This window comes from Mycobacterium sp. 1465703.0, assembly GCF_001672975.1.
Lineage (GTDB): Bacteria > Actinomycetota > Actinomycetes > Mycobacteriales > Mycobacteriaceae > Mycobacterium.
Genome location: NZ_LZKU01000149.1, coordinates 1 through 45,888, shown reverse-complemented (window position 1 = coordinate 45,888; position 45,888 = coordinate 1). Strand labels below are relative to the sequence as shown.

Here is a 45,888-nt window from a genome sequence, read left to right as displayed (position 1 = left end):
CAAGTCATGCCGAAACCTCAGCCGGTCACCGTCTTCGACGAGCAGATCCGCGCGCACCGCTTCCTCGAGCGCCGACAGCAACGACGCCGGCGACCGTTCCAGCATCGCAGCCAATAGCTCCGCCGAAAACCGATCCGGCAGCACCGCCGCCACCCGCACCACCTCCGAAGCACTATCGGAAAGCAGGTCCAGCCGCTGCTGCATACCGGCGCCCAGACGCCGCGGCAGCCCGTGTCCGGTGGCCACCGCCCGCCCCCCGCTAAGGTTCAGTCGGTCCTCCTCGCCCAGCCCGCGGACCAGCTCGCTGACCAGAAACGGATTGCCGTGCGCCTTGGAGGCCAAATTCAGCAGCGACACATCGGCTTTCGCTCGCACCGCGTCGCTGACCATGTCGGTGACGGCGTCCGGCGTGATGGCCGCCAATCGCACGAATGTGGCGTTCGCGCGCTGCAGCACCGACAAGGTTTCCTTTACCGCCGGTCCGCCGGCTCCGGTGCGGGCGGTCAAGACCCACAACACAGGTACGTCCGGCCGCGTTGCGGCCAGCGACCGCAACGCCAGCAGGGTGGCGTTATCGGCCCAGTGGATGTCCTCGAGGACGATCGCCAAGGGTGTTTGGGACGCCGCGGCATATATGGCGGCCTGCAGATCACGCACCACCCAATAGCTGAGATCGGCGGTCGTGCCCAAGCGGCGCAACGCTTCCGCATCACCGACCGGGGGATCCGCGCGCAGGGTCGCCATGAACAGCGAGAAGAACGGCACCGTCCGCTGATACTCGAACGCCTCGCCGAACAACGGCCGAACACCGGCCTTCTCGGCGAGCGCCAAGACCTCGGTCAACAACCGGCTTTTGCCGATGCCCGGCGGTCCCTCGATGACCAGCACACCTCCACGCCCTTGGGCGAGTGCCGCGATCCGCTCGCCGATTACCTTGAGCTCGGCTGCCCGCCCCCGAATCGGCGGAGTGACCAGCCGCTGACCGCCGACATCAAAAAGGCCGGTTGAAGGCCGCACCGGTTTCCTGTCCACGAGTTACTGGACTGCGCTTGCAGTGGCGCAATTCTAGTCATCGACATGATTTGCTGTCGATCAATCAGCGCCGCGTGTGAGCTGCGTCAACTGGGTGCGGGAGGTGATGCCCAGCTTGGCGAAAGCATTGTGGACGTGGGTCTTCACCGTGTGGGGGGAGAGGTGCAGCTGCGTGGCGACGTCGCGGTTAGTCGCGCCCTGTGCGATGAGGTTGATGACCTTGTGTTCGGAGTCGGTGAGGCTGTCCCAGCCCGTTTTTGCCCGCGATTGGGTGACGATGCGCCGTTCTACGCCTAATCGGCGCAGTGCGCGGCCGACCCGGCGGGCATCGGCAATCGCTTCACACTCGATGTAGGTGTCGAACGCCGCGTTCAGCTGGTCGAGCGCCTCAGCGTTGCGCTGTGCGCGACTCAGCTCGGCGCCGGCGTCCTCGGCAGCGCTCGCGTAGAGAAGCGGCCGCGACGACGAATGAAGCAACTCCGCGGCAGCCACCAATGCTTGGGTGTCGCGCTCGAGGATCCCGCGGGTGTGCTGGGCGACTGTGGTGAACAGCGGAACGGCGGGCCGTTCGCGTTCGAGCACGTCAACGGCGTCTAGCAGACGCGCTCGCAGGCCGGCATCACCGGCGGCCGAGGCCACCCGCGCGGTCAGGGTCAGCTGATCCAAAACCGTAGGCAAGACCGGCGTCATGAGTAGCGAGATTTCGCCGCCGAGCCAGCGCAACGCTTCATGAACATCGTCGCGCTGCCACGCGGCCAGCCCCAGCGCGGCCGCCGCCCCGCGACGTACGGAAGGTGAACCGTTGGAGTAGGCATCGCGTGCCTCACTCATTGTGTCTGCCAACAAGGTTCGGTCGTCGGTGCGCGCCGCCACCTCCGCCAGGGTGAACATGCGCATCGCGGTTACAAATGTCGAACCTGTCCGCTCGGGCGTCGGCAGCCACTCGATGGCGGCGCGGGCAGCCGACAATCGGCCCGCAGCCACCTGCACCACCCCCGCCGTCAGGGCCCAGATGTGAAGCGCCATGCCGTCGCGTTCCTGCTCGGATTTCTCTGTGCAGCTCGCGACCAGCGTGGCCGCATCGTCCAACCGTCCGACCACGGCGAGCAGGTTTGCCAGGTGGCACGCGGCGAGGTTATGAGCGGTCATATCGCCCGCGGGGCTCAGGACTTGCAGTTCCTCAACGCGGTGCAGAGCGCGGCCCGCGTACCCGTCCGCGCAGTCGAGGCAGGCAAGTACTACTCCGGACAGGATGCTCGACTCGAGATCGCCGGTGGATGTGGCGGCGGCGGCCGCCTCGTCGGCTGCCGCGGTGTCCTGTCCGTGCTGGCCGTACATCGCCAGGTTGTAGGCCAGCCACGCCCGATGTCGTGCCTGGGTGACCTCGCTGATGTCGGGCAACTGAAGTGCACGTCGGTTGTCTTCGATGTGTCGCGTTGTCGTATCGGTGATTGGGGTCCGGAGCCGGAGAAGAATCTTGGCTTCTTCTTCCGGCGCCAGAGCGTCAGACAACGTGGTGCTGGCCAAGCTTTCCGCCTCCTCGTAGCGGGTGGCCCGATTGAGCAGCACGATCGTTTCTGCGACGAGTGGGGCGCGTCCTGGATCTTGGGCGGGGTGAAGCTCCAACGCGCGCTTGCTCAAATCCGACGCGGCGCTCGGATCGCTATAGGCCAGAGACTGTGCGGCTTCGCGGAGTGCGGCGATCGCGGCTTGATCGCCCACCTCAGCGCTGCGGGCGAGCTGGGTTGCGACCTCCTCGGGCGCCGCCCCCATGTCCATCATGACGGTCGCCGACTGGCGCTCCATGGCTCGGCCTAGCGACTGGGGCAAGGACTGCCGGGTCGCTTCGCGCAGCAAGTCGTGGCGGAACCTCATCTGGTCGCCGTCTTCGATGAGTAAGTCGGCGCGGACCGCCTCATCTACCGCCGATACCAGGGCAGTGGGTCGGCGTTCCAGCATCGCGGCGAGCAGGCGGGCCGAGAAGCGGTCAGGTAGCACTGCGGCTACCTGCACGACTTGGCTCGCGGTATGGGAGAGCTGGTCGAGTCGTTGCTGCATGGTGTCGCTGAGTCGTCGCGGCAGCGTGTCTCCGGTGGCTACCGCCCGCCCGCCGCTGACACCCAGCCGGCCCTCCTCGTCGAGTCCGCGCAGCAGTTCTGTCAGCAGGAACGGGTTGCCGTGTGCCTTGTCGGCCAGACTCAGAAGCGCCGGGTCCGCGTTGGCTCGCACAGCGTCTTGCACAATGTCGGCGACCGCGCCCTGTGTCATGGCCGTCAACCGCAGAAATGCGGCATTCTCGCGTTCCAGCGCGGTCAGCGTCTCGCGAACAGCCGGTCCGCCGGCGCCGGTTCGCGCGGTAAGCACCCACAAAACCGGGGCGTCGGGCCGCGTTGCGGCCAGCGACCGCAGCGCCAGCAGGGTGGCGTTATCGGCCCAGTGGATGTCCTCAAGGACGATCGCCAAGGGTGTCTGGGACGCGGCCGCATGTATGGCGGCCTGTAGCTCGCGCACCACCCAGTAGCTGAGATCGGCGGTGGTGCCCAAGCGGCGCATAGCTTCCGCATCACCGACAGGGGGATCCGCGCGCAGGGTCGCCATGAACAGCGAGAAAAACGGCACCGTCTGCTGATACTCGAAGGCCTCGCCGAATAGCGGCCGAATACCGGCCTTGCCGGCGAGCGTTAAGACCTCGGTCAACAACCGGCTCTTGCCGATGCCCGGCGGCCCCTCGATGACCAGTACGCCCCCGCGTCCCTGAGCGAGTGATGCGATAAGCGCGGCGATCACCTTCAGCTCGTCGGCCCGCCCGCGGATCGGCGGTATGCCAACCTTTCCCGTCGCCCTCGCGGTGCTCACACCAACCACCGCCCACCGGCCCCGAGCGGGCGGGCGGAAGGCCCCGCCGTTGTGTCGTCCACAGTTCTCGCTATCACTAGCGCTGGCCGCTAGTGTAGGCGTGTTCGTCCGCCCCACCTGGTGTTCATCGCACTCGATTGAACTAGATGTGTACTCCGCAATTACCTCCGGCGCACGCTGGCGGTACCCGTTTGGGATGGCGGGTCGGCGTCCCGCCAACGGCATGAGGATGTTCTCGCCAGCCGCGCTCACGCTGTGTCCGCTCACCGGATTTCTCCTCGTTGTGGAGTTGATGTATGGGTTTCTGCGACTCATGACACCGCTGCGCACGGATGGTGAGGGTCTCAACATGAGGTGAGTGAGCGTCTCAAAGTGAGACGCCGGTGGGCGCGCTAAACCGGCCGTCATCGTCTTCTGCGATAGGCGCCATGGCGCCCGCCGGTTCGTCTGAGCAACGGCGGCGCGGCCCGTAAAGTAATCGTTTAAGGTTTACAGCGAAGGGACGCCCAATCTTCCGAAGCGGAAGTGGGGTGACAGGCCGCCGTTTGGCGGCGAGCCAGAGTCGAGGTAGTTCGAAGATGGCGCATGGTGGCTCCGCGACCGAATTTGAGCGGGCCAGGGAAAAGTTCCTGTCCGTCGAGTCGCTCGACGCGGTGCGGTCGCTCGATGAGGACACTCTGCCGCCCACCGTCCTGGACTCCTGGCGTCGGTCGCACGCCTTGCGCCTAGATCCCGACCGGGTCGAGCTCCCATTTGTGCGTGAACCCAATATGGGTTCGCCGTTGGCGCGTGCGGCCGCGCCGGTGCTGCAGCGCATCAGCGATGACCTGGCTGCGCACGCTGTCAGCGCTATCTTGACGTCAACCGACGGGGTGGTGGTTGAACGAACGGCCGCCGAAGTGTCCATCCTCAGTGCCTTGGACACGGTGAGCCTCATACCCGGCTACAGCTTGGCTGAAGAGGTGGCGGGCACCAACGGGATTGGCACGGCGCTGGAAACCGGGCAGCCGGCGTTCATTCGTGGCGGTGAGCACTACGTGGCTGTGTTCACCCGGTTCGCGTGCGCGGGTGCGCCGATCCGAGATCCGATAACGCGCAGGCTCGTCGGCGCCGTCAATCTGAGTTGTCTTGCCGACGAATCCGATCCACTGTTGCTCGCGCTGGCTACCAGCGCCAGTCGTCAGATCGAGGACCGCCTGCGGGCGGTGGCGCATGAGGGTGAGACCGCGCTATTGGAGGCGTATCTGCAGCAGGCGCGGCGATCGACGAGTGGTGTGCTCGCGATTGGCGGCGATGTGGTGTTGATGAACCCCTATCTGCGCCGGACACTCGACGGCAACGAGCAGAACGCGCTGCTCGAACACGCCTCGGATCTGTGCACCTCCACGCTGTCGGGCACGACGCTGGCTGTTCTGCCAAGCGGGCACATCGCCAAGATCACTGCCGCCGACCGCTCAACGATGCCCGGCGGCCGCGCGAATGTCGTTTTCCGCGTTGATCTTTCCGTCCAGACAGGCTTGCACGCGGCTCAAGCAGGCCGGTCGTTGCGCAGAATCCCTGGACTGGCAGGTCGGAACAGCGCCTGGCTGCGCTGCTGCCAGCAGGTGCGGCAGTGCTGCCGCGACCGAGAGTGGGTAATGCTCGAGGGAGAGAACGGATCTGGCCGGGCCCGGCTGGCCCAGGCGGTGGGGCAGGATGTGAAACCAGGCCGAACCGTTCGGGTGATGCGCGCCGAGACGTTTTCCAGCGCAGCGCGTTTCGTCGCCGAGCTGGCGGCTGAGTCTAGCGATGAGGACTTCGCGGTGGTGATCGCCGATGTAGACGAAATCGACAAGGACACACTCGAATCGATCACTTCGATGCTGGCCGCGCGCGCGGGCTCGGGATGGATCGCGGTGACGAAGAGTCCCGCGCCTCCGTCCGCGCCGATCAAGCAGCTGCTGCCGCTGTTTACGCATACCGTGACCGTGCCGGCGCTGCGACACAGGATTGACGACCTCGAGGAACTGGTGCCGCTGCTGCTGCGCGAGATCACCCGGGGCGCTGAGGTGGAATTGGCGCCCGATGCTATGCGCCAACTCAGTAGGCTGCCGTGGCCGGGCAACGTCTCGCAGCTGCGGCGGGTTCTGACCGAAACCGTTGCCAGCCAGCGATCGGGCGTTATCGGAGCCGACAAGTTGCCACCGGAGTGCCGCTCGGTCACGCGGCGCAAGCTGACCCAACTGGAAGCCCTGGAGCGCGACGCGATCGTCCGTAGCCTTCAAGACCACGGCGGGAACAAACAAGAGGCGGCTCGTGCCCTGGGAATGTCGCGGGCGACCATTTACCGCAAGATCAACGACTACGGTATCGCGTAGCACCCCTACGCGTGTCGGCCCAAAAGTATTGGGCCACAATCATTATTGTGAAGCCGCGCCGCTATTCCACCTCTGGTAGGGGCTTGTCGGGCAACGTGTGATGCCCGACGATCAGCAAATCACCCGGGTGAATCAGTTCCCCGGGCGATGACCGCTCATCCCACATCGGTTAATGCTGGCTTAACAACCGGCGAGCGGACGGTACGTGGAGCCAACCAAGCTTTTCGGATCTGCGTTCGGGGCCGCATAAGCGAGCAATGCCTCGCGATGACGGTGGACGACCTGCTGCGTTGATCACCGCGGATCGCCATCGCCACAAATTGGAGAAAACCAGATGAAGCCTCGCCAATTTCGACAGTCGCCTGCTGAAGACGGTTCCGACGCCGCGCGAACACCACGGCTGTTGCATCGCATGCGGGACGCTGCCTTTGTCCGGCGCTGGGCGTACCGCAACGGAGATGCCGCGATGGACACCGTCCAGGCGATCGAGGACCAACTTCGCGCGCTGCGGCCCATTTGCAGTGCCCAACAGGTGTCGAGCGGCATTACCTGCGGCGCGCCCGCGGTGGCGGTCGCCGAGATACACGCCATCGACGGATGCGACCAGATGGGGCTGACCCCAGACGGCGACCTCGTCGAGACGCTCTGTCACGAGTGCTTGGCCACTGTGCGATGGGCGATGCAGACCTACGTGGGCGACAAACGCAAGATGGCGTCTCGATGCGGCACCCACCCGCTGTGCATCACTTGTGGTCGTCCCACCGGGTACCTGCGCAGTGTCTTCTCTGTGCGCAAGATCCGGCCGAAAGGCTGACGTCATGACCCGACTACGGATTGCCTTTCTGTTCATGGCTGTCGTAGCCGGAGCGTACGCGGCGCTGGAGTTGTTCTATGGTCAGCTCACCGATTTGGGTGTCTCCGCCGCCATTTGTGCGGGCTCGTTGGTCGCAGCGCGGCTGATCGCCTATGTCGACCACCGGCGCCGCCAAGCGATGGCGCGAGGACGCGCTGCTGTCTGGCGCCGCCGTGACCGACAGTGCCCGTTATGCGGAGGCCTGCCCCAAAAGCCTAGAGATTCAGACGGATTCGTTGACCGACCGCTCGCGCCCTTATGCGCGACATGCTTGTCGGATTTCAACCCAGACTCGACATGATGAGTCCCGCGCCGGTCTTGACGCCGGCGTCGCCGGGATGACCAAGGCACCCTGAGGTTTTCAAAGATGGATTTCGGGGCCTTGCCACCAGAAATCAACTCCGGCCGCATGTATTGCGGGCCCGGCTGCGGCTCGATGCTGGCCGCTTCGGCAGCATGGGACGGGCTGGCCGCCGATCTGTATTCCACAGCGGGGGCGTATCAGTCGGTGATCTTGGACCTGACCAGTGCAGCATGGCTGGGTCCCGCGTCGATAGCGATGGCGGCCGCCATCGCGCCCTACGTCTCGTGGCTGACGACGACCGCAGCGCTATGCGAGCAGGCGGCCACCGAGGCCAGGGACGCCGCAGCCGCCTACGAGGCCGCATTCGCCATGACGGTGCCTCCACCGGTAGTCGCGGCCAACCGCGCACAACTGATGATGCTGATCGCGACCAACATCCTTGGCCAAAACACCCCGGCCATCGCGGCCACCGAAGCCGAGTACGGCGAACTGTGGGCCCAAGACGCCGGGGCAATGTACGAGTATGCCGGCGCTTCCGCTGCCGCTTCGGCGTTACCGCCGTTCACCTCGCCGCCGTCCACCACAAATGCCGCCGGGGCCGCGGGCCAGGTTGCTGCAGTCGCCCACGCCAGCGCCACGTCAGCCGGCACGGCCACCCAGACCATCATGTCGACGGGCTCGCAGCTGCTCTCCGCAGTACCCAATGCACTTCAGGGTCTTGCACTCCCGTTACCGGCCGCTGCGGCATCACTGCCATCATTCTCGCAGTTGCTGGGCTTACTGAGTCCGGTCAACCTGACCGTTGCGTCGGCGTCAACGGCCATCACGTCGACGGGCATGGCGGGATCGTATGCGGGCCTGGGATATGCGGCCCACTATGACCCAGACGGTGCCAGCAAATTGGATGCCATATTGGAACGATTGGGGTCCGCTCCCGCAGGCTCAGCATCGGGCGCCGCAGCCTCATTGGGTCCGATAGAAGCGACGGCAGGCGGCGGCGTGGCACCTGTAATGTCGGTGGGTTTAGGCCGGGCCTCCTCAATCGGCTCGCTGTCGGTCCCGCCCAGCTGGTCCGCGGCCGCTCCCACGATCAGAAGTGTCGCCGCGGCATGGCCGAACGCCCTCCCCGGCGCCGTCCCGACTATCCTGTCAACGAGCCCGGACAACATGCTCAACGAAATGCTTTTGGCGAGTATGGCAGTACGCGGCATCCGCGGTGCTCCCGCTCAGGGCCGGTCAACGATCACCATAACGGTGACGCCGCGCCGGCCGTATAACGACAACGGGTTCTGACACCGTGCGGCGCAACACTGCTTTCCATCGGGTCACCCGGGTGATTTAGCTTGCCGGGTGATGACGACTCACCCCGCGTCGATGAATGCTTGCGCAACAGCCGGCGAGCGGAGGGCAAGTGCAGTCGACGACGTACCGGATCTGCATTCGAGGCCGCGTGACCGAGCGGCTCGGGTCCGCATTGGAAGGGATGCGCCTCGAGGCCGGTACGACCGAAACCGTGTTCACCGGTGAAATCCGCGACCAATCACAGCTTTACGGGCTCCTCGACCGGGTCCGTGATCTAGGCCTAGAACTCGTCAGCGTACAACCGCAGTCCGCGCCTGACCCGACCACAACAGCCCACAGCGGGAAGGACCTTTAATGCGAGCCATCACTGTTTCTGATCGTGACGCCGGCGTCGCCGGCCTGTCTCTGACGGACCTGCCCTACCCCCAGGCGGCCGACAACGATGTCGTCGTGCGGGTGCACGCCGCCGGTTTCACACCCGGGGAGCTTGACTGGCCGCACACGTGGATCGACCGCGCGGGCCACGACCGGACACCGAGCGTGCCCGGCCACGAGCTGTCGGGCGTCGTGGTTGAGTTGGGCTACGGCACCACCCTTTTGACTGTCGGACAGCGGGTGTTCGGGCTCGCCGACTGGGCCCGCGACGGCTCGCTGGCGGAGTACGTCGCTATCGAAGCCCGTAACCTCGCACCGCTGCCGATGGACATCGACCATACTGTGGCCGCGGCGCTGCCCATCTCTGGATTGGCCGCCTGGCAGGGCCTGTTCGATCACGGTCGTCTTGCCGCCGGACAAACGGTGCTGATCCACGGTGCCGCGGGCGGGGTTGGTTCGATCGCGGTGCAGCTCGCCCGCGAGGTCGGTGCGCGCGTCATCGGTACCGGCCGGACCGCAGACCGAGACCGGGCGGGGGAGCTCGGCGTCCACACCTTCCTGGACCTGGAGACCGAAAAGCTGGAAGCCGCAGGAGAAGTGGACGTGGTGTTCGACGTGATCGGTGGCGAGATCCTGGCTCGATCCGCCGCTCTGGTGCGGGCTGGCGGAACGCTGGTCACCATCGCCGAGCCGCCCAAGACCCAGCCGCAAGACGGACGGGCAGTTTTCTTCCTTGTCGAAGCCGATCGCGCCCAGCTCGCCGGGCTCGCCGCGCGAGTACGGGATGGACGCCTTAAGCCGGTGGTCGGCGCCGTGCTGCCGCTCGCCGAAGCGGCCGCCGCGTTCGCTCCCGGCAAGCGCATCCCAGGCAAGACGATCCTGCGGGTCGTCGAAGACTGAAAAGCAGGAGACTGGGAAGGAACCTCCAGTGATTGTGAAGCTTGTCCAAGGGAAGGCGGCGCCAAAGATGGCCTCAAAAGTACTATCCACCGCACTGATCGCTGTTGTGGTACTTGCGCTTGCGGCGTGCGCCGAGCCGGCGCCGAAGAACTCGGATCAAAAGCCGGTGGTGCGCCCAGTGTTCAATCAACCTACTAATGTTCCGGGCAAATCACTTGAGGCAGTTTCCGTGAGCTATCCACCCGGAGCTAAGAGCGAAGCTCACCACCACGCGAAGTCGGCGTTCATCATGGCGTACGTGATCTCCGGAGCGATCCGGAGCCAAGTCGAAGGTGAGCCTGAACGCGTCTATCATGCCGGCGAGACGTGGAGCGAAGCCCCCGGTGCGCACCACTCGACCAGTGAAAATGCCAGCGCCACCGAATCTGCCGAATTGCTCGCGGTCTTCCTGCTCGATACCGGAGACGGGCCGCTTACCATAGACGACAACGCGAAAAAATGAGCCGCATGGCAACGATGAAAAGTGTTGGCACCGTTTGATCTCCGCGATTTCGCGACATGATCTATGTTCGGGAGGAGTCCATGCGCACGCCTGATCCGGTTTGGGTTGTCCGGATAGCGTTGCGGTTGTCGCTCGCGGCCGCCTTTCTTTCCGCTGTCGCCGACCGATTCGGTTGGTGGAAGCCGCTTGGGCAGGGTAGTTGGGGGAGTATGACTGCTTTCGCCGACTACACCCACCAGCTAGTTCCGTTTGCCTCTGGATGGTTGTTGACCGTCATTGTGTGGGGCGCCACCGCAACCGAGGCGACCCTGGGAGTCTTGCTCCTGGCCGGCTGGTGGCCGAGACTCGTCGGCGCGGCGACTTGCCTGGTGCTCATAGTATTTGGAACCGCGATGGCTGTGTCCCTCGGTGTGGAATCACCGCTGAGCTACAGCGTCTTCTCCGCGGCGAGCGCGGCCGCCGCCTACGCGGTACTCGGCACAACGTCGCCGCCACGCACCATCAACCCAAACAGCCCGAACGCCTTGTCCAGTCCCGAGCACGGCTGGACGTACCGATCATCCGAAGTGAGGATAGATGAAGGGTAGTGAAAACTTCGATGTGGTCGTCATAGGCGGCGGGGTGGGCGGTGTGGCCGCCGTGCGCAAGCTTGCGTCTGCGGGCCTTGCGGTCGCACTCGTTGAGAACCGTCTGGTCGGTGGAGAGTGTCATTACTGGGGTTGCAACCCGAGTAAAACACTGCTTCGCCCAATCGAGGTGTTCAATCTCGCGAAGGCGGTTCCAGGTGTGCGAGAGGCTATTTCGGACGAGGGTCTCGACGTTGCGGCCGTTTTCGCGAAACGCGATGCGATCATCGAGCACCTCTCGGACCAAGACCGCACAGCGTCACTGCGGCAAGCCGGTGTAGCAGTATTTCACGGGTTCGGCCGGTTGAGCGGCGAACGAACGGTTCGGGTGGCCCACGCCCAGGGAGATACCACCAAAGCCGTCTTGACCGCACGCCATGCAGTCGTGTTGGCCACCGGTACTCGTCCTAACGCGCCGGAGATACCTGGGCTGGCGGAGGCGCGTCCGTGGACCAATCGGGAGTTAACCACCATGACGCAGGTGCCGCCTCGTGCGCTGGTGGTGGGTGGCGGCCCCGTCGGTGTCGAGTTCGCAAGCATCCTAACCGGTTTGGGCTCCGCGGTGACACTTCTGGTGCGGGAGAACACCCTGCTTCGCAGCTGCGAACCAGAAGCGCGCGAGCTGGTCGCGCAGTCACTGCGAAGCAAAGGCGTCACAATTCACTTTGAGACAGAGTTGTCGGCGGTAGTCCGCCCCGTGGCGGGAGGGCCCGTCACCGCTCGCTTCCAGGGCCAGGCCATCGAGGTGGACGAGGTCGTCCTGGCCGCCGGACGGCGCACCAATACCGACGACCTCGGGCTGGAAACCGTTGGCCTGCAGGACGGCGGGATCGTTTCTGTGAACGATCATCTACAGGCGGTCGGCGTCACAGGCGGTTGGCTCTACGCGCTGGGAGATACCACCGGGCGTGCTCGGTTGTCTCATATCTCCACCTACCACGGCCGTGTCGTGGCCGACATCATCGTTGCCGTGGCCGCGGGGCGAGAACTGTCCGAGAACGAGTTGGTTGCCCGTGATGCCGGCAATGTTGCGCAGGTTATCCACACTGACCCTCAAGTGGCCTGGGCGGGGCGCACCGAAAGCCAGGCCCAAGCAGAAGGATTCGCGGTGCGGACCCGAACCGCCCAATACCCCGGTGCGGTATCATTCCTCGCCCTCTACCGGGATGGTTTCCACGGATGGGCGAAACTGGTCATCAACGACGAGACCAACACACTGCTCGGCGCGACGTTTGTCGGTCCGCAGTTCTCCGAACTGGTTCAAGCAGCCACCCTTGCTATTCTCGCGAAGGTCCCAGTCAGTCTGCTGCGCCATGCTGTCGCGCCACATCCGACGGTCAATCAGGTTTGGGATCCGCTACTCGCCCAGGAATCCGAACTTGCCTCGATACTGAAAAATGAGGCGCTGCACGCACAGAAGAGTGCTTAAGCGAATCAATCCTGTTAGACGTCGATCTTTGAGAGGAACCACGATGACCTACGATTGGCCGGTCGTCTCCCTGTGACCATGCTTGTAGCGGGGGTCCGCACGCTGGGCGGCAAAGTGGAGACGTTCGAAGTGTATGACCCGCGACCGTTGGCGGCCGACGAGGTGCTGATCGAGATGTGTTCCGCCGGAGTTGGCAACTGGGACAACATTATTCGTTACGGCGGTTGGGACGTTGGTATGAGGCCGCCGCTGGCACTTGGCGTCGAGGCCGCTGGAGTCATCAAGGCCGTTGGTGATCGCCCGGGCGGATTCAGTGTGGGCGGTGAGGTGCTGTGCCACCCGGTGCCGCTGCGCGAACAAGGCACCTGGGCGCCGCTTCTGATCGCACCCGTCGGATCGCTCGCCCGCAAACCGCCCGAGATCGCGTGGGCGACAGCGGCGATATTCCCGGTACCGGCGTTGACCGCGGAGCAGGTGGTCGGCGAGGCGTTGGCGCTGCACGGTGGAGAAACGTTGCTCGTTCACGGCGCGGGCGGAATCACCGGCGGGCTCATTGTCCAACTCGCCGCCCTGCGCGGGGTCGACGTGCTCGCCACCGCCAGCCCGCGCAGCGCCGACCGAGTCCGCGGGCAGGGCGCCCGCGAAGTGATCGACTACAGCGATCCGCTGTGGCCGCAGCACGCGAGAGCGTTGGCGAAGGACTCCATCGACGCTGTCGCCAACGCGGCCCCCGGGGGTGCTGCTGCGGCAATGACCGCGCTTGCCGACGGCGGCCGGCTGGCCACCATCACCCCCGACGCACCCGCATCCACCGACCGGATCAGCGTGACCGCGGTATACGTCCGTTCCGACGGCGCTCAACTCGAGCGCCTCACCGCGCTTCTCGCCTCGCGCCGGTTGAGTATGCCGACCCCGCGTTCGTGCGGCCTGGATGAAGCCGCCGCCGCTCTCGCGCACGTTGTCGCAGGCCATGAGGCCAATGGAGTGGTCATCACGAAAGACACGTCACGAAGTTAGCCGACAACCCCACACGACCAAGGAGCCTTGAGATGACCAGCATTACCCCGATCCTCACCGGAGTGGCCGCTCACATCGGACACTACGCCGATGCCGTCGCCGTATCCGGAAGCGGCACACACATTTTCGTCTCCGGCACACCCGGGGTGCGCGAAGACGGCACCGTGCCTGAGGACTTCACCGACGAAGCACGGCAGTGCTGGGCCAATGTCGAAGCCGCGCTCGGCAAGGCCGGCGCCAAGCTCACCGACATTGTCTACATGCGCCAATGGATCACCAACCGTGACAATGCGTCCGCCTACCTGGCGGTGAGCAAAGAAATCATCCAGCACCAACCCGCCGCCATGTTCACCATCATCGACGGGCTGGTGTGGCCCAACATCCGGGTGGAAGTCGAAGCCACCGCCTTCCTGCCGGCATGAGCGACTACCCGATCGTCGACTTGTCCACCGACGCCCTGCTGACCACGACCCGTTCGGTGCGCAAACGTCTCGATTTGACCAAACCGGTTCCTATCGGCCTGATCCGGGAATGCCTGGAGATCGCGGTGCAGGCACCGACGTCGTCCAATGTGCAGAACTGGAGCTTCATTGTCGTCACCGATGTCGAACAGCGTCACGCGATTGCCGATGTGTACCGGCGCACCTGGGACTCGATCGTCGCGTCCCCTTTCGCGGTCGCCGATCGCTTCAAGGACGAGCCCGCGCGCAATCTCGAGCAACGCAAAGTCTCCGACAGTGCGGCGTATCTCGCCGAACACATTGGCGAGGTCCCCGTCTTGATGATCCCGTGCGTTGAGCTCATCGACGGGGACGGCACGCTGACGAGCGAAAACGCCAACAAGTATTGGAGTTCGATCATGCCCGCCACCTGGAGCTACATGCTCGCCGCGCGTTCTCGGGGCTTGGGAACCACGTGGACCGGGGTGACCATAATGGCCGACGACGAGATGCGGGCCATCCTCGGGCTGCCCGACAACGTCTATCACGCCACGACCATCCCCACCGCCTACTACACCGGCACGACCTTCCACCGTGCCAAACGGATTCCGCTCGACGACGTGTTGCATTTCGACCGGTGGTGAGCCGCAGCAAGTTTGGCGCCTCAGCCCCGTCGATCAACCCGACCAACGATGAGTACCAACACATGTCGCGAAGAACTACGCGCCCATTGGTACGCAATATCGCCCTGAGGGGGGACGCCTCGCACCCCAAAAATATTGCGCTGCAGTGCAAATAGGTGTCTTCTCACATGGCGTTGCCGATGCCGATCCGATTAGGCTTGAGTTTATGAGCAAAGCTATGACCGTTTCTGCTAGCAAGCCTAACCTCGGCCGGTTCGGATCGTTCGGGATCGGCGTCACGCCCCAGCAGGCCAAAGAAAGAGGCCCTGGGTTACGGGGCAATCTGGGTAGGCAATTCGCCGCCGGCCGAATTGTCCTGGGTGGAGCCTATTCTGGAAGCCACGACGACGCTGCAGGCGGCCACCGGAATCGCCAACATCTGGACGGCGCCCGCCAAACCGGTGGCCGTGTCGTTCCACCGCATCGAAAGGATTACCCCGGCCGGTTCCTGTTGGGTATCGGCGTCGGCCATCGCGAGATAATCAATGATTACCGCAAACCGTATGAGGCACTGGTCGAATACCTGGACAAGCTCGACGAGTACGGAGTACCGGCCAACCGGCGGGTACTGGGCGCACAGGGCCCCCGCGTGCTGAAGCTTTCGGCTGAGCGCAGCGGGGGCGCATTCCCATACCAGACCACACCGGAGCACACCGCCCACGCGCGGGAATTGTTGGGTCCGTCGGCGTTCCTGGCGGCCGAGCTCAAGGTGGTGTTGACCACCGACGCCGACGAGGCGCGTGCGGTGGGCGGTAAGGGGCTCGACATGTACTTCAATCTGGTCAACTTTCGCAACAGCTGGAAGCGGCAGGGCTTTTCCGAGGAGGAAGTCGTCCGCCCGGGGAGTGACCGCCTGGTTGACGCTTTGGTTGCTTATGGCACCGTCGACCAAATCGCGGCGCGGTTGAAGGAGCACCTCGACGCCGGCGCCGACCACGTGGCCGTGGAGGTTCTGACGGAGGATGAAAACTTGGTCTCGGCACTGGCCGAATTGGCGGGGCCACTGGCATTGACTCAGCGGTAAGGGCGACGCAGATGAACGAGGACGTGTCGTTGAAACGCCCTCGGCCGATTCGGTTCGTGTATGGCTGCTTGCGCACCATCGCACCGGCCTCGCCGCCAAGATCGAAGCACTCGGCTACGGCGCCGTGTGGATCGGCGCGTGGGACCACGCGTGTTCCTGATCGCCGGCCCGCTTTGGCGGCGATCGGGCTGCTGCTGAACCGCCCGAAAGCCAATGGATTCCACGCCGCACCGTTGATGACCAATCCGCCGCCGGGCGCCGACCTGTGCCCCGACATCGCGGCTTGTGCCGCGACCGGCCCGGTGTGCAACCCGCGCTGGCCAGCAGCCCCTCGGCCGCGACCGAACCACGCCTCCGCGGTAATCGTTCATTTGTTGAAAACAACACCTTATGACCATGCTTGCGCCGGCACCATCGATGTGCTGTTCGCCGAACCTCGCTTTGCGTTGACGGCTAACAGTTGGACCACGCGGCGGCACGAGAAGTCCGGCGCAATTCGAATACGAGGGCACAACAAGTTGGAGGAAAGATGACAGCACTACCCGTACCATCCGAAGCCCACGACTACGAGCGCATGATGACCATGCTGACTGGTTTCTGGGTCACCCAGATCGTCTGTGCAGCGGCGACTTTCAATTTGGCGGATCATCTTGCGGCAGGTACCGACACGGCTGAAGCGATCGCCGCGGAGGAATCCACCGATCCGGACGCCACCCGGAGGCTGATCCGTGCCTGCGCCTCGCTGGGTCTTGTGACGTCGACCGATGGCGTCCAGTTCAGCGGGACGTCCCTGCTCAGCACGCTGCTCAAAGACGACCCGAACTCGTTGCGCGGCATGGCCCTTGTGCAAGCCGCACCTGGTCATTGGTTGACCTGGGGACGCTTCCCGGATGCTGTTCGCAGCGGCGCCAGGCAGATTGAGGCCGCACACGGCACACGCGGCACGATCTTCGACTACTTAGCAGCTCATCCCGACGAGGCGAGTCTTTTCACCGAAGCCATGTCGAACCTCAGTGCAGCTGCGGCGATCGAGATCGCGAAGGTGGTCGATACCCGAGGCGTCAACTACGCACTCGACGTTGGGGGAGCAAACGGCGAGGTTCTTCGGGCGATGATGCGGGCCAACCCCGAGCTGCGCGGTGCAGTCTTCGATCTGCCGCACATTGTGCCCGACGCCGCGGCGGCGGCTCGCAAAGACGGTCTGCAAGAACGCCTCACCGCGGTGGGCGGCGACTTCTTCGAGTCGGTACCGCCCTCAGATCTGTACGTGCTCAAATACATCCTGCACGACTGGGACGACGAGAGCTGTACACGGATCTTGAGAAACTGTCGTGCTGCTATGCAGGAGGGTGGGCGCCTCGTCGTTATCGACTATCTGGTCGGAGAATTCGGAGCTCCTGGACTGCCGACGATGATGGACATGAACATGCTGGTCGTGACTGGCGGCAAAGAACGCGACATCGCCGAGTTCGACGCGCTCTTCGCCTCCACCGGACTTCGTCGCACGACCGTCGGCCAGGCCGGGCAGTTCGCAGTCATAGAAACCGTCGGGATCTGAACGCCGCATCTGTCCCGCGCGCCGCACGGCGGCGCATTACTCACCCGGGTGAATACGTGGTTGGGGTGATGACAATTCGTCCCGCCTGGCTGCAGTCTCGGTACGACGAGATCCGGGTGAGATTGTCGGTCAGCAGAACCAGGAAGGCACCGCGAAATGCATTTAGAGGAGAAGATGAGCGACACCAAGCAGTCCACCGAAGACCTGGCGATCCTCGAGCAGCTCAACAAGGACTACGTCCACTCCGACCAATTCAACGATGTCAAGCGCTTCAGCGAGTTCCTCGCCCAAGACTTCATCGTGCAGACTCCGGGCGTCACTCGGAACCGTGAAGAGTTCCTCGAGTACATCGCTAAGCCGCGTCCCTTCAAGGATCTCGCTGTGCACGACGTCAACATCCGCATCCTCAGTGACGTCGCCTTGATTCACGCCCGCGCCACATACACCATGCTCGCCGATGGTGCGAACCAAGAAGCTCTGTACACGGACACGTATCAGAAGCGTGGGGGCACCTGGGTGTGTGTGGCAGCCTGTGCGATCGCTCCGGGAGCTTGAGGCGCGCACCCGCATCTCCTAGCCCGTGGGCTTCCGATCATGCCGAGTAGATCGGGATAGGTCGTCATGCCGACTGGAATCGTGTTGTTTCCCAACCCGCAAGCAGTCAACGTCGTCGACGACGTGGTGGCCCAGGCCAGCCGTGCGTACGACCTCGGCGTCCGCCAGGTCTGGCTGGGCCAGCAATTCGATTACGACGCGATCACTCTCGCGGCTTTGGTGGGCGCGGCCGTACCGGGTCTCGGCGTCGGCACGTCGGTGGTGCCGATCAACCCGCGTCACCCGCTGATCGTCGCGTCGTTGGCGCAGACTGCGCAGGCCGCGTCGCACGGCAACTTCTGTCTCGGTCTCGGATTGGGCTCGCACGAGCCGGAGCGGCAGGCGTTCGGAATGACGTGGCCCAACACAATCACGCGCCTTCACGAGCAGTTGACGGTGCTGCGGTCCATCTTCGATACCGGAGCAGTCGACTTCAGCGGCAACGAGATCAGCGCGCAGCCCGGATGGCCGGTGCGGGTTGCCGGGGGCACGCCGGTCCCGGTGTACGTGGCCGCGATGGGCCCAAAGGCATTGCAGGTCACCGGCGAGCTGGCCGACGGCACCCTGCCGTATCTCGCCGGTCCGAAGACGATCGAAGAGTTCATCGAACCGGCCATCGCGAAGTCGGCCGGCAACGCTGGACGGCCGAGACCCAAGATTATCGCGCAGGTGCCGGCACTCGTATCCGACGATGTTGATGCGGCAAAGAATTTCGCGGCCGAGCAGTTGAGCTTCTACGCGGCCATTCCGTCGTATCAGAAGGTGATTTCGCGCGAGGGTGTCGCCGGCCCGGCAGACCTTGCCGCGGTGGGTTCAGCGGAATCGGTCAGGCGTCAGCTTCAGGGCTATCTGGATGCCGGTGCGACCGATGTGGTGCTGACCGCACTGGCCTGGGCAGAAACCGCTGTGGCCGAGGAACTGTGGGCTGTCGCTGCCTCGATCTGACCGACCGGTCCGGCGAGTCGCAGCCGAATCCCAGAAAGTGAGCATCGCAGTGGCGACGGTTCGTTGTTCTGCTCAGTGACGGCTGGATTCCCGGCCAGGTCTGGGCCGACGGATTACGCGGGGTGGCTTGATGGCAGCCCCCAGCCTGCACCGGCGTCGCTTTCGGCGAGTGCGGCGATCGCCGACCAGTCCAGCTGCCCGCCGCCGTTGGCCACGAGCGCGAGATAACGGTCGTGCAGCAGGCTGACGACCGGCAACGGAACTGCCAACTCGTCGGCGGCGGCCAGCGCGAGCCGAATGTCCTTGAGTCCCAACGCCGCAGCGAACCCCGCTGGCTCGAATTCCTTGCGAGCGATCATGCCGCCGTAGGTCTGGTAAGCCGGTCCGCCGAACAAGGTGGACGTGAGAATGTCGACGTACCGCAGTGGATCCATGCCGGCCTTGCGGATCAGCGCGATGGCCTCGCCGAGCGACTGGATGACCGACGCGGCGAGGAAGTTACCCGTGAGCTTCACCAAGTTGGCCACTTGTTGCTCCTCGGACACCACGAACGTCGCCTGCCCGATCGTCTCGAAAAGCGGAGCCAGCGCTTCGAGCACCTGCGGCGCGCCCGCCACGATCACGAAAAGCTTTGCAGCCGCTGCGGCGTCGGGCCCGAGAAACACCGGAGCAGCAACGTAATGCTGTCCGGCCGCGCTGTGCGCGTCCGTCAGGCGTTTCGACAATTCGATGCTGATGGTGCTCGACGACACGTGCGTGGCTCCTGGCGCTAACGACGCAAGGACGCCTCGCTCTCCGAACACGACTTCTTCGACGGCACGGTCGTCGCCGAGCATGGTCATCACCACGTCACCGACGCACGCTTCGGCGACGGTGCGCGCCAGCGTTGCGCCCTGCTGGACCAGCGGGGCGGCCTTGGCGGCGCTGCGGTTGTAGACGGTGACGGAGTGACCCGCATTGACGAGGTTGGCGGCCATGCCACGACCCATGTTCCCCAGGCCGATGAATCCGATGTCCATGGCTTCCACTATGCCGTGGTCCGAAGGGAAGTTCGAGGCACTATGCCTGCCGGAATCGTGTTGTTTCCCAACCGGCAAGCAACCAATGCCGTCGATGGGTAGTGCAGCCGGCGCGGCAGACCCAGCGGTCTTGAGCACACCAGCCTGGGGCGTACGCCGGCGTGGCCGAAGACCTCTGGTCGCCGCGTCGCCCTATGCGATTGCGCCGCGCTTCGCTCTCACCGGATGCTAGGTCTCCTGCGAAACCTCGCGCCGTGGGTGGTGCAGCAGCGCACGCACCAGCGGGCGCGGCCCGACGGACCGAAGCATCAGGCTGGCCGGGCGGACCCGCACCCGCTTCGGCCACCAGAACCAGCGTCCCATCACCGTCATGATCGACGGCGTGATGAGCGATCGGACGACGAAGGTGTCGAACAACAGGCCGATGCCGATTGTCGTGCCGAATTGGCCGATCGCCCGGAGGTCGCTGGTGATCATCGCTCCCATAGTGACGGCGAACACCACACCGGCGGCAGTCACCACCGGGCCGGTCACACCCATGCCGCGGATGAGTCCTGTTTTCAGGCCGGCTCCGATCTCCTCCTCGATCCGGGACACCAGCATCAGGTTGTAGTCGGATCCCACCGCCAACAGCACGATCAACGCGAATTCAGTTGCTACCCAGTGCAACTGGAAATCACCAAGGTGCTGCCAGATCAGTGTCGAGAACCCGAATGCGGCCCCGAGCGACATCACGATGGTGCCCACGATGACGCCCGCAGCGACCAAAGCGCGGGTGACGATCACCATGATGATGAAGATGAGCACAATCGAGGCCACCCCGGCGATCATCAGGTCATACTTGGCGCCGTTGGCGATGTCGTAGAACGTCGCGGCGGTGCCGCCGAGGTAGATGTCGGCATTCTCCAGCGAGGTGAGTTTCAGCGCCTCCTTGGCTGCTTGGCGCTCCTGATCGACAGACGCAATTCCCTTGGTCGTCGCCGGATCCACGGTGTGGGTGATGATGAAGCGCGCAGCCTTGCCGTCGGGCGACATCATCAAGCTCAACCCCAATTGAAAGTCGGGGTTCTGGAAGACTTCGGGCGGCAGGTAGAACAGGCTCTCCACCTGAGAGTCGTTGAACGACTTGCCCATCACGGCGTTGGTGTCGGTTAACCGGTCGAACTGGTCGATCAGGCTGTCGAACGAGCTGTAGATGGTCAGCGTCGTATCCCGGATCGACTTCGAGACAGCGATGTTCTCCGGAATAATCGCGAGCAGTTCGCGGGTGGCCTTGGCCGTGTCGGTGAGGTCGCTGGTGAGGGCGTGGAACTTTTCCGCCAGTTGATCGAACCCGTCCAAGGCGGTGAACAGGCTGCGCAGCGACCAGCAGATCGGAATGTCGTAGCAGTGCTTCTCCCAGTAGAAGTAACTGCGAATCGGTCTCCAGAAGTCGTCGAAATCTGCTATGTGGTCCCGGATCTCGTCGGTGATCGCCGCCGTCTCGCCCGTGGTTCTCGAGCTGTCGTCCGCGGCGTTCGCGAGCTTCTGGGTCACCGCGTATTGGCGCTCCAGTAGGGCGATCTGAGTGTCGAGGAAACCGGTGATCCTCTTGATGTCGCCGACACGCTCCTTCAGGTAGGTCAGGTTGCTGCGGATCGGGGCGCTTTGCACACTGAGCTGGAACGGGATGGAGCCGTCTTGAATTGGCGGGCCGAGAGGTCTGGTGATGCTCTGCACCCGTTCGATGCCGGGCACCCGGAAGATAGCTCCCGCCACCTTGTCCAAGACCAGCAAGTCCCTGGGGTTGCGCAGATCGTGGTCGGATTCGATCATCAGCAGATCCGGGTTCAAACGGGCCTGGGTGAAGTGTTGATCGGCCGCGGTGTACGCCTTCACTGACGAAGCGCTTTGCGGCAAGTAGTACAGGTCGTTGTAGCGCGGAGTGAACCCCATCAAGCCCAGGGCGCCGACGATCGCCAGGATGACGGAGATAGCGAGGATGGGCGCCGGCCACCGCACGATGGCCGTTGCCAAACGGCGCCACCGGGTGTAGTTGAACTCGCGCTTGGGGTCGAACAGGCCGAAGCCGCTTGCGAAGGCGATCAGCGCAGGCGTCAGCGTGACCCCGGCGGCCACCACCACCAGCAGACCCACTGCACACGGAAAGGCCAACGAACTGAAGTAGGGGAGCCGGGTGAATTTCAGACAGGCCAGCGCCCCGACGATCGTCAAACCCGAGCCCAGCACCACCTTCGTGACACCGGCGAAGGTGTCGTAGTAGGCGGCTTCGGGGTCCAGTCCCCGTTCGCGGCCCTCCTGGTAGCGGCCGACCATGAATATCGCGTAGTCGGTACCCGCCGCGATGGCCAGTGCCGTCAACAAGTTCACGGCGAAAGTCGACAGCCCCATGATGCCGGTTTCGCCCAGCAGAGCCACTACGCCGCGGCCGGTGGCCAGTCCGATGAACAGGATGACCATCGTCAGCAGTACCGTGCCGATGGATCGATAGACGAACATCAGCATGATCGCGATGATGATGATGGTGATGATCGTCATCCTGGCCAGACTCGCGTCGCCGACAACGATCGTGTCGGCGGTCAGGGCTCCCTGACCGGCGACATAGGCCTTCACGCCCGCCGGCGGCTTCGAGTCCGCGACTATTTTGCGAACCGCGGCAACCGATTTGTCGCCGATGGCTCCACCCTGGTCACCGCGCAGGTTGACCTGGACGTAGGCGGACTTGTGGTCGTAGCTCTCGACACCGGAGGACGTGAATCGCTGTCCCCAGAAATTCAGCGCATGCTCGACGTGCTGGGTGTCCTGCTGCAACTTCTTGACTAGATCGTCGTAATACCGGTGCGCATCCTCCCCGAGAGGTTTGTCACCGACCAGGGTCACCAGGACGAGGTTGTCGGAGTCGTACTCCTTGAATTTCTGCCCGATGTGTTTCATCCCGGTCACCGAAGGCGCGTCGGATGGCGAGAGCGGCACCGAGACGTCCTCGGCGACCTTTTCCAACTGTGGGACGAAGACGTTGACGCAGATCGCGATCAGCAGCCACACCACGATGATCGGCAGTGCCAGGACGCGGATGGTGTGGGCCAGACGCGGTTTGCGCGCGACTGAGCCGCGCTGCGCGACAGGGATTCTGTCCGTGTCGCTCGTATCGTCACTCACGCGGACTTGTCCAAGCAGGAAACTTGCGCGTTCCGGTTGGTGGCCTGTTGTTGATCGACCAATTTGCCGTCGACGGTGATCCGGCAGCCGATGGAAGGGCTGTCACCTTGGGCGACGACGTAGGCGAAGATGCCGGGCATCGCGGCGACGATGGTCTTCGACCACGGCAAGGTGGTGAAGGTGGCCTTCTGCGGTAGTGACTCCGCATCCATCCAGTTGACGACGCCGGTTGTCCCGGGCGGGCCCAGGATTTCGTAGATGGCGGTCTTGGTGGCGTACGGAGGGGTCGCATCACGGGGGTCGGGCTTGGACAGGCCCGGTCCCGGGAAGACGCCGTTGAGTCGGAATACCGCAACGCCGCCGATGATCAGCGCCACGACCACGACGAGCGGAACCCACGCCCGCTTGAGAAGTTTCAACAACAGAGCCCCTTCCGCTGATGAATTCTCAACCTGATGTTAAGACATGCCGCCGCGCACACTAACCTTTGAACGCATAGCGCCCAAATTGATTCCTGCGTGCCGCTCGGCTTGTTGTGCTCCTGATCGGCTTGATCGGCAACGACGTGACGCGAGGTAAGCTACTCGCGCGCGGGCAGCACAAACGACCCTCGACATGGGATACGCACTGCCGCGTGTTTTCCGCGAAACCCCTCCCGGTCGATTGTGTAGCCGGAGGCGAGGAAACCCTCTGCGTTACAACCAACTTCGATGTAGGGCGTTGATTCGTCATTTGCCACAATCCATTACGTCATACCCGACGCAACTTCGCAACGCGGCGCTGACGCGAAGATTTCGTAGGCGTCGGTGACCAAGGTGAGGCTGACGGGTTGCCATGGCTTAGAGCTTGTTGATGGCGCGGTTTTGGACTCGTTCGGGCTAGACAGCAGCCGTCGCGCTGCATGTTGTATGAGCCCCGCCCGAGTCGGGCGTCCATTTACTTAATCTATCGAAGTAAGCTGAACCGCACCATCGGGTTTTGCGTCCAATGACCGGCCACCAGCGTGTCTACCTGCGGTAATGGTGAGCATCGTAGACGGCCGGGGTTAGCTTCAGAAGGTTAACTAATTCGCCGGCGCAAACGAAGTTACTTTGAATTGCTAGCCACTTTTTGCGACCAGTAGATTGTTCGCCGCTCACCGGAAATGCAGCACAAATAAGGCGATGGCGCGTAGGCTGACCAGTATGGTCAAGACCAAGACCTGTATACATTGCGGCCACACGTTCGATCCGGACGACCGACGCCGTGACCTGTCCGATCCGGACTGGCTTCCGGCCGCGTCAGCCTATTGTTCGCATCATTGCAGCGACCGGTTCCATTGCGATATGGGGCATTGCTGCTCAACCCACATAAAAGAGAAGGCTCGGCGGGAAGCCGCAAAGACGGCACACTCCCAAACCTAGGCCCATCGGCGTCGATTCAGTACCGCGCGCTGCGTCGCGGTCCACACTTGCTGGCGCACATCCTGTTTCGGTTTCTGGCTCTTCGGTTTTGAGCGCATTGATCTGTGAGGTTGCTGCAGTGCGGTAGGGCATTCCGATGTGGAATAAGGCTGCGCGGGGGGCATTACTCACCCGGGTGAATAGGCGGGTGGGGTGATGACAGCTCACCCCACCTGGCCGCAGTCTCAGTACGACCAGATCCCGGCGGGATTACCGTCGCCGATCCGGTTCAACCGGAGCCGGCAGGAGAACCACGAAGGAACCCCGCATATGCACTTCGAGGCCAAGAAGGTCGTTGTTGTCGGCGGCAGTGCCGGCATCGGTCGGCAGGTCGCGATCGACATCGTCGATCACGGCGGGAGCGCGGTAATCCTCGGCCTGTCGAAGGCCCGTATCGACGACACCATCGCTGAGCTGACGAGCCGAGGCGGCCAGGCCTGGGGTATCGCCGTCGATCTGACGGATCGCGCCGTCATCGGCGATGTGCAGCGTGCGCTTTCCGGGCAGCACGGCGACGCGACGCTGTTGGTCAATGCGGCCGGGTTCTTCATCCCCAAGCCGTTTCTCGAGTACGACGCGCAGTTCTATGACTCGTATATGGAGCTCAACTATGCCTTGTTCTTCCTGACGCAGACCGTCGTGCAGGGCATGATCGCCGGCGGTGAGGGCGGGTCCATCGTCAACGTCGGCAGCATGTGGGCCCATCAGGCGATCGGTGTGACCCCATCGTGTGGGCACTCGATGCAAAAGGCCGGGTTGCATGCGCTCACCCATAACCTGGCTATTGAGCTTGCCGGGCACCAAATCCGGGTCAACGCGGTGGCGCCGGCCGCCGTCAAGACTCCCGCACTCGAGCGGTGGGTCCCGAAGCACGAGATCGACGCCACGCTTGACACTTTCGCGCCGTTTCACCCATTGGGACGAGTCGGCACGCCCGCCGACGTCGCCAGCGCCATCATGTATCTGCTCTCCGATGAGGCCAGTTGGGTTACCGGCGCAATTCTGAACGTCGACGGCGGCGTCATGGCCGGCCGCAATTAATTCGATGGCGTCCTCAGCCTTCGAAATGAACCAAAGCCTGAAAGGGGAGATCCAGTGACAACTGACATCTTGAGGCCGGGCGGGCCGCCGGCTAAGTCCGTCGGCCGGACCGAAGGCAAATCGGTGTTCCTCGGGACGGTCGGTGTCCGCCACATCCTCGATAAGGTTCAGTCGGAAGGGCGCTTCTCCGTCCTCGAGCATCCGATGTCTCCTCGAGCGCTGGCGTCAGCGCTTCATCGCCACCACAACGAAGACGAGTACAGCTGGATCATCGAGGGACGCGTAGGCGCTTTGCTTGGCGACGAGGTGCTCTACGGCGGACCTGGCGACTTCATTCTCAAGCCACGCGGCCAATGGCATACCTTCTGGAACGCGGGCGATGAGCCGGCCCGCATTCTCGAAATCATCTCGCCTGCAGGATTTGAGCAGTTCTTCGACGAGCTTTCTGCCCTCGGCGGTGTGGACAAGATTGCGAAAGAGACCCTAGACGAACTCTGTGCGCGCTACGACCTGGAGATGGATGTCGACAGCGTCCCCGAACTATGCAAACGCTTCGGCTTGACATTCCCCGGCGAACCAATCTGACAATGAGCCGCTGGGTTCGAAATCCCGGTACGCGCAGGCATTGTCGGCCAGCACTAAAGTTAAGTCGCGAGGAGCATCATGATAGACGGCGATTACGACGACGCGGGGCCTGACCAGACGTTGGGGCCCAGCGAATCTTTGGACTCAGACAACGTACGCAACGACGACGGTGACATAGTGGTCGACGCGCCGTTGCGGTGGATCTCGCCTGACACTCACCTCACGCTGGCTAGGCGTCTAGCCGCTGAAGAGCCCGAGATCGGCTACACCGAGGAAGCGCCGCTGCGGCCCCGGCGTCACCGCGGTCAGATCAGTGGCAGCCCAAACGACGGCGCATCGTTTTACACGGTGGCGCGCGAAGAATTTGACGACGACGACGGCTGAATTGTCGGCCCGCTTACCGGGCGCCCTCGGCGAACGCGTTTATCCCGGTAGCACATCGATTGCGGCAACCATGGCTCCGACGAACAACATGAGAGGAAGCGCCCGCATGCCCAAGCCCGAATACTTCGACACTCCCGGATACGGCGAGATTGCCCGTACCCATAACTACTACAGCCAGGCTCTACGCATCGGCGATCGCATCGAGATCTCCGGGCAGGGGGGCTGGGACGCCGACTTCACCTTATGGGCCACATCCCTGGAGGACGAGATCGTCAAGGCGTGTGACAACGTGGAACAGACCCTCGCTGCGGCGGGCGCCAGCTGGCGCGACATCGTGAATGTCCGCTCCTACCACGTTCCCACCGCCGACAATTCCATTGGGGGTGAACACATGTCGGTGATGGTCGACCAGTTCCGCAAGCGGTGCGGTGACACTCTCCCGCTGTGGACCGCGGTGGGCGTCAAGGCGCTCGCACTGCCCGACCAGCACGTCGAGATCGAGGTCGTCGCCATCGTCGGATCCGGCAGCAAGTAGGCAGGCGCCGACCACCGGTGGGACTATTGACTTTCACGAGTCCGATCGGCGGAGTGAGGCACACAATCGAAGTAAGCAGTCAATTGCGACTCTGAAAGGTTCATCATGAAGATCGTTGTCATTGGCGGTCGTGGGCTTATCGGCTCGAAAGTAGCGGCCAAGCTCGGCGCCCAGGGACACGACGTGATCATCGCTTCACGCCGATCAGGTGTCGATTCACTCACCGGTGAAGGCCTCGCCAACGCCGTCGCGGGTGCGGATGTGCTGGTCGACGTCGCCGATTCACCGTTGTTCGACGATGAACCGGTGATGCACTTCTTCACGACCGCGACGGCGAATCTTCTTGCTGCTGAACGGGAAGCGGGAGTCAAACACCATGTCGCGTTGTCCGTAGTCGGCGCGCAGGTCATGCCGGATAGCGGCTACAACACGGCGAAAGCGGCCCAGGAAAACCTGATCAAGGAGTCGGGCCAGCCTTTTTCCATCGTGCGGGCAACTCCGTTCTACGAATTCGCAATTGGCTTGGCCGATTCCGCGACAGACGGAGACATCGTCAGATTGCCGCACGCGTTGTTCCGTCCCATCGCCGCCGACGATGTCGCCACCGCCGTGGCCCGCGCGGCTGTCGGGCAGCCTATTAACGGTGTAACGGAGATCGCTGGGCCCGAAGCAATGGGGATGGACGACTTTGTCCGCATGGGCCTTGCCGCCAATGGTGATCAACGTCGCGTCGTGACCGACGCCCAGGCGCCATACTTTGGTGCGGTGATCGACGACCACACCCTGGCACCCGACGAGAACGCCACCATCTTCACTACTCGGTACTCCGACTGGATTGACGAGAATTCCAGCCGCCGCGGTTAGGGAATTGACCAGGTAATCAACCGATCCCACGCGCACCAGCCCTGCCACGCGTTTCGACGTCGATGGGAATTCGGCTGTGCGCCCGGTTCGCAACCTCAGGGCGGAGAACACATGTCGCCGAGTTCGGCTGACTCCGAATCGGAATCAACAATGACCGTGCTGCAAGAAGTCCGGTCACCGCAGATTCCTGAAGATGCCCATGTGATGACTGTTGTCATCAACCATCCACCAGGCGCCCCGGGTTACCCACCACATCGTGTTCCTGGCGGCCCGGGATTCGGTTACATGATTGCCGGTGAGATGTTGTTCGAAATCGAGGGTGAAGCGCCCCGCGTCCTGCGCGCCGGCGACGCGTTCTGGGGACCCGGCGGCGACGTAATCCACTATCAGGACGCCAACAACCGCACTGACATTCCTTGTACCTTCGTCCTCACCCTCATGTGCGTGCCCGGGCGGCCGATGATCGAACCGGTTACCGATGAGGAGCTGGAGGAGCGGAAGGGACTGCGCGTCACCGGTTGACTTGACCTCGTTTCCGCGCTCTGGCACCGGGCCCCGGGTCAGGAGGATGGTGCCGAGAAGGTTGGTGCGGCCTACCCCTGAAAGGCCGGCAGAACAGAACCGGAATCGCGAATCTCCCAGATGCTGCCTTTCGTGATGCCGTCGAAGTTGATCTTGTCCAACGTTGCTCGCGAATACGTGAGGTCGATGGCGACCTGAGTCGAGGTGTTGCCGTACGGGTCGGTCATCGGGAAGGTGCCCTGCACGGTCACCGCGGAAGCGTCAGGATAGGTCGCCCGTGCGTACTTGAGGATGTCGATGGTGTCCAATCGGGCACCGTCTCTGATCATCTGCTCGGTGTAGTTATCACGGATGGCGAAGTGGGCGTTCACCACGTCGCCGGTCGGCCCCGGAGCAGTGGTGAAAGTGACTCCGTCCGGCTTTTTGGGGCCCGCCGGCGTCGACGGCGCCTCGGTCGGTGTCGCTGGCACCGCAGCCGCCGAACTGCTCGATTGAGCCGATTCGCTGTCCTTCTTGGGGTCGAAAACCCAGCTTTTACCGACGATGGCGAGGAGTACGAGGACGCACAGCGCCGCCAGCGCCAGGGCCGCCTTTCCAGAGACGCCTTTCTTCGGCGGCTCGGTGGAGAACGCCCACTCGCTGGTCCACTTGGTGCCGTCGAAGTACCGTTCCAGCCCGTGCCCTACCCCTGCCGGGTCGGGGTACCAGCCCGGCGCCGACTTAGGCGGGGGCGGCGCCTGCTCAGATGGCATTCATGCACCTTCGTCGTGACGGTGATCTTTCGGCTAACCGCAGCGATGGCCGCTAGCAGCCGCACCTTCCAGCCTAAGCTCTGAGCGTGTGTGACGGCCGCGCGGACGTCTGGCGATGTGAACTCGCGATGGGGGCCTATGGCGCATTCCATAGATCAGCGAGCGATTTCCTCAGCCCACCGTCCATCCGGATCTGCACGGTTGCCACCGCCACCATGATCGCGGCGGTCACCAAGTGCACGATGGCGTCGGTGGTGTTGTTGGGGAAGGTGAAGACAACCGCGACCTGATGCGAGAAGAATGCCCAAATACCCGGCAGCGCACCGGCTATCGCGGCCAGCAGTAGGTACAGGACGGACCACGACTTGCGCAGCGCGAATACCAGGCCCGGAGCGAATAGTGCCAGGCCGGCCACGGCGTGCCAGCCGTTGTAGTCCATTCCGAGCAGCTGGACGGTTGGCGCATCAGGCCCGGTCGCGAAGCTGGGATTGAGGACGAACCCGATAACGGCCTGAATGACGTGAAAGACGCAGATGATCAGCAGCCCGATCTGGGCGAAGCTGCACCTCACATGGCACCCCCTCGTGCGCGGCGAGATGCTCCAGATACTACGTTCTGTAGTAGGTTCTGGCAACGAAGGCAGTGGCTATGCTTCGCCGTTTCGTTCGATCCAGTGGCTAAGCGCATCTTCGAGCGCGGTCGCGACGTCCACACCGGCTCTGTCGGCGGCGTGCTCAAACCGCTCGACCAAGTCGGTGCGGACTGAGACGCCCAACCTGGAGTGCGACGGTTTTGGCTTCGGTGGCAGATCTACCGGCACGTGTCGCGCGACAGACGCGTCCATGATTTCGCGAAGCGCCGGTATCTCATTGAGCAACGTGGCCAGGTCGTCGCGTTCGATACGCAGTAACTCGGCCGGCCCGGTCGTCGTCACGGTCGCAGAACGCAGCCTCCCACGGTGCAGCGCCGACTCGCCGATCACCTCGCCCGGCCCCAGCGCGGCGACCCGGTCTTGGCCCACATACACGCCCACCTCCCCGCTGAGCAGGATGTAGAGAGAGTCGGACGGAGTTTGCTCATGAATCAGCGGCAACGGGGCCGACGTCGAACTGCGATGAGCCGCTCGGGCGAGCCGCTGTAGTTCGGCATCCGAAAAGTTACCGAATGTGGCGTACTGGCGTAGTCGACGAGCGTCTTCCTCATAGAGCTTCGCGTCTGCCTTCATCGCGGACTCCTGACGTGCGATGTGCCGCTGACATCGAAGAGCGTAACGCGGATTTGCGATACGAACTGCGGATTGCGAACGCGGAGACGGGCTGCGTCACTTCCGACCGGGAAGTTTCATCACGGTGCGCACAATCGGCAACAGGGATTTCTGCCAAAGGGTGCCCGGAACGCCGGGGGGCGGATCGAGGTTGAACACGCGGGCCGTCGCGATCGTCTGCGATTCGGTGTACTTCAACAGACCCTCGGGGCCGTGCCGGCGCCCGACACCGGACTGCCCCATTCCGCCCATCGGCGCGCCGAGGCTGCCCCACGCGAACGCGTAACCCTCGTTGACATTCACGGTGCCCGATCGCAATCGGGCGGCGATCTGCTGGCCGTCCGCGGACGAGCCGGCCCACACGCTGGCGTTGAGCCCGTATTCGGTGTCGTTGGCCTTCTCGACGGCTTCGTCCACGTCGGCGACCGGGTAAATCGACACGACCGGTCCGAACGTCTCGTTGGCCGCGCACTCCATCTCCGGCGTGACGTCGGTCAGCACCGTGGGCTCGTAGAACAGTGGTCCGAGGTCGGGCCGGGCCTTGCCGCCGGCAATCACCTTGGCGCCCTTGGCTTTCGCGTCGTCCACATGGTCGGTCACCGTTTCCAGCTGACCGGCTGAGATCAGGCTCCCCATGTCGACCGAGAAGTCATATGCGCTGCCCAGCTTCATGTCCCGCACCGCGGCACCGAACTTGCCGATGAAATCGTCGGCGATGTCTTTCTCGACGTAAATCCGCTCGATCGAGATGCAAAGCTGGCCCGCGTTCGAGAAGCATGCGCGGGTGGCCGCCTTGGCAGCCTTGTCCAGGTTGGCGCCGCGGGTGACGATCATCGCGTTCTTGCCGCCGAGTTCGGCGGAGAAACCGATCAGCCGACGGCCGGCCTGTTCCGCGAGCTGCCTGCCGGTGGCGGTGGAGCCGGTGAACATCAAGTAGTCGCAGTTGTCGATGATCGCGGTGCCGACCGCCGAGCCCGGCCCGGGCACGATCGCGTAGAGCGCTCGCGGCAGGCCGGCCTTGTACAAAAGCTCGGCACACGCAAGCGCGCAATACGGGGTCTGGCTGTCCGGCTTGAGCACCACCGCGTTACCGGCCAGCAATGCCGGCACCGAGTCGGACGCGGTAAGCGTCATGGGGTAGTTCCACGGCGAAATCACCCCGACCACGCCCTTGGGCTGGTAACCGACCGTGGTCTTGCCGATTCCGGGAAGCAGCGCCTGCACGGTGCGAGGCTTCAGCAGGTCCGCGGCAACGCTGGCGTAGTAGTTCGCGTTCGCGACCAGATCGATGATTTCCTCCTGCGCCGCCCATCGGGCCTTACCACCCTCGGCCTGCAGGAGGTCCATCAGGAATTCCCGGTTTTGGATGACCAAGTCGCGGTAGCGGCTGATGACATCGACACGCTCGGGGACCGGACGATTCGCCCAGTCGACCTGGGCCGCGCGCGCTTCGGCGAACGCGGCTTGGACGTCTTCGGCTGTGCCGACGGGGATGGTGGTCAGCGGCTTGCCGGTGAAGACTTCGTCGATCGTCTTGGTCTGGCGTGCGGTTACGTCTTTGATCGCGGCGAGCTGACGCAGGCGGTCGAAGGCCTCGGCTGACGGTGCAGGCATGTTGTTACCTCTCGAGTATGCGCAGGCGTCTAAAACACCAGACTATGGGCTTTTCCGAGCAGCAGGCCCAGCTAACGTTTCGGGGTCAGGACTACGACGGGGATGGGGCGAGACGTCCGCTTCTGATATTCGGTGTAGCGGTTCTGGTTGTTGTCGTTGACGATTTGCCAGAGCCGGGGATAGTCCGGGTCATCGGGCAGCACCGGGCGGGCCGTAACGGCGAAACGCCTTGGGCCGACGTTGATTTCGGCATCAGGCTTGGCCTTCAGATTGTGGTACCAGCCGGGCGCCTGGGGCGCCCCGCCCTTGGATGCGACCACCAGGTAGTTGTCGCCGTCGCGAGCGTAGGTCAGCGACGTCGTGCGTTGTTTACCGGTCTTGGCGCCGACGGTGTGCAGGAGCAGGCTCGGTATCCATAGCGTGCGATGACCGATCCAACCGTTCGTCTTCCTATATACCGCGTCATGCACCCGCAGCACCTGCGGCAGGAGCCTTTCCTCCACGAAACTCATAGCTGCCAGTCTCACTGCAAACGGTGTTCTCCTCCAGTGCCTGCGGTCAATCAGGGGCACTCAAGTGGTCGCAGGTTCAGTTCTTGTGATCGCGACCAGGTAGGGGAGTGTTATTGGCGGTCGCTTGAGTGGTCGTCGCGGTCGGGCTCGGTGAGTTCCGGCGCGTTCTCGCGGGTCGCCATGCCACCTTCGCGGCCGTGGTCTGCCGGGCCGGGGCGGCCACCCCGGGGCTCGTCGTCATCGGTAGATGAATGCTTGCCCATTGCAACCTCCCTCGTTGGCCGAACGATTACCCACTGCGGCACGATCCGAACAGCTTGGGAGTGAGGCCCGAAAATCGGGGACTTTGCGCTAGCAGAAGTGGGTAAACAACATCCACGCTTCGGGCGCGTCAGGTTTGCACAGAGGTCACTAACCGAAAGGCGGCATCGGATGGTTCGTCACGCAGGGGGCCGGTGGGACGTCGGCGCCAAAGAGAACGCGGTTTACCTCGAGCGCATCTCTGAGGACGACGAGCGAGTGTTCAACGACGTGCTAACAGCGGAAGAGGCCCGAGACCTGGCCGGGCTCTTGACGAAGTATGCGGATAAGGCCGACCAGTCGGACAAGGCCGACAAGTCGGACAAGACCAAGGGGTCGGAGGACTCCGACAAGTCGGAGGACTCGGACAAGTCGGATGACGCTGAGGGCAAGTCGGAGGACTCTGACAAGTCGGATGACGCTGAGGGCAAGTCGGAGGACTCTGACAAGTCGGATGACTCCGACGAGTCGGATGACGCTGAGGGCAAGTCGGAGGACTCTGACAAGTCGGATGAGTCCGACGAGTCGGAGGAGGATGACTCCGACAAGTCGGAGACGGAAGGCTCCGGCAAGTCCGGCGATTAAGGACTCGAATATCGGCTTACAGAATGTGCAGGCCTTGGGCCAGCTGTGACATCCCGACCACGGTGAACAGGGCCACCAAGATTTGCCGGTGATATGCCTGCACCCAGTCGTGCAGCACCCGTAGTAGGGACTGTGTTTTTGCCGGCGCGGCCACATAACCGACGAGGATGATCTCGACGATGGCGTACATCAGCAGGATGAACGCGACGGAAGCGCCGATCTGCATGGTCACCGATGCGCCGGACGCCGCGATGATGGCGACGATGAAAAGGACTCCGTCGACCGGTACCGCGATAACGCCGATCACCCACGCCACCCATGAGGCGCCGCTTTCCCACGCACTATGAATCCGGCCCAGTAAACGCCGGAACAGCGAGGGGTCGTCCGTCGACACTTCCTGCGCCCGGGTTAGCAGCCGCGGCATCGCGACGGGCGCGCCGGAGACCATCGACAGTTCCGTTTGCTCGCGAGCGGGTTCCGGGGTGCGTGATTGCTTGATGAATCGCACCGTCAACACCGCCGCGATCGTCAGGCCGACCACGCCGAGCCCGATCTGAATCTTGCCGAGGCTGGAACTGGTCGACGGAGAGGCCGAACCGTGCCCCGCGTGCCCGAACATCGGGGTGAAATTCAGCAGTACCAGCGGGATGAGCAATTCGGGTACGCATACCGTGAGCCCGCCGACCCAGTAGGCGAGCAGGCTGGGCCCGGGACGCGGTCGAGAGATCATCAACAGCGCGAGGCCCAGCCGAACTGGATTGAGCGCAGCCAGCATCCCCAAGCCCAGCACTGACCCCCACATGATTCGAGCCACTACCCGCGGGTGGCCGGGCCTAAACGCCATCGGCAACGGGCGGTCGGCACCTGAACTGCGTGCGGCAAATTCGGCTATGAATCAGCTGTGTGCGCCCAATCCTGATCGTGTCCAACCTATTCGGCGGAGTTATCGGAGCCGCGGGCGGCAGGTGAAGAGTAGATCCGCGAACCGGCAAACCAGCCCCCTCCCATGGTGGTTGCCCGTCGCCCGCGGTAACTGACCGGCTCGATGCCGACGGGCTGGCTAACACCGGCCGTTCCACTCATCCGTGAGATCAATCACAACATGCCTGCGTGGCAGGCAGCCTCGGTGTCGATCGGAAGTCCCCGGCAAACCGAAAAGCGATAGCCGACCGCACCGTTCGGCCGCTACGCCCGGAATTTGAAGCGGCCGCGCACTGCGGTGTCACTCTCCGCAAATCGGTTTTCGGCAGCTACGGGCAGACGCCGGGAGAGAGCGGGACATGGGCCCTTGCATAGCAAGCGCCCGTACCATTTTGCACGGTGCGCCTGGACAATTCGACATCTGAGCAATCGACGCTATGCTCGAGCGTGGGACCGCAAATGCGCTTACCAATATCGATCAGCGGCGCAGACGCGGATCTGCGCCCGCCCACTTATCCGTGGCAAATAAGCGTGTCGAGCCAAACCGGAAGTCAGAAGCAAAGATTGGGCGATCATGCGGGCGCGGCTGTGGAACTGGCCATGGCAAACGGTCATTGCCGCCGCACCGGGTCGCGACAAGAACGCTGCGGCGCGGGGTTGCGCGCAGTGATATACCCAACACCGGCGCGACACGTTAGCGTTGCTAACCAGAAGACACCCGTGCAACAGTAGAATCGCCAGCCTGGATCGGTTATGTGAGAACGGAATTCACATGTTTCGCACAGCAGTTCACATGTTTCGCAGAGAATTGGATGGGTATCCACGCGTCCGTGGATCGCGACGTCGACAGTCGTAGTGCCCGCTTGCTGGTGGACGTTCCCTGTCGGCGACGGGTCGGGGGTGGGCGTCGCGACAAGCGCGTCACGGCGCCGGCCTTCTCGATCGACTTCACCGGCGCTGACATTTAGCGTGTGGGCAGTTCGACATACCGGCCGAGCTTGATAGCTCAATCCTCAAGCACTGCAAGCGCATTCGTATTGCGCGCAGTGTGATTGGTAAGTTTGTCTTGGTGTAAGGGGGTCCATGTGTTGCCGCTCAATCCGTTCGATGATGACAATGGCCGTTTTTTCGTATTAGTCAATAACGAAGAACAGCACAGTCTTTGGCCAGCCTTTACTGTCGTCCCCGACGGCTGGAGAGTAGTTTTTGGGGAAGCCGATCGCGCTGCATGCCTCCACTACATCGAAGATGCCTGGCCCGATATACGTGCGAAAAGTCTGCGCGACACGCTGAGCGCCGGTTTGTGATGTATCGACCGATGTCGGTATGAAGGGCTTCGGGGTCAACTTTTCGTGGGGGGTCTTAACGTGAAGCGCAGTGACCGCGCACTGCCGGTGACGCGCGGCCAGCTGGATATCTGGCTGGCCCAGCAAACGGGCTACTTCGACGTGGCGTGGCAGCTGGGTGTGCTCGTGCACATCCAGGGCGCCATCGATGCCGGTTTGCTGCATCAGGCTATCCGACATGTGGTCAATGAGGCTGAGAGCCTGCGGGCTTCGTTCTTCGAGGTGGACGGGCAGGTCTTTCAGAAAGCCGTCGAATACGACGATGTCGATCTGGTGTTCTACGACCTGACCGACTCGCGCGATCCCGAGCGGGAAGTTCGCGAAACGGCATCGTCGATCCAGCGAACGCCGATGCCGCTCACCGGGCCGATGATCAAGTTCGCGTTATTCCGGATGGCTCCCGACGAGTACTACTGGTTCACCACCTGCCACCACATCGCCATTGACGGGATGGGCATCGCGCTTATCGGGCGGCGCATCGCCGCAGTCTACTCCGCCCTGGCCGCCGGGAAGCCGATCCCGCCCGCCTTCTTCGGCACGCTGCACGATCTCGTCAGCGGTGAATTGGAATATGAGGCATCAGCGAAATTTATTGAGGATCAAGAGTATTGGACCGCGCATCGCCCGCAAGGTGACGGCGCGGATTACCCGTCGACCGCCGCTGACGACGGGCGCGACCCGTATTCGCCTTCTCCGCCAGTGCAGCTGGACAAGTCGGTAGTCGGCAAGGTCAAAGAGTTGTCCAAAGCGCTGGGCATCCGGCGATCATCGGTGCTCACAGCCGCCTGCGCACTTTTGGTGCGCGGCTGGTCCGCTGACGGATCAGACGAAGTGGTCCTCGACTTCCCGGTCAGCCGTCGAGTGGATCCGAAGTCGAAGACGCATCCCGGCATGCTCGCCGGGGTGGTGCCGCTGGTGTTGAACGCCGCGCCGGACACGACATTCGCCGACTTCTGCCAACATGTCGACAAACGATCTCGAGAAGCATTGCGGCATCAGCAATTCCCCACACGAACGCTGGACGGCGAAGGCGACTTCAACGGTCCGCGGCAGGCGCCCAATCGGGTGGTGGTCAACTTTGTCCCGGCCCGCCTCACGCTCAGCCTCGGTGACGTGCCGGCGACCGCGAAGTACACCAGTTTTGGCCCGGTGGGCCACTTCGGGTTGTTCTTCCTCGGGTTCGGCGATCAGCAATTTCTGAGCACGGTTGGTACCGGACAACCCTTCTCGAACTTCGAGGTGTCCGACCTGACCGAGCGGCTGCAGCGGATCTTGGCGACAATGGCCGCCGATCCGAGTCGGCGGTTGTCGTCGCTGGATGTGCTGCATGCCGATGAGCATGCCCGCTTGGAAGAGGTTGGTAACAGGGCGGTTTTGACAACGACGGCGAGCGCGCACGCGTCGGTGCCGGAGTTGTTCGCCACGCAGGTCGCCCGGGCGCCCGAGGCCGTGGCGCTGGTGTCCGAGGGTGTCTCGGTGACGTACCGGGAATTGGATGAGGCGTCGAACCGCTTGGCGCGTTGCCTGGTGGCGCACGGCGCAGCTCCGGGACAGACTGTGGCGCTGCTCTTTTCGCGATCGGCCGAGGCGGTCACGTCGATCCTGGCGGTGCTCAAAACCGGGGCGGCGTATCTGCCCATCGATCCCACGTCGCCGGCTACCAGAACCGCGTTCATGCTTGCCGATGCCAGGCCGGTCGCCGCGGTGACAACCGCCGACCTGGCTGAGCGGTTCGACGGTCGCGGCGTCACCGTCATCGATGTCGCCGATCCTCGCATCGAGGAACAACCCAATACGGCACTGCCAATGCCGGATCCGGCCAACATCGCCTACCTGATCTACACCTCGGGCACCACCGGAGTCCCCAAAGGCGTTGCGGTCAACCATCGCAACGTGACGCAGTTGATGGCGTCGCTGGACGCGGGTCTGCCGGCCGGCGGAGTGTGGTCTCAGTGCCACTCCTATGCATTCGACGTCTCGGTGTGGGAGATCTTCGGCGCACTACTGCGCGGTGGGCGCGTGGTGGTGGTGTCCGAAGACGTCGCCCGGTCACCCGAAGAGCTGCACGACGTCCTGGTCGCCGAGGAAGTCAGCGTCTTGACCCAGACCCCGTCGGCGGTGGCGATGCTGTCGCCCGAGGGGCTGGAGTCGGTGTCGCTGGCAGTGGTCGGTGAGGCCTGTCCGGCGGAGGTGGTGGATCGGTGGGCGCCCGGACGGGTGATGGTCAACGCCTACGGCCCGACCGAGACCACCATGTGTGTGGCGATCAGCGCGCCCTTGACAGCGGCATCGGGCGTACCGCCGATCGGTTCCCCGGTGGGCGGTGCGGCCCTGTTCGTGCTCGATGGCTGGATGCGACCGCTGCCGCCAGGAGTGGTCGGCGAGTTGTATGTAGCCGGTGCCGGAGTGGCCGACGGCTATGTCGACCGATCCGGACTGACGGCGTCTCGGTTCGTGGCGTGCCCTTTCGGTGAACCCGGCGCACGCATGTATCGCACCGGCGACCTCGCGTCGTGGCGCGCCGACGGGCAACTGCAGTATCTGGGCCGCGCCGACGAGCAGGTCAAGATTCGCGGCTACCGCATCGAGCTAGGCGAAATCCAGTCCGCGCTGGCCACACTCGACGGTGTCGATCAAGCCGTCGTGATCGTCCGCGAAGACCGACCCGGCGACAGGCGCCTGATTGGTTACATCACCGGAACGGAGGAACCCAGCGAGGCGCGCGCCGCATTGGCCGACCGGCTGCCGACGCACATGGTGCCGGCGGCGGTGGTGGTCCTGGAAGCCATGCCCCTGACGGTCAATGGCAAGCTCGACACCCGCGCTCTGCCGGCGCCCGAATACAACGCGGCCGAGTACCGCGCTCCGGGCAACGCGGTCGAGGAGATCCTGGCCGGCATCTACACCGAGGTGCTCGGGGTGGAGCGGGTGAGCGTCGACGACTCGTTCTTCGAGCTGGGCGGCGACAGCATCCTGTCGCTGCAAGTGGTGGCGCGGGCGCGTGCCGCCGGCCTGACGTGCCGGCCCCGAGACGTTTTCGTCGAACAGACGGTAGCCCGGCTGGCCCGGGTGGCCGGTGTCAGCGATGGGGCGGCCGACGTGGTCGACGAGGGGGTCGGCCCGGTGCTAGCCACCCCGATCATGCGGTGGCTGCACGGCATCGAAAGCACCGGCGGCGCGATCGATCAGTTCAACCAGGCGGTGATGGTCCAGGCCCCCGCCGGGGTGACCGAGACCGACGTCGCAATCGTGTTGCAGGCCTTGGTGGATCGGCACGCCATGCTGCGGCTGCGGGTCGACGACGACGGAGCCGGCAGCTGGTCTCTGCGGGTACCCGAGCCCGGGTCGGTGCGGGCCGAGGACTGCCTGCGGTCGGTAGACGAGTTGTCCGACGAGGTACTGCTGGCCGCGCGGTCGCGGTTGAACCCCGCGGCCGGGACGATGCTGAGCGCGCTGTGGGTCGAGTCCACCGGCCAGTTGACCGTCATCATTCACCACCTGGCCGTCGACGCGGTGTCCTGGTGGATCCTGTTGGAAGACCTGAACTTTGCCTGGGCGCTGCATAGGGCGGGGCAGCCTGTGGAGTTGCCGCCCGCAGGGACGTCGTTCGCCCGGTGGTCGACATTGCTCGCCGAGTATGCGCACCGCCCCGACGTGGTCAGCCGGTTGAACACCTGGAAGCGGGTGACGGCGACTCCCGCCGCGCTGCCCGCCGCCGACCCCGAAGTGGATAGCTACGCCTCCGCCGGGCGCTTGTCGGTAGAGCTGGATGCCGAGACCACCGGGATGCTGCTCGGCGATGTTCCGACGGCGTTCCATGCCGGCATCCAGGACATCTTGCTGATCGCGTTCGGCCTGGCCTGGGCGGAATTCCTGGGCGACGGCCACGATTTGATCGGCATCGATGTCGAGGCTCACGGGCGCCACGAGGAACTCGCCGCCGACATCGACCTGTCCCGTACCGTCGGCTGGTTCACCACCAAGTATCCGGTTTCATTGGGCGTCACCGGACTGCGCTGGTCGCAGGTGGCCGCCGGCGACGCCGCACTGGGACCGGTGATCAAACGAGCCAAGGAGCAGCTCCGGGCATTGCCCGATCCGCTGACCTACGGTCTGCTGCGCTATCTCAATACCGACGTCGACCTCAACGGTGCCGACCCGTCGATTGCCTTCAACTACCTGGGACGCCAAGGGGCAGCGCCGGATTCGGCAGGTGAAGGCTGGCGCATCAGCGAGGACGGCCTGTCGGTGATCGGCGCCGCCGCGGCGGTGCCCATGCCGCTCACTCATACCGTCGAGCTCAATGCCGGCACCATCGACACCGGCACCGGTCCGCACCTGCATGCCGAATGGACTTGGGCGCCTTCGGTTCTCGATGCCAGCCAGATCACCCGGCTGAGCCGGCTCTGGTTCGAGGCCCTGGCCGGCGTCTGTGCGCACGTGCGTGCCGGTGGGGGAGGACTGACCCCATCGGACATCGCGCCGGCCCGGCTGAGCCAGCAGCAGATCGACGAGCTGCAACAGCAGCACCGCATCGCCGACATCTTGCCGCTGACCCCCTTGCAGCAGGGCCTGCTTTTCCACTCCAGCACCGCGCAGGGCAGCGACGACATGTACGCGGTGCAACTGGATTTCACCCTGACCGGACCGCTGGATCCCGACCGGCTTCGCGATGCGGTGCACACGGTGGTCAACCGGCATCCCCACCTGGCGGCCGTGTTCTGCGAACAGTTCGACGAGCCGGTGCAGATCATCCCGGCGGACCCCGTCGTCGAATGGCGCTACCTCGAGCTCGCCGGCACCGGCGACACCGCAGTCGAGGTGATCGAACAGCTGTGTGCTTCCGAACGCGCCGCAGTCTGCGACCTCACCGGCCAGGCGGCGTTCCGCGCAGCATTGGTGCGCACCGCGGACGGTCGGCACCGGTTCGTGCTGACCAATCACCACATCTTGCTCGACGGCTGGTCGCTGCCGATTTTGCTGCGAGAAATCTTCACCACCTACTACGGTGAGCGGCTGCCCACCGCCGGCTCCTACCGCGCCTTCCTCACCTGGCTGGCCGCTCGCGATCTCGATGCCGCCCGCCAGGCGTGGGGTGAGCTGCTGTACGGCTTTGACACTCCCACCCTGGTCGCGCCGGAGGGCCGGTTGGGGCAGGGCGGACGTGGCTTCGAAAAGGCTTGCGTGCCTGAGCAAACCACCCAGGCCCTCACCGAGCTGGCCCGCTCCTGCCACACCACGTTGAGCACCGTGCTGCAGGCCGCCTGGGCGATGGTGCTGACTTCGCTCACCGGTCAACACGATGTCGTCTTCGGAACCCCGCGGTCCCGGGTAGGCCAACTGGAGGTCGACGACGCCGAACAGATGGTGGGACTGCTGATCAACACGGTTCCGGTGCGCGCCGACATCGCGCCGACCACCACCACTGCGGAGTTGCTGGCACAACTTCAGAGCAGCCATAACGACGCTCTCGAGCATCAGCACTTGGCGCTCAACGAGATTCACCGGGTCACCGGCCATGACCAACTCTTCGACACGCTGTTCGTGTACGAGAACTACCCGATCGACAGCGGCATGACGCTGGGCGCCGACGGGTTGGCCATCGCCGAATTCGCCAACCGCGAGTACAACCACTACCCACTGACGGTGGAAGCCCTGCCGGGCCGCGAAATCGGCCTGCACATCGAATACGACACCGACGTGTTCGACGCCGCCGGCATCGGATCACTCGTCGAGCGCTTGCAGCGGGTGCTGGTGGCGATGACGAACGATCCCACCCGGCGGCTGTCGTCGATCGACCTGCTGGCTCCGGACGACCGTGAGCTGGTGTTGTCGCAGCTGTCCGGTGCGGGTGTGACGGCACCGGTCGGCGTGGCGCCCCAATTGCTGGCCGCGGCCGTGGGCGCGGACGCCGATGCGCCGGCGGTGGTCGACGGCACACGTGAATTGTCGTATCGCGAACTCGACGAGTGGTCAACGCGCTTGGCGCGCAAGTTAATCGACGTCGGCGTCGGTCCGGAGCGTGCTGTCGGCGTGGTCATCGACCGGTGCGCCGAGTTGGTGGTCGCCTGGTGGGCGGTGGCCAAGGCCGGCGGCATCTATGCGCCGGTGGATCTGGACCATCCGGTCGAGCGGGTCGCCTCGGTGCTCGACGCCGTGGACGCGGTGTGCGTATTGACGTGTGGCACCGATGAAGTCGCCGGCGCCAGGACACGCCCGATCGTGCGCATCGACGGTCTCGATCTGTCCGGACACTCTGCGGAGGAGATCACCGACGCCGACCGATTCTCGCCGCTGCGCGCCGAGGACACCTCGTATCTGATCTTCACGTCGGGCTCGACCGGTGTCCCCAAAGGCGTGGCGGTGAGCCACACCGGTCTGCTGGGCTGGGCCGCGGCGCAACGCGAGCTGTTCGGTCTGGACGCTGACGCGCGCGTGTTGATGGTCGCCTCACCCACTTTCGACGCGTCGGTCGGAGAACTGTTGCTGGCCGCGGGATCTGGTGCGGCACTGGTGGTGGCGCCGCCACAGGTCTATGCCGGTGACGCGTTGACCGCGCTATTGCAGAACCAGCGCGTCACCGCTGCTATCTTGACCCCCACCGTGGTGTCGACGCTGGATCGGACCCGCCTCGATCGGCTGAACACGCTGGTGGCCGTGGGCGAGGCCTGCCTACCGGAGTTGGTGGACGCCTGGGCACCGGGCCGGCAGATGTTCAACGGCTACGGCCCGAGTGAGACCACCATCTGGGTCACCTGCGCCAGGCTGACCGCGGGGCAGCCGGTTCGCATCGGTGCTCCCATTCCCGGCGTGCGCGCGCGTGTGCTCGACGGCTGGCTGAACCCGGTTCCGGTCGGCGTGGTGGGCGAACTGTACCTGAGTGGGCCGGCAGTGGGCCACGGCTATGTGGGACGAGTGGACCTGACCGCAGAACGGTTCGTCGCCAATCCCTTTGCCGGGCCCGGGGAGCCTGGCACACGCATGTACCGCACCGGTGACCTGGTGCGCTGGATGCCCGACAGAACCCTGGACTACCTGGGCCGCGCCGACAGCCAGATCAAACTGCGCGGACAGCGCATCGAACTGGGTGAAATCGAGAACACGCTGCTGGCTTGTCCCCAGGTCACCCAGGCCGCCGTCACCGTGCAAGACAGCGCCACCGGCTCGCACCTGGTCGCCTATGTGACGCTCGACCAGGCCGCCACCACCGAACACGACACCGAAGACGTCGAAGAGTGGCAACACCTCTACGACGACCTGTACGGCGCCGACCTCGCAGCCGGCTTCGGCGAGGACTTCCGCGGCTGGAACAGCAGCTACACCGGCGATGCGATTCCGCTCGACGAGATGATCGAGTGGCGTTCCGCGACGGTCGATCGGATCATGTCGCTGCAGCCGCGACGAGTCCTGGAGATCGGTGCGGGCTCGGGATTGCTGCTGTCGCAGATCGCCCCGCAATGCGAGCAATATGTCGCCACCGATTTCTCGCCGGTCGCGATCAACAACCTGGCCCGCGCGATGGAGGAGTTGCAGCTCCCGTGGCGTGACCGGGTGCAGTTGCTGACCCAACCCGCCCACGTCACCGACGGGCTGCCGCAGGGCCACTTCGACACCATCGTTCTCAACTCGGTCGTCCAGTACTTCCCCAACGCGGGATACCTGGCCGAGGTCATCGACAAAGCCATGGACCTGCTGGCCCCCGGCGGTGCGGTGTTCGTCGGTGACGTCCGTAACCACACGCTGCAGGGGGCCTTCCAGACCGCAATCGCGCTGGCCCGCGGCGGCGCTGCCAACGCGGCCGAGCTGCGCCACCGGGTTCGTCACGCCATGCTCGGTGAAACCGAATTGCTTTTGGCGCCAGAGTTTTTCACCACCTGGGCGGACGCGCGTCAGTCCGCGGTAGGACTCGACATCCGGATCAAACGCGGAATGGCCGACAACGAACTCAACCAGCACCGCTACGACGTGGTGCTGTACAAGACACCGGCACCGGTCCGATCGGTGGCGGCCGAACCGACCTGGGAGTGGGCCCGGTGCGAGGGCCTGGGCGGGCTGCGTGACGCGCTGACATCGCAACGTCCCGCCGCCGTGCGCGTCATCGATATCCCGCGCACCGGGCTGATCAACGACGTCGCTGTCGAAAACGCGCTCGCCGCAGGACTTCCCCTGGCCGACGCGCTGGCCGAAGCGCAAGCCGAAGTCGGCGCCGGTCCCGATGACGTCATCGCCGAAGAACTGCACCGTCTCGGGGAGGCGGCCGGATACCACGTCGCGGTGACCTGGGGCGCCCAACTCGGCACCCTCAGTGCGGTTTTCATCACCTCCGACAGTCAAGGTGTTCCCGCGCTGACCGACCTCTACCTGCCACCCGCCGGCGCTCAGCGACGCACCAGCCATGCCAACGACCCCCGCACCAACACCAAGATCGGCGAGGTGCGCGAGCGGCTGAGCGCTTGGCTGCCCGAGTACATGGTGCCGAGTCACATTGTGGCGCTTGAAGAATTCCCGATGACCACTTCGGGCAAACTCGACCGCAAGGCGCTGCCGGCACCGGACTACCAGGACGCCGACCGTTACCGCGCGCCGGCCACCGCCGTCGAGGAGATCCTGGTCGGCATCTACGCGCAGGTCCTCGGGCTGGAACGGGTTGGTGTCGACGACTCCTTCTTCGACCTCGGTGGAGATTCGCTGTCGGCGATGCGCCTGATCTCCGCGGTCAACACCAGCCTGAACGCCGACCTCGGGGTGCGGTCCGTCTTCGAGGCGCCCACGGTTGCTGAGTTGGCGCTGCTTACCGGTAACGGCGCCGATCGGCCGGAGCCGTTGGTGGCGGGCGAGCGCCCGGCGGTGATTCCGCTGTCGTTCGCACAGACCCGGCTGTGGTTCATCGACCAGTTCCAGGGCCCCTCACCGATGTACAACATCACGGTGGCGTTGCGGCTGCGTGGGCACCTCGACGCCGACGCGCTGGCCGCCGCGCTGGCCGATGTTGTTGGCCGCCACGAGAGCCTGCGCACGGTGTTCGCGTCGGCCGATGGAATTCCACAGCAGGTGGTGATTCCCGCCGAGCAGATCGGCTTCGCCTGCGACGTCATCGACGCCCGCGACTGGCCGGAGGACTGGTTACGGGAAGGCATGGAAGCCGCGGCCCGCTACACCTTCGACTTGGCGAATGAAAGCCCGTTGCACACCGAGCTTTTCACCGTCGGCGACGACGAACACATGCTGGTGGTCGCGGTGCACCACATCGCCGCCGACGGCTGGTCCATTACGCCGTTCGCCCGCGACCTCGGGATCGCCTACGCCAGCCGCTGCGCGGGCCAAGCCCCGGAGTGGGAGCCGCTGGCGGTGCAATACGTCGACTACACACTCTGGCAGCGTGCACATCTCGGCGACGTGGACGACAGCGACAGCCGCATCGCCGCCCAGTTGGACTTCTGGGCCGACACCCTGGCCGGGCTGCCCGAACGGCTGCAACTGCCCACCGATCGGCCTTACCCGCAGGTGGCCGACCACCGCGGCGCCCGGCTGGCGATGGAATGGCCGGCGGAGCTTCAGCAACAACTCCGGCGGGTAGCGCGCGAGCACAACGCGACCAGCTTCATGGTGATTCAGGCCGCATTCGCCGCCCTGCTGTCCAAGATCAGCGCCAGCGACGATGTGGCCGTGGGCTTCCCGATCGCCGGACGCCCCGAGCCCGCACTCGACGAGCTGATCGGGTTCTTCGTCAACACCCTGGTGTTGCGCGTCGACCTGAAAGCGCTGGGCGGGGATCCGACCTTCGCCGAGTTACTGGCCCAGGTGCGCCGGCGCAGCCTGGCCGCATTCGAGCACCAGGATGTGCCCTTCGAACTCCTGGTTGAGCGGCTCAACCCCACCCGAAGCCTGACGCACCATCCGCTGATTCAGGTGTTGTTGGGCTGGGAGAACTTCCCCGGCGAGGTCAGCACCCCGGCGGCCGGGCTGTCCCTGGGCGATCTGCAAGTCACCCCGATGCCGTTGCACACCAACACCGCTCGGATGGACTTGACGTTCTCACTGGCCGAACGGTTCACCGCGTCCGGTCAGCGCGCGGGCATCGCCGTGACCGCGGAATACCGCACCGACGTCTTCAACGCCGACACCGTCGAGGCGATGATCGAGCGACTGCAGCGGCTGTTGACGGCCGTCACCGCCTCGTTGCCCCACTTCGCCAGTCGGGTGTGCTCGGCGGTGTCCAGCAGGTCCACCGAGGACAGCCGACGGT

The 45,888-nt window shown here is 64.2% G+C and carries 35 protein-coding genes and 1 pseudogene; 24 read left to right on the top strand and 12 right to left on the bottom strand.

What is annotated here, in order from left to right; genetic code table 11:
* Both A5625_RS13270 and A5625_RS13265 read right to left on the bottom strand, forming a co-directional pair.
* Window positions 1-1,017 (bottom strand): AAA family ATPase (locus A5625_RS13270; RefSeq protein ID WP_197516086.1); only part of this gene is annotated, 1,017 nt, incomplete at its 3' end.
* Between the two features lie 75 nt (window positions 1,018-1,092).
* On the bottom strand, window positions 1,093-3,888 hold the full coding sequence (locus tag A5625_RS13265) for an AAA family ATPase (RefSeq protein ID WP_066994111.1): 2,796 nt from the start codon (window positions 3,886-3,888) through the stop codon (window positions 1,093-1,095).
* Between the two features lie 578 nt (window positions 3,889-4,466).
* Here A5625_RS13265 and A5625_RS13260 point away from each other — a divergent pair.
* The 15 genes and pseudogenes from A5625_RS13260 to A5625_RS13180 all read left to right on the top strand — a co-directional run bounded on the left by A5625_RS13260 (window position 4,467) and on the right by A5625_RS13180 (window position 18,797).
* On the top strand, window positions 4,467-6,245 hold the full coding sequence (locus A5625_RS13260; RefSeq protein ID WP_066994108.1) for a sigma-54-dependent Fis family transcriptional regulator: 1,779 nt from the start codon (window positions 4,467-4,469) through the stop codon (window positions 6,243-6,245).
* A gap of 412 nt (window positions 6,246-6,657) precedes the next feature.
* The gene (locus A5625_RS13255) at window positions 6,658-7,059 is read left to right on the top strand and encodes a phosphoenolpyruvate carboxylase (protein ID WP_232003648.1); all 402 of its coding nucleotides are present in this window, start codon (window positions 6,658-6,660) and stop codon (window positions 7,057-7,059) included.
* A 406-nt stretch (window positions 7,060-7,465) separates the two neighbouring features.
* Window positions 7,466-8,695, top strand: coding sequence for a PPE family protein (locus A5625_RS13245; protein ID WP_066994100.1), 1,230 nt, complete (start codon window positions 7,466-7,468; stop codon window positions 8,693-8,695).
* A 363-nt stretch (window positions 8,696-9,058) separates the two neighbouring features.
* Window positions 9,059-9,979 carry an NADP-dependent oxidoreductase gene (locus A5625_RS13235; protein WP_066994094.1) on the top strand — a complete coding sequence of 307 codons (921 nt, stop codon included), beginning with the start codon at window positions 9,059-9,061 and terminating at the stop codon, window positions 9,977-9,979.
* 67 nt (window positions 9,980-10,046) lie between these two features.
* Window positions 10,047-10,481, top strand: coding sequence for a cupin domain-containing protein (locus A5625_RS13230; protein ID WP_066994091.1), 435 nt, complete (start codon window positions 10,047-10,049; stop codon window positions 10,479-10,481).
* An 80-nt stretch (window positions 10,482-10,561) separates the two neighbouring features.
* On the top strand, window positions 10,562-11,068 hold the full coding sequence (locus tag A5625_RS13225) for a hypothetical protein (protein WP_066994126.1): 507 nt from the start codon (window positions 10,562-10,564) through the stop codon (window positions 11,066-11,068).
* The gene (locus A5625_RS13220) at window positions 11,058-12,536 is read left to right on the top strand and encodes an NAD(P)/FAD-dependent oxidoreductase (protein ID WP_066994088.1); all 1,479 of its coding nucleotides are present in this window, start codon (window positions 11,058-11,060) and stop codon (window positions 12,534-12,536) included. The genes A5625_RS13225 and A5625_RS13220 overlap by 11 nt, the downstream gene beginning before the upstream one ends.
* Window positions 12,537-12,614: 78 nt before the next feature.
* A complete protein-coding gene (locus A5625_RS13215; RefSeq protein ID WP_232003649.1) occupies window positions 12,615-13,553 on the top strand; it encodes an NADP-dependent oxidoreductase in 939 nt (312 codons plus the stop codon).
* A 32-nt stretch (window positions 13,554-13,585) separates the two neighbouring features.
* The gene (locus A5625_RS13210) at window positions 13,586-13,975 is read left to right on the top strand and encodes a Rid family hydrolase (protein ID WP_066994082.1); all 390 of its coding nucleotides are present in this window, start codon (window positions 13,586-13,588) and stop codon (window positions 13,973-13,975) included.
* Window positions 13,972-14,637, top strand: coding sequence for a nitroreductase family protein (locus A5625_RS13205; protein WP_066994079.1), 666 nt, complete (start codon window positions 13,972-13,974; stop codon window positions 14,635-14,637). The genes A5625_RS13210 and A5625_RS13205 overlap by 4 nt, the downstream gene beginning before the upstream one ends.
* 217 nt (window positions 14,638-14,854) lie before the next feature.
* A pseudogene (locus A5625_RS13200) lies at window positions 14,855-15,700 on the top strand (LLM class F420-dependent oxidoreductase).
* Window positions 15,701-15,873: 173 nt separating this feature from the next.
* Complete coding sequence (locus A5625_RS29605; RefSeq protein ID WP_066994076.1) at window positions 15,874-16,233, top strand: hypothetical protein; 360 nt, start codon at window positions 15,874-15,876, stop codon at window positions 16,231-16,233.
* Window positions 16,230-17,258, top strand: a complete 1,029-nt coding sequence (locus A5625_RS13190) for a methyltransferase (RefSeq protein WP_066994074.1) — start codon at window positions 16,230-16,232, stop codon at window positions 17,256-17,258. Before A5625_RS29605 ends, A5625_RS13190 begins: the two co-directional genes overlap by 4 nt.
* A 174-nt stretch (window positions 17,259-17,432) precedes the next feature.
* The gene (locus A5625_RS13185; protein ID WP_066994122.1) at window positions 17,433-17,813 is read left to right on the top strand and encodes a nuclear transport factor 2 family protein; all 381 of its coding nucleotides are present in this window, start codon (window positions 17,433-17,435) and stop codon (window positions 17,811-17,813) included.
* 66 nt (window positions 17,814-17,879) lie between these two features.
* Window positions 17,880-18,797, top strand: a complete 918-nt coding sequence (locus A5625_RS13180) for an LLM class F420-dependent oxidoreductase (RefSeq protein ID WP_066994071.1) — start codon at window positions 17,880-17,882, stop codon at window positions 18,795-18,797.
* Window positions 18,798-18,910: 113 nt separating this feature from the next.
* Here A5625_RS13180 and A5625_RS13175 read toward each other — a convergent pair whose 3' ends face one another.
* The 3 genes from A5625_RS13175 to A5625_RS13165 all read right to left on the bottom strand — a co-directional run bounded on the left by A5625_RS13175 (window position 18,911) and on the right by A5625_RS13165 (window position 23,394).
* Window positions 18,911-19,816 carry an NAD(P)-dependent oxidoreductase gene (locus A5625_RS13175; protein WP_066994068.1) on the bottom strand — a complete coding sequence of 302 codons (906 nt, stop codon included), beginning with the start codon at window positions 19,814-19,816 and terminating at the stop codon, window positions 18,911-18,913.
* 228 nt (window positions 19,817-20,044) lie between these two features.
* Window positions 20,045-22,975, bottom strand: coding sequence for an RND family transporter (locus tag A5625_RS13170; RefSeq protein WP_066994066.1), 2,931 nt, complete (start codon window positions 22,973-22,975; stop codon window positions 20,045-20,047).
* Entirely contained in the window at window positions 22,972-23,394 is a 423-nt protein-coding gene (locus A5625_RS13165) for an MmpS family transport accessory protein (protein ID WP_197516085.1), read from the bottom strand. Before A5625_RS13165 ends, A5625_RS13170 begins: the two co-directional genes overlap by 4 nt.
* Window positions 23,395-24,687: 1,293 nt before the next feature.
* Here A5625_RS13165 and A5625_RS13160 point away from each other — a divergent pair.
* The 6 genes from A5625_RS13160 to A5625_RS13135 all read left to right on the top strand — a co-directional run bounded on the left by A5625_RS13160 (window position 24,688) and on the right by A5625_RS13135 (window position 28,348).
* Window positions 24,688-25,458 (top strand): SDR family NAD(P)-dependent oxidoreductase, encoded by a 771-nt coding sequence (locus A5625_RS13160; RefSeq protein WP_066994119.1) that lies wholly within the window; start codon window positions 24,688-24,690, stop codon window positions 25,456-25,458.
* Window positions 25,459-25,512: 54 nt separating this feature from the next.
* Window positions 25,513-26,043: a cupin domain-containing protein gene (locus tag A5625_RS13155; RefSeq protein WP_232003646.1), complete on the top strand. Its 531-nt coding sequence runs from the start codon at window positions 25,513-25,515 to the stop codon at window positions 26,041-26,043.
* A gap of 78 nt (window positions 26,044-26,121) precedes the next feature.
* The gene (locus A5625_RS13150; protein WP_066994060.1) at window positions 26,122-26,427 is read left to right on the top strand and encodes a hypothetical protein; all 306 of its coding nucleotides are present in this window, start codon (window positions 26,122-26,124) and stop codon (window positions 26,425-26,427) included.
* Window positions 26,428-26,533: 106 nt separating this feature from the next.
* The gene (locus A5625_RS13145; RefSeq protein ID WP_066994057.1) at window positions 26,534-26,962 is read left to right on the top strand and encodes a Rid family hydrolase; all 429 of its coding nucleotides are present in this window, start codon (window positions 26,534-26,536) and stop codon (window positions 26,960-26,962) included.
* Window positions 26,963-27,067: 105 nt separating this feature from the next.
* Window positions 27,068-27,826 carry an SDR family oxidoreductase gene (locus A5625_RS13140; protein ID WP_066994054.1) on the top strand — a complete coding sequence of 253 codons (759 nt, stop codon included), beginning with the start codon at window positions 27,068-27,070 and terminating at the stop codon, window positions 27,824-27,826.
* Window positions 27,827-27,976: 150 nt separating this feature from the next.
* Window positions 27,977-28,348: a cupin domain-containing protein gene (locus A5625_RS13135; protein ID WP_369830007.1), complete on the top strand. Its 372-nt coding sequence runs from the start codon at window positions 27,977-27,979 to the stop codon at window positions 28,346-28,348.
* Between the two features lie 71 nt (window positions 28,349-28,419).
* Here the strand turns inward: A5625_RS13135 and A5625_RS13130 are convergent, their stop codons facing one another.
* The 6 genes from A5625_RS13130 to A5625_RS29600 all read right to left on the bottom strand — a co-directional run bounded on the left by A5625_RS13130 (window position 28,420) and on the right by A5625_RS29600 (window position 32,753).
* Window positions 28,420-29,100 carry a DUF2510 domain-containing protein gene (locus tag A5625_RS13130; RefSeq protein ID WP_066994047.1) on the bottom strand — a complete coding sequence of 227 codons (681 nt, stop codon included), beginning with the start codon at window positions 29,098-29,100 and terminating at the stop codon, window positions 28,420-28,422.
* Between the two features lie 136 nt (window positions 29,101-29,236).
* Window positions 29,237-29,671, bottom strand: a complete 435-nt coding sequence (locus tag A5625_RS13125; protein WP_066994045.1) for a DUF4383 domain-containing protein — start codon at window positions 29,669-29,671, stop codon at window positions 29,237-29,239.
* Window positions 29,672-29,746: 75 nt separating this feature from the next.
* Window positions 29,747-30,325, bottom strand: coding sequence for a cyclic nucleotide-binding domain-containing protein (locus A5625_RS13120; RefSeq protein ID WP_066994042.1), 579 nt, complete (start codon window positions 30,323-30,325; stop codon window positions 29,747-29,749).
* Between the two features lie 96 nt (window positions 30,326-30,421).
* Window positions 30,422-31,978, bottom strand: coding sequence for a succinic semialdehyde dehydrogenase (locus tag A5625_RS13115; protein ID WP_066994039.1), 1,557 nt, complete (start codon window positions 31,976-31,978; stop codon window positions 30,422-30,424).
* 71 nt (window positions 31,979-32,049) lie between these two features.
* On the bottom strand, window positions 32,050-32,490 hold the full coding sequence (locus A5625_RS13110; RefSeq protein ID WP_066994036.1) for a nitroreductase family deazaflavin-dependent oxidoreductase: 441 nt from the start codon (window positions 32,488-32,490) through the stop codon (window positions 32,050-32,052).
* Between the two features lie 110 nt (window positions 32,491-32,600).
* Window positions 32,601-32,753: a hypothetical protein gene (locus A5625_RS29600; RefSeq protein WP_197516084.1), complete on the bottom strand. Its 153-nt coding sequence runs from the start codon at window positions 32,751-32,753 to the stop codon at window positions 32,601-32,603.
* Between the two features lie 169 nt (window positions 32,754-32,922).
* Here A5625_RS29600 and A5625_RS13105 point away from each other — a divergent pair, with 169 nt between their 5' ends.
* Complete coding sequence (locus tag A5625_RS13105) at window positions 32,923-33,375, top strand: hypothetical protein (RefSeq protein WP_066994033.1); 453 nt, start codon at window positions 32,923-32,925, stop codon at window positions 33,373-33,375.
* Window positions 33,376-33,391: 16 nt separating this feature from the next.
* Here A5625_RS13105 and A5625_RS13100 read toward each other — a convergent pair whose 3' ends face one another.
* Window positions 33,392-34,177: a GAP family protein gene (locus A5625_RS13100; RefSeq protein ID WP_066994113.1), complete on the bottom strand. Its 786-nt coding sequence runs from the start codon at window positions 34,175-34,177 to the stop codon at window positions 33,392-33,394.
* Between the two features lie 1,207 nt (window positions 34,178-35,384).
* On the opposite strand from A5625_RS13100, the gene A5625_RS28365 reads away from it, so the two are divergent.
* Both A5625_RS28365 and A5625_RS13095 read left to right on the top strand, forming a co-directional pair.
* Entirely contained in the window at window positions 35,385-35,603 is a 219-nt protein-coding gene (locus tag A5625_RS28365) for an MbtH family protein (RefSeq protein WP_082984392.1), read from the top strand.
* Window positions 35,604-35,663: 60 nt separating this feature from the next.
* Window positions 35,664-45,888: non-ribosomal peptide synthetase (locus A5625_RS13095; RefSeq protein WP_156748187.1), on the top strand; the 10,225-nt coding region annotated here is incomplete at its 3' end.

What these genes read in the sequence shown, in the direction of transcription:
- A5625_RS13175 (WP_066994068.1), bottom strand. Translation starts at nt 19,816, where the DNA reads ATGGACATCGGATTCATCGGCCTGGGGAACATGGGTCGTGGCATGGCC.
- A5625_RS13215 (WP_232003649.1), top strand. Translation starts at nt 12,615, where the DNA reads ATGCTTGTAGCGGGGGTCCGCACGCTGGGCGGCAAAGTGGAGACGTTC.
- A5625_RS13220 (WP_066994088.1), top strand. Translation starts at nt 11,058, where the DNA reads ATGAAGGGTAGTGAAAACTTCGATGTGGTCGTCATAGGCGGCGGGGTG.
- A5625_RS13140 (WP_066994054.1), top strand. Translation starts at nt 27,068, where the DNA reads ATGAAGATCGTTGTCATTGGCGGTCGTGGGCTTATCGGCTCGAAAGTA.
- A5625_RS13110 (WP_066994036.1), bottom strand. Translation starts at nt 32,490, where the DNA reads ATGAGTTTCGTGGAGGAAAGGCTCCTGCCGCAGGTGCTGCGGGTGCAT.
- A5625_RS13260 (WP_066994108.1), top strand. Translation starts at nt 4,467, where the DNA reads ATGGCGCATGGTGGCTCCGCGACCGAATTTGAGCGGGCCAGGGAAAAG.
- A5625_RS13255 (WP_232003648.1), top strand. Translation starts at nt 6,658, where the DNA reads ATGCGGGACGCTGCCTTTGTCCGGCGCTGGGCGTACCGCAACGGAGAT.
- A5625_RS13150 (WP_066994060.1), top strand. Translation starts at nt 26,122, where the DNA reads ATGATAGACGGCGATTACGACGACGCGGGGCCTGACCAGACGTTGGGG.
- A5625_RS13115 (WP_066994039.1), bottom strand. Translation starts at nt 31,978, where the DNA reads ATGCCTGCACCGTCAGCCGAGGCCTTCGACCGCCTGCGTCAGCTCGCC.
- A5625_RS13105 (WP_066994033.1), top strand. Translation starts at nt 32,923, where the DNA reads ATGGTTCGTCACGCAGGGGGCCGGTGGGACGTCGGCGCCAAAGAGAAC.
- A5625_RS13190 (WP_066994074.1), top strand. Translation starts at nt 16,230, where the DNA reads ATGACAGCACTACCCGTACCATCCGAAGCCCACGACTACGAGCGCATG.
- A5625_RS13100 (WP_066994113.1), bottom strand. Translation starts at nt 34,177, where the DNA reads ATGTGGGGGTCAGTGCTGGGCTTGGGGATGCTGGCTGCGCTCAATCCA.
- A5625_RS13145 (WP_066994057.1), top strand. Translation starts at nt 26,534, where the DNA reads ATGCCCAAGCCCGAATACTTCGACACTCCCGGATACGGCGAGATTGCC.
- A5625_RS13135 (WP_369830007.1), top strand. Translation starts at nt 27,977, where the DNA reads ATGACCGTGCTGCAAGAAGTCCGGTCACCGCAGATTCCTGAAGATGCC.
- A5625_RS13160 (WP_066994119.1), top strand. Translation starts at nt 24,688, where the DNA reads ATGCACTTCGAGGCCAAGAAGGTCGTTGTTGTCGGCGGCAGTGCCGGC.
- A5625_RS13210 (WP_066994082.1), top strand. Translation starts at nt 13,586, where the DNA reads ATGACCAGCATTACCCCGATCCTCACCGGAGTGGCCGCTCACATCGGA.
- A5625_RS13130 (WP_066994047.1), bottom strand. Translation starts at nt 29,100, where the DNA reads ATGCCATCTGAGCAGGCGCCGCCCCCGCCTAAGTCGGCGCCGGGCTGG.
- A5625_RS13180 (WP_066994071.1), top strand. Translation starts at nt 17,880, where the DNA reads ATGCCGACTGGAATCGTGTTGTTTCCCAACCCGCAAGCAGTCAACGTC.
- A5625_RS13185 (WP_066994122.1), top strand. Translation starts at nt 17,433, where the DNA reads ATGAGCGACACCAAGCAGTCCACCGAAGACCTGGCGATCCTCGAGCAG.
- A5625_RS13205 (WP_066994079.1), top strand. Translation starts at nt 13,972, where the DNA reads ATGAGCGACTACCCGATCGTCGACTTGTCCACCGACGCCCTGCTGACC.
- A5625_RS13120 (WP_066994042.1), bottom strand. Translation starts at nt 30,325, where the DNA reads ATGAAGGCAGACGCGAAGCTCTATGAGGAAGACGCTCGTCGACTACGC.
- A5625_RS13245 (WP_066994100.1), top strand. Translation starts at nt 7,466, where the DNA reads ATGGATTTCGGGGCCTTGCCACCAGAAATCAACTCCGGCCGCATGTAT.
- A5625_RS13225 (WP_066994126.1), top strand. Translation starts at nt 10,562, where the DNA reads ATGCGCACGCCTGATCCGGTTTGGGTTGTCCGGATAGCGTTGCGGTTG.
- A5625_RS29600 (WP_197516084.1), bottom strand. Translation starts at nt 32,753, where the DNA reads ATGGGCAAGCATTCATCTACCGATGACGACGAGCCCCGGGGTGGCCGC.
- A5625_RS13235 (WP_066994094.1), top strand. Translation starts at nt 9,059, where the DNA reads ATGCGAGCCATCACTGTTTCTGATCGTGACGCCGGCGTCGCCGGCCTG.
- A5625_RS13230 (WP_066994091.1), top strand. Translation starts at nt 10,047, where the DNA reads ATGGCCTCAAAAGTACTATCCACCGCACTGATCGCTGTTGTGGTACTT.